Below are 57,671 nucleotides of genomic sequence, written 5' to 3'. Positions count from 1 at the left end.
CACCGCGTCTAATCCGAGTTGCCCGGCGGCGACCGCGATCCCGATCCCCGTGTTGCCGGCGGTCGGCTCGACGACGGTACCGCCCTCGCAGACGTCGCCGCGTTCGAGCATCCGTTCGAGCATGTGCTTCCCGATCCGGTCTTTGACGCTCGCGCCGGGGTTGAACGACTCCAGCTTCGCGTACACGGGCACCGCGTCCGGCGAGTCGTGCACCCGGACGAGCGGCGTCTCCCCGATCGTCTCTAACACCGACGACAGGGGCTCCCGATGGGTCGTCATACTCCGGCAATCGGCGCCGCCCCTTTTGCGTGTTTCCATGGCCGCGTCGGCCGCACCCCGTCGTCGTCGGCGGATGTGATCGCTGCGATCCGAGAACGCCACCGGGAGCCGCGAGGTCGTCGACGACGGAGGCGTCAGCGAGCGGGCGACGAGCGAGGCGGTGCGCGAGACCGTACCGGGGATCGAACAAACTTATGCCCCTCGTCCGGCTCCGAAGAGGTATGAGCGAGACGGATGCGCAGGCCGACGTGACGGTCGTCCTTCCGGACGGATCAGAGCTAGACGTTCCGGCGGGGGCGACAGTCGAGGACGTCGCCTTCGAGATCGGCCCCGGGCTCGGTCGCGACACCGTGGCGGGGAAGATCGACGGCGAACTCGTCGAGAAGCAGGCGACGGTCCACGACGGCGCGCGGATCGAGATCGTCACCGACCAGTCCGACGAGTACCTGACGGTGCTGCGCCACTCCGCCGCCCACGTGTTCGCGCAGGCCCTCCAGCGGCTCCACCCCGAGGCGACGCTCACCATCGGCCCCCCGACCGACGAGGGGTTCTACTACGACGTGACCGACGTCGACCTCGACGAGGACGACCTCGCTGCCATCGAGGCGGAGATGGAGGCGATCATCGAGGCGGACTACGACATCGAGCGCGAGGTCCGGTCGCGCGAGGAGGCCACGGAGATCTACGCCGACAACGAGTACAAGCTGCAGATCTTAGACGAGGAGGCCGAGGGCGAGGAGGTCACCTTCTACGTCCAGGACGACTGGCGGGACCTCTGTCAGGGCCCCCACGTCGAGTCGACCGGCGAGATCGGCGCGGCGGCCTTACTGGAGGTCTCGGCCGCCTACTGGCGCGGCGACGAGGACAACGACACGCTCACCCGCGTGTACGGGACGGCGTTCGCCTCCGAGTCCGACCTCGAAGAACACCTCGAACTGCGCGAGCAGGCCAAGGAGCGCGACCACCGGAAGATCGGTCAGGAGATGAACCTCTTCTCGATCCCGACGGTGACCGGGCCGGGCCTCCCGCTGTACCACCCGCCGGGGAAGACCGTGCTCCGCGAGCTGTCGGACTTCGCGAACGAGCTCAACCGCGAGCACGGCTACGAGGAGGTGGAGACCCCCCACGTGTTCCGGACGGAGCTGTGGAAGCGGTCGGGGCACTACGAGAACTACAAGGACGACATGTTCCTCCTCGACGTCAACGACGAGGAGTACGGGCTCAAGCCGATGAACTGCCCGGGACACGCGACCATCTTCGACCAGCAGTCGTGGTCGTACCGCGACCTCCCGCAGCGCTACTTCGAGAACGGGAAGGTGTACCGGAAGGAGCAGCGCGGCGAGCTCTCCGGGCTCTCGCGCGTCTGGTCGTTCACCATCGACGACGGTCACCTGTTCGTCCGGCCCGACCAGATCCGCGGAGAGATCGAGTCGGTCATCGAGATGATCTTCGAGGTCGTCGAGACGCTCGACCTGGAGGTGACGGTCTCGCTCGCGACCCGCCCGGAGAAGTCCGTCGGCGGCGACGAGATCTGGGAGTCCGCCGAGGACCAGCTCCGCGACGTGCTCGAATCGGGCGGCTACGACTACGACGTCGAGCCGGGCGACGGGGCCTTCTACGGCCCGAAGATCGACTTCGGCTTCGAGGATGCCCTCGGCCGCGTCTGGGACGGCCCCACCGTCCAGCTCGACTTCAACATGCCCGACCGGTTCGACCTGACGTACACGGGCGAGGACAACGAGGACCACCAGCCGGTGATGATCCACCGCGCGCTGTACGGGAGCTACGAGCGCTTCTTCATGGTGCTCATCGAGCACTTCGACGGCGACTTCCCGCTGTGGCTCGCGCCCGAGCAGGTCCGCATCCTGCCCGTCTCCGACGAGACGCTCGGGTACGCCCACCGCGTCAAAAACGCGCTCGAGGAGGCCGGCTTCCGCGTCGAGGTCGAGGACCGCGACTGGACCGTCGGCCGCAAGATCCGCGCCGGGCACGACGACCGGCTCCCGTACATGGTCGTCGTCGGCGACGACGAGCAGGAGGCGGGCACGGTGTCGGTCCGGGACCGCTTCGAGAACCAGCGCGGCGACGTCGCGCTCGACGCCTTCGTCGACCACCTCGTCGACGAGCGCGAGGAGAAGCGGACGACGCCGGACTTCGTCGACGCGGCCTGACCCCGCGACGACCCGTCTCCCCGTGCGGGGCGTTCGCAGGGGACCGACCGTTCCGCCGCGCTTTTGCCTTCCACCGCCGGGGCTCCTAGTATGAGCAACACGTCACTGGCGCGAAGCGCCGTCGACGACGCCCCCGACGTGGGGGAGTTGACGCCTCCGGACCGCACGCTGATGGGTCCCGGGCCGAGCGACGTCCACCCGCGGGTGCTCAGAGCGATGAGCACTCCGCTGGTCGGTCACCTCGACCCCTCGTTCGTCGAGATCATGGACGAGGTGCAAGCGCTGCTCCGCTACACGTTCCGGACCGACAACCGGTGGACGATCCCGGTCTCCGGGACCGGCTCCGCGTCGATGGAGGCGGCCGTCGGCAACCTCGTCGAGCCGGGCGACACGATGCTGGTCCCGACGAACGGCTACTTCGGCGGTCGGATGCGGTCGATGGCCGAGCGCGCCGGCGGCGACGTCGTCGAGGTCGACGCGCCCTGGGGCGAGCCCCTCGACCCGGTCGACGTCGAGCGCGCCTTCGACGAGCACCAGCCGGACGTGTTCGGCTTCGTCCACGCCGAGACGTCGACGGGCGTCCGCCAGCCCGACGTGCCCGCGCTGACCGACATCGCGCACGCCCACGACGCGTACGTGATCGCCGACTGCGTCACCTCGCTCGGGGGCGTCGAGATGCGCGTCGACGAGTGGGACGTCGACGCCGCCTACTCCGGCCCCCAGAAGTGCCTCTCCTGTCCGCCCGGCGCGAGTCCGCTCACGCTGAACGACCGCGCGATGGACAAGGTGCTCTCGCGCGAGGAGCCGGCCCGCTCGTGGTACCTCGACCTCTCGCTGCTGGAGGGGTACTGGGGCGACGAGCGCGCCTATCACCACACCGCGCCGATCACCAACGTGTATGCGCTCCGCGAGGCGCTCCGACTGGTCGCCGAGGAGGGGATCGAGGAGCGCTGGGCCCGGCACCGCGCCGTCGCCGGCGATCTGAAGGCGGGGCTCCGCGACCTGGGCCTCGAGATGAACGCCGCCGAGGAGTTCTGGCTCCCGAGCCTGAACGCCGTGCGCGTGCCCGACGGTGTCGACGACGGCGCCGTCATCGAGTACCTCCTTGAGGAGTACGACATCGAGATAGCCTCCGGCCTCGGCGACCTCGAAGGCGACGTCTGGCGGATCGGCTGTATGGGTCGCTCCGCGCGCCCGAAGAACGTGGAGTACGTGCTGGCGGCACTGGAGGACGCGCTGGCCGCAGAGGGATTCTGAGCGGTCGCGGCCGCGGTTCGCTCTTCGTCCTCGGCGAGGGGTTTATCAGTGCGTGTCCCTCTCCTCGGTAAGGGCATGAACGATCTACGAACCGGACTGAGCTACGGGGACGTCCTGCTCGTTCCGCAGCGGTCGCCGGTCGACAGCCGAAGCGACGTGGACCTCTCGACGCGGCTCACGCCGAGCGTCGAGCTGGCGACGCCGCTGGTCTCGGCGGCGATGGACACCGTCACCGAGGCGGAGCTGGCGATCGAGCTCTCGCGCGCCGGCGGGCTCGGCGTGCTCCATCGGTTCCTCACCGTCGACGAGCAGGCGGCACAGGTCGAGCGCGCGGCCGCCGCCGGCGAGCGGGTCGCCGCCGCGGTCGGCATCAACGAGGACTACGTGGCCCGCAGCGCCGCGCTGGTCGCCGCCGACGTCGACGCGGTCGTCGTCGACGTCGCGCACGGGCACCTCGACCGGACGGTCACGGCGGTCGAGGAGATCGCCGACGCGTTCCCGGAGACCGACCTGGTCGCCGGCAACGTCGCGACGCCCGCGGGCGTCGAGGACCTCGCGGCCGCCGGCGCCGACTGCGTGAAGGTCGGCATCGGCCCGGGCTCGCACTGCACCACGCGGAAGGTCGCCGGCGCCGGGGTGCCGCAGCTCACCGCGGTCGACGACTGCGCGACGGCGGCCGAGGACCTCGACGTGACGGTCTGTGCGGACGGCGGGATCCGCACCTCCGGCGACGCGGTGAAGGCGCTGATGGCGGGCGCCGACACCGTGATGCTCGGGAGCCTGTTCGCCGGGACGACGGAGGCGCCCGGCGCGGTCATCGAGGTCGACGGGACGCGGTACAAGCGCTCGCGGGGAATGGCGACGACCGCCGCCGCCGAGGACCGCGACGACAAGGGCGCGGACGTGGTCGCCGCCGAGGGCGTCGAGGCGCTGACGCCGTACAAAGGCCCGGTCGCGGCCGTCGCCGAGGAGTTCTGTCAGGGGATCCGCTCCGGGCTGTCGTACTGCGGCGGGCACACGCTCGAGCGCGCCCGCGAGAAGGCGGAGTTCATCCGCGTCGCCCCCGGCGCGAAGGAGCGCGAGGGGTTCCACACCGACGACGACTGGGAGGGGATCAGCGTGGACAGCGAGGCGAAACGGGTCGACGACGCGAGGGGCGGGACGGCGGCCGAAAGCGACGACTGACTCACCGGGCGATTCTCCAGCGACTCGACGAGTTATTCTCCCGCCGACTCACGGACGGTTCGACGGCGGGAGGCGTCGAACGACCGGACCGACAGGGTAGCTCGCATCCGGCGAGCGAGGGATCCGTGCGTCGGTGTGACAAACTCGCGAGCGATTTTTTACGACGGCTCGAGATCCTCGACGCATGACGGACGCCTTCGGCCGCGCGATCCGCGATCACGCTCGCGGCGGGCGCGACGAACCGCTCCTGCACCGCGACGGCGGCGAGACGGTCGAACACCCGATCGAGTCGTTCTACTTCACCGGGTTCGACCCGGAGGCGAACGCGGGCGACGAGTGGCTGGCGTCGCAGCTCAAGGGTCCGCTCGTCGACCTCGGCGCGGGCGCCGGGCGGCACGCGCTGTACTTCCAGGAGCGGTTCGAGACGGTCGCGCTCGAACCGAGTCCCGCGCTGGTCGAGACGATGGGGGACCGCGGTGTCGACGACGCCCGCGAGGGCGACATGTTCGCCCTGCGTGAACAGTTTTCACGCGACCGGTTCGGCTCGGCGCTCGCGAACGGGACCCAGCTCGGGCTGGCGGGGTCGATGCGGGGGCTCACCGCGTTTTTCGGGGACCTCGCGCACGTGACGGCGCCGGACGCGACCGCGGTCCTCGACTGTTACGACCCGACCCACCCGGCGACGGCCGACCTGGTCGGCTACCGGGACGACCCGACGCCGGGGCTCGCGCACCGCGTCACCTTCTTCGAGTACGACGGCGAGACCGACCCGATCCTCCGGTTCCGGCTGTTCAGTCCCGATCGCCTGCGCGAGGCCGCCGTCGGGACGGACTGGACGGTCTCGGAGGTGGTTCGCGGCGACGCGGGCACCGAGCACCACTACCGCGCCGCGCTGCGGAAGCGCGATGACGGGTAGTCGGCCGCCTCCCGCGTCAGTTCGGCATCGACTCCGCGTGAGCGCGCCCTACCACGTCGTCAGCGCCGTGCGCCCGTGATCGTGCGCGAGGACGGTGAGGAAGGCCAGCACGCCGGTGATCGCGAACGCGCCGCCGACGTAGAAGACGGCGGCCATGCTCACCTCGACCATCAGCCACCCGGCGATCAGCGGGCCGGCCACGGAGCCGGGGCGCCAGACGAGTTCGCGGATCCCGAAGCTGGAGGCGACGCCGCCTTCGTCGGTCCCCTCGTCGGCGAACAGCGCCATGCTCGCCGGCTCTCTGAAGGAGTCCGCGACGCCGAGCAGACCGGACAGCGCCACCAGCGGGAGGTACGCGGGCGGCAGATCGCCCAGGAACGGCGCGGTCACGTCGGCGCCGAGGACCGCGCCGACGGCCGGGGCGAAGGGGATCAGGACCGCGATCACCCCGTAGGCGCCGCCGCCGGCGAACACGAAGAGCGAGCGCCCGTACCCGTCGGAGAGCCGGCCGGTGAACAGCTGGCCGACCATGTTCGTCGCCTTCTCGGCGGTGACGGTGACCGCGATGGCGACCCCGGCGACGCCGAGCCCGCCGCTGGCCATCGACGTGCCGGCGTAGATCGGGATCCACGTTCGGACCATGGTGACGGCGAAGGCGTACTGGACGCGGAACGTCGAGACCGTGACGAGCTTGCGGTTGACCGCGAGATCCGAAAAGGGGAATCCCTCGACGCGCGTCTCGTCGGCGTCCAGCACGCGCCACGTGATCGCCCAAGCGATCGCCATCAGGGCCGCGATGACGGAGAACACCGGGCCGAAGCCCACCGCGTCGTAGATCCCCCCGGCCGACAGCGAGCCGAGGATGGAGGCCGCGAAGGAGGCGGCGTTCGCCTTCCCGATCTTGTCCGCGCGGGTACCCACGTCGGCGATCTGCCCGACCAGCGAGAGCGTCATGAGCCCCGCGCCGGTGACGACGACCCCCTGCAGCGCGCGGATGAGGATGAACGACCCCGAGGAGTCGACGAGCGGGAACAGCGCGTAGACGACCGCGCCGACCGCGAGCACCCACAGCAGGACGGTCCGCTTGTCGAAGCGGTCGCCCGCCCACGCGAGCGGGACGACGGCGACCGTCTGCGCCAGCGTGAACCCGGTCGTGTACATCCCGATGACGAAGCCGGCGGAGATCGTGAGCCCGAGCACCGTCGTCCCCTGCGGGTCGAGCGCGTTGATGTACGGCCCGAGGAGAGTTATCAGCGTGATGAAGCCGAACCCCTCGGCGAACCGGGTGACGTAGAGCGCCCAGAACTGCGACCGTCTGTCGCCGTTGCTCACACCCGATCGCTGCGGAGGGGTTCAAAAGCGGTTTCGGTTCGAAGGGGTCGACGAGGAGCGCCGCCGGACTTGTGGGTCGTCCCGTGAGTCGACTCTGTATGGGCGACCCCGCCTGCGACCGTCGGTTCTGCCCCGAGTGCGACCTCGCGGTCGCGCGGACCGGCGACGTCTGTCCGGAGTGCGGCGCGTCGGTCGAGTCCCTCGAGAGATGAGGGGGATTCGGACCGTCGGTCCCGCTACGACAGGGCGTCGCCGAACTTGTCCCGGCGGAAGAGGTCGATCTCCTGTGCCGACGATCCCTCGCGCGTGACCGCGAACGCGATGGCCTCGGCGACCTCCTCGGGTTCGGTCACCGTCCCGGGCTCGAACCGCTCCTCGAACGGCTCGCCGTCCTCGCTCCCGAACTCCGTGCGCACCTCGGAGGGGTTCACGACGGAGACGGCCACGCCCTCGTCGCCGACCTGCGCCGCGACGCTGTGCGCGAAGCCGCGCACCCACCACTTCGTGGCGGCGTACACCGGGTTGAACGAGCGCGGGTACTGCCCCGCGAAGCTCCCGACCACGGCGAGCGTTCCCTCGCTCTCTTTCAAGTGCGGGAGCGCCTCCCGCGTGAGGAAGAACGCGCCGTCGACGTTCGTCTCCTGCATGGCGGAGTACTCCTCGTCGGTCATCGTCTCGACGTCGCCGCCGCGACCCACGCCGGCGTTCGCGACGACCGCGTCGAGCCCGCCGAAGCGGTCGACGGCGGCCGCCACCGCCGCCTCGCTCGTCGCCCGCTCGCCGACGTCTCCGTCGACGACGACCGCCCGTGCGTCGTGGGCCGTCTCCAGCTCCTCGGCGAGCTCCGCTAAGGCCTCGCGGCGGCGGGCGACTAGCACGAGGTCCGCCCCCCGTTCCGCCAGTTCGCGCGCCGTCGCCGCGCCGATCCCGGAGCTCGCGCCTGTCACCAGTACTGCCGTTTCGTCGAGCGTCCCCATGCGTGGGCGGTCGTCGACGTCGAGCATAAAACGTCAGGTCGAGGAACGCGGGGCCTCGGCGAGGTCGCACGCCGCGACCGGTGCGTCGACCGGCCGCGGGCCGCGTCGGAGCCCGCCGGTCCAGATGTCAGAGGCGATGCCGCTCACACGAGATCAGCGGCTCTGCGGTTCAGTGTACGGGCCGGGCGCGATTTGAACACGCGACCGACGGATTAAGAGTCCGTCGCTCTCCCTAACTGAGCTACCGGCCCTCACCGAATTCTACCTCTGTCGAGGTAAAAGGCCTTTTCATTCAACGCCGCCGGATTTCCCCCCAACGCTGTCGAGAGGTGAGGAGCCGTCCGTGACGGCGGTACTCATGGGAAACCATTATCTACTCGAACCGTGTACCACATGTCGTATGTCAGACAACCCATTACGTGAACGGATCGATCGGCGGACGCTCCTCCGCGGCGCAGCCGCGGCGGGCGTCGTCGGCATCGCGGGCTGTTCCGGAAACGGCGGCGACGGCGACGACGGCGACGACGGCGACGACGGCGACGACGGGAGCAATGGCAGCGACGGCGACGACGGGAGCGACGGCGGTGAAGAGGACATCATCCGCTGGCACGCGGGCGGAACCGGCGGGACGTACTTCCCGCTTTCCGGCGAGTTCGAGGGCCTTATCGAGGACAACACGGATTTCTCCGTAGAGGTCTCCTCGACGGGGGCGTCCGTCGAGAACGTCGGCAGCCTCGGTAGCGGCGACGCCGACTTCGCGATGATACAGAACGACATCGCCTATTTCGCCGCCAACGGCGAGGGGCTCGAGGCGTTCGAGGGGTCTCCCATCGAGAGCCTCCGTGGCGTCGCTACCCTCTACCCCGAGACGATCCATGTCCTTCTCAACCCCGACGCCGACGTGAGTTCGCTTTCGGACTTGGAGGGCACGCGCGTCAACACCGGCGACCTCGGCAGCGGGACCCAGGTCAACGCCCTCCAGATCCTCGAATCCGCCGGCGGGCTCACCACGGACGACTTCGACGAGCAGAACACGGACTTCACGCAGGCGGCCAACCAGCTCAGCGACGGCGACGTCGACGCGGCGTTCGTCGTCGGCGGCTGGCCGGTCGGCGCGGTCGAGGAGCTCGCGACGTCCACCGACATCGAGATCCTCAACATGTCCGACGAGGAACGCCAGGCCGCCCGCGACGACGCATCCTGGTTCGCGGACGACACGATCCCCGCAGGCACCTACGAGGGAATCGATGAGGACGTCAACACGGTCTCCGTCCAGGCGATGATCGCGACCCGCGAGGAGTTCTCCGCCGACACCGTCGAGGCGGTCACCGAGGCCATTTTCGACAACGTCGACCAGTTGAGCATCAAGACGGACTTCATCAGCGTCGACTCCGCGCAGGACGGGATGTCCATCGATCTGCACGAGGGCGCGGCCAGCTACTTCGAGTAACGTGACCCTTCGGTCGCGAGGTCGACGTATCCGCGGCGGAGTCGCCCTCGTTGCCGCCCTCGCAGTCCTGATTTCGATCGCTTTCGCGGTCGGTGCTGCCGACACGGTTGCCGGCGAGCAAACGCTCGTCGCGACCAACGAGAACGGCACGGAGCTGTTGACGACACCTGTCAGCGACGAGACAGAGATCGTCATCGAGTACACACACAGCGTCGAGAAGACGCTCGTCCGCGACGTGTACGTCCCCGACGGCGAGATGCTGGTTATGACGCGGATGGAGTTCAGCTCGTTTGGCGCCGGCCTCCCCTCGAGAGCAGAGGTGACGGTCAGCGACGGTCGGTACGTATATGAACCTCCATCCGAAGAGTATTCGACACTGCATCTCAAGACCGGCGGCGTCGCCGACCACAACCTGATCGTCGGCGGCGAGCGGTACGACATCGCGGCGATGAGCGACAACGGCGCGGTCGAGCTGACGGTCGAGCGGCGGTTGCGAACGTGACTGTAACGGCCCGCCGCCGACCGAACCACGACGGCATACATCGGAGGATGACACAACCGTGACGACGAACGCATCAGACGCCGACGAACCGGACGTAGAGAGCGACGTAGCCGACCAAGTGTTCGAGGAAATCGACAACCGACGGTCGCTGACGGGCTGGCCGCTCGTCGCCGTCGCGGCCGTCGGTATCACTTTCTCGGCGTTCCAGCTATGGCTCGGCGCGCGCGGCTTCGTCTTCGAGTTCACCATTCCCGGCGTCGACACGATCCGAATCGGCTCGCTCGCATCACTGCAGGTCCGCGCGATCCACGTCAACTTCGCGCTCGTAATGGCGTTCCTGTTGTTCCCCGGTTCGTCTGGCACGGGTAAGATCACCGGACGGATCGCGGCCGCTCCGCAGACGTTTCGGAACCGGATCGGTGAGTCACCGTTGACGCGGGTCGCCGAGGGGCTCCGCCGCGGCGTGTGGTGGTTCTTCGTCGACGAAGACTCCACGCGCATCGCACCGGCCGACCTCGTGTTGATTTTGCTGTCGACGTTTCCCACGATCTACTACCTCACCCGCTTCGACGAGGTCACCAACGTGATCCGGGTGCTCGGGCTCAACGGCGCCGGGACTCTCGGCGAGGTCTACCCGTGGCTCGCACCGCTAGAGATCGGTCCGCTCGCGGAGTACACGTTCGCGTACCTGATGGGGGTGCTCGCGATCCTCCTCGTGTTGGAGGCGACCCGACGGGCACTCGGGCTGCTTCTCACCCTTCTCGTGAGCCTCTTTCTGTTGTACGCGAAGTACGGCTACCTCCTCCCGCGCGACGTCCCGGTCGCACGGATCTTCGCCACGTCACAGCTCCGTTGGGGACAGATCGTCCAGAACCTCTGGTATACCGTCGAGGGGATTCTCGGCGTGCCGGTAGGCGTCTCTGTCCGATTCATCTACATTTTCATCCTCTTCGGCGCGTTCCTCGAAATGTCGGGCGCGGGCAAGTGGTTCATCGACCTCGCGTACTCGATCACCGGGACTCGAAAGGGGGGTCCGGCGAAGGCGAGCGTCGTCGCCTCCGGATTCATGGGCATGCTGTCCGGCTCGTCGGTCGCGAACACCGTCACCACGGGCGCGCTGACGATCCCGCTGATGAAACGCTCCGGCTACTCGCCGGAGTTCTCGGGCGCGGTGGAGTCGTCGGTCTCCTCGGGCGGGCAGATCCTCCCGCCGGTGATGGGCGCGGCCGCGTTCCTCATCGTCGAGTACACGGGGACGCCGTTCGCGGACGTCGTCCTCGCCGCGACGCTCCCCGCCATCGCTTTCTTCTTCGGTATGTGGGTGATGGTTCACTTCGAGGCCGCAAAGCGCGGTATCGGAGGCTTGGACCGTTCTGAGCTGCTCGACATGGGGCCGCACATGCGGCGCGGTTGGTTCTACCTCGTCCCGCTCGGGCTCCTCTTATACTACCTCGTGATCGCGCGGCTGTCCGTCGGCCGGGCCGGATGGCTCACGATCGCCGCAACGGTGGCGCTCATCGCGGCGGTGGCGGCGTACAACGAGCGGACCGGAAGCTACCTCGTCGGCGGTATCCTGGCCGGCTACGTGCTGTTCGCCGTCTCGCTGTTCTACACGGGTGCCACTCCCGTCGGCCTCCTGTACGGCGCCGAGCCCGTCGAGCTCGGTGCCACCGCCGCGCTCCGGGAGGCGGCCACGTCCCTGCCGGCCGTGGTGACCGCGATCAGCCTCGCGTTCCTCCTCGCTGACCCCCGCGGGGAGGCGCCGCTGCTCGACCTCGACGACGACGTGGTCGGCGCCGCGGCGTGGTTCGACGAGCGGATCGGTCGGGAGGTCGCGAGTTCGCGCGCCGGCCAGTTCGGGACGTTCGTGCTGAAAGCGATGGACTCCGGCGCGAAGACCGCGACCATCGTGGTCGTCGCGGTCGCCGCCGCGGGGATCATCCCCGGCGTCATCGGCATCACGGGACTCGGGGGGAGCCTCCGGGCGCTCATCATCAGCGTGAGCGGCGGATCGCTCGTCCTCCTGTTGATCCTCGCCGGCCTGGCGGCCGTGATCGTCGGGATGGGCATGCCGACGACGGTGATGTACATCATCATCGTCGTGCTGCTCGGTCCGGTCCTCCCCGACTTCGGGATCGCGATCCTCGCCGTCCACCTGTTCGTCCTCTATCTCGGGCTGATGGCGGACGTGACGCCGCCGGTGATGGTCGCCGCGTACGCCGCGGCCGGGATCGCGAAGTCCGACCCCTTCGACACCGGTAAACAGGCGTTCCTGCTGTCGCTGAACAAGATCCTCGTCCCGTTCGCGTTCGTGTTCTCGCCGGGGATCCTGCTGCTGCGCACGACCGACGGGCAGGGGTCGATCCTGACGAGCGCCGACCTCGCCGACCTCGGATTCTTCCTGCCGGAGGTCGTGGCGCCCATCGTCGCGGTGTTCGCCGGCGTGTACGCGCTCGGCGTCGCGATCATCGGGTACTATCACGCCGACGTGCGTTCTGGCTCGCGGATCTCGCTCATCGCCGCCTCGGTGCTCCTGTCGGTCCCCGGGATGGTGCTGCTCCCGGCCACCGCCGGCCTCGGGATCGTCGGCGTCGACGTCGCGCTCTACTCGGTCACGAACGAGCTCGTCGCCCGCGCCGTCGGCGGCGCGATCCTCCTGGTCGCGCTCGTCCGCAATCGACGGCGCGCGAGCAGCGGACCGGTCGCGGAGGCGACCGGTGACGAGGAGTCGCACGACGCGGTGACGCAGTAGGCGCGAGGCGTCGCCCTCGCCGTCTCAGCGGGCTTCCCTCCGTCTCAGCGGACTTCCCTCCGTCTCATTCGGAGAGCGCACTCGTTAAGTGTCGTCCCGGGGAAATCAGGTGCAATGAGTAGTGGGGCATCCGGATCGGCGCGCACGCGATACGCGATCCTCGGCTGTGGCAGCGTGGGACACGCGGTCGCGGAGGAGCTGACGGGTCGCGGCAAGGACGTGCTGATCCTCGACCGCGACGAGAGCCGTGTCGAGGCGCTCCGCGACCAGGACCTCAACGCCCGTGTCCAGGACATCTCCGAGCCCGACGTCGTCGACGAGATCGCGGACCGCGACATCGTGTTGATCCTCTCGAGCGACGTGGAGGCGAACAAGGCGGCCGTCTCGGCGATACGCGACGTCGGCGGAGACCACTACGTCGTCGTCCGCGCGTCCGACCCCGTCAGCGAGGACGAACTCCGCGATCGGGACGCCGACGTGGTGATCAATCCCTCCACGGTGATTGCCGACAGCGCCCTCCAGTCGCTCGAAACCGGAGAGCTGGAGTACATGGCTCGCCAGCTCGCGGAGATCCTCGAACGGGGCGGCGGCCGGATGGCGATCCTGACCCACGACAACCCGGAACCGGACACGATCGCGTCGGCGACGGCCCTCCAGGCGATCGCCGAGGCGTTCGACGTCGAGGCGGACATCCTCTACACCGGCGACGTGGGCCACCAGGAGAACCGGGCGTTCGTCAATCTCCTCGGGATCGACCTCGTGGCGCGGTCGGACGCGCCCGACCTCTCGGAGTACGAGACCATCGCCGCGGTCGACCTCGCGAAGTCGGCCGACGACGGCGTCGACTTCGACGTGGAGATCGACGTGTACCTCGACCACCTGGAGGCCGACGTGCCGTTCGACGCCCGGTTCGTTGACGTGCGGACGAACGTCTCCTCGACGTCGACGATCCTCACCAAGTACCTCCAGGAGTTCGACCAGTCGCCGACCGAGGCGGTCGCGACCGCCCTCTTATACGGGATCCGCGCCGAGACGCTCGATTTTAAGCGGGACACGACGCCGGCGGACCTGACCGCGGCCGCGTACCTCCACCCGTTCGCGAACCACGACACCCTCGAACAGGTGGAGTCGCCGTCGATGAGTCCGGAGACGCTGGACGTGCTGGCGGAGGCGATCCAGAACCGCGAGGTGCAGGGGAGCCACCTGTTCTCGACGGCCGGCTTCATTCGGGACCGCGAGGCGCTGGCCCAGGCGGCCCAACACCTGCTCAACTTGGAGGGGATCACGACGACGGCGGTGCTGGGGATCGCCGACGACACGATCTACCTCGCCGCCCGCTCGAAGGACATCCGGCTGAACATCGGCAACGTCCTCGACGAGGCGTTCTCGGAGATGGGCGACGCCGCCGGCCACTCCACGCAGGGGTCGCTGTCGATCCCGCTCGGCATCTTCACGGGCATCGAGGCGAGCGGCGAGAACCGAGACACCCTGTTACACCTCACCGAGGAGGCCGTCCGCCGGAAGCTGTTCGACGCGCTCGGCGTCGAGGGCGGCGGCGGCGACGGCGGCAACGGCTCGTGACGCGGCCCGAAGACCGATCCGACCGTCGTCTCCGACGGGATTTGTCGTACCCGCCGAATCCGTTTTACTGATCGGTCCCGTACTCGCGACGCACGGACCGGCGCGACACCAATGCACGTTCCCGAGGATCCACCGGCGACCTGTCCAGCCTGCGGCGACCCCTACGAGTCGGTGTCTCGCCACGCCGACGGCTTCGTCGTCAACCTCCTCGATAACGAGCGGTACCAGCGGGTGTGCTTCGACCCCGCGAGCGACGGCGGCGACCCCGCGCTCGACTGTTACCACCACACGCACCGCCAGGCCGCCGCCTCGTCGGGAGAGTAGCTCGAAAATCGACCCCGCCGTTCGTTAGAAGTCGTCGCCCTCGGTGATCGAGGTGTACGAGCCGATCAGCGCGCCGGAGAGGTCGACTCCCTCGAGCGTGACGCCCTCGTCGATCACGGAGTTGCGGACCTCCGAGTCGGTGATCGTCGCGTCCGGGAAGACGACCGCGCGGTCCAGCGTCGAGTCCGTGACACGCGAGCCGGACATGACGTGGACCACGTCCCCGAGATCGGAGCCCTCGACGGTCGCGTCGTCGGCCACGAGCGTGCCCCCATCTAGCGCGTACTCGACCGCGTCCAGGTAGCTGTCGGCGGTGCCGATGTCGAACCACGCGCCGTCGAATGTGAACGCGTGAACCGCGCCCCGCTCTTGGAGCCACTGGAGGAACCACCCCGGCTCGTCGGGGTTCTTCCCCTCTTCGAGGTACGTCGAGAGGTCCGGCAGCGTCTCGGCCGGGAACGCGTAACACGCGATGGAGACGAGCGTGCTCTTCGGGTCGTCGGGCTTCTCCTGGAAGTTCACGACCTCGTCGCCGTCGAGCTCGACCAGTCCGTAGGACTTGGCGCGTTCGCGGTCCTCGACGTCGTAGGCGGCCAGCGTCGGCGTCCCCTTCGACTCGAAGAAGTCGGCGAACTCGGCCAGATCGAAGCTGATCATGTTGTCGCCGGCGACGACCATGAGGTCGTCGTCGACCCCCTCGCGGTCGACGAGCTGTTCGAGCGCCCCCACGACGCCGAACTTCTCGTCCTCCTCGACGGTCTCCTCGACGGAGAGGGTCGGCTTCTCGAACGGGCTGTCGGTGAGGTACTCGTCGAACGTGTCAGCGAACCGCTCGTTGGTCGAGACGAACACCTCGTCGACGCGGTCGTCCGCCTCGAAGTCCTCGAATATCTCGTCGATGACGGTGTTCTCGCCGACCGGCAGGAACATCTTCGGTCGGTGCTCGGTGATCGGCCAGAGTCGGGTCGCGTAACCTCCCGCGAGTACGACGGCTTTCATACCTCTCTCGTCTCACTCCGATGTGATACTTCTTTTGCTCGTGTCAACCGGGAGAAACGCGAGTGACCGCCGCCCCTGACGGGAACGGAACCCGCGCGGCTACTCGCTCAGTCGGCCGAGGACTCGCCCGGTCGATCGGGCTACTCGGCCAGCCGGTCGGTGTCGATACTCACGCCCGGCGGGGTGACCACGAGGAACCCGCGGAAGTGCATCAGCTCGCCGCCCATGTCCTTCACCTCGCGGGCGAAGCCCGCGGCGAGCTCGTTGAGTTCGCCGTCGACCGACAGCACCAGCGTGTTGCCGTAATCGACGCTCCGGACCCACTCCTCCGGGTCGGTCGTGCCGTCGAGGACGCCGAGGACGACGTCGCCGGCGGCCGCGAACGCCTCGTCCATCTGCTCTTCGGCGTCGCGCAGGTCGAGGTCCCAGTCGCTCATACGGCAGGGTCGCGAGGAGGCGGCAAAAACGTTCGGACGGAGATACCGGTGGCGACCGCCGGCGCGTCACGCCCATCATTACGGCGGTCCGGCGCGGCCCCGCGACCCGTCGCGGAGCGGTTAAGTGCGCCCCGACCCCAGCGAGCGTATGGAACGCACGCGGCGGTCCCTGCTCGCGGGCGCGGCGTCGGTCGGCGTCGTCGGCGCGGCGGGATGTCTCGGCGGCGGCGGCAACGGCGGTACCGACGGTAACAACACGCTCGAGACGGGCGAGTACGACTGCGACCTGTCGGAACCATCGGACCCGGACCTCGACTACCGCCCGGTCCTCGGCGACCCGGAGTCCGACGTCGTCGTGCAGGCGTTCGAGGACTTCACCTGCGGTCACTGCGCGACGTACAAACTGGAGCACTTCCCGACGATCCGCGAGGACTACATCGACCCCGGCACGGTGCGGTACGAGCACTGGGACTTCCCGATCCGGGTCAACGAGACGTGGGCGGTCCCCGTCGCCAGCGCGGCCCGCGGCGTCGGCGCGCGACAGGACACGGACGCGTTCTTCGAGTTCGCGTCGGCCGCCTACGAGTCGCAGGGCAGTTACAGCGGCGAAGCGATCGGCGCCGCCGCCGAGGCGGCCGGCGCAGACCCCTGCGTCGCCATCGCCGACGCCCAGTTCGCGGCCTACGAGGAGGCGTCGACGAGCGACAAATCGGAGGGCGAGTCGATGGGCGTCTCCGGGACGCCGACGATCTTCGTGGACGGCGAGCCGGTCGACACCTACGAGGCGGAGACGATCGCGGCGGCGATCGACGAGGCGCTGTAGCGGGCGGCGTCTCCCGGGCGACGCGGGGATGGCTTCACCCCGCCCCTCCTCCGCGGAGCGTCGGTCTTTTGCCCGTTCGACCCGTTTTATACCCAAATGAGCGACGACGACCGCAGGGAGCGACGGCTGCTCGGCGCCGTCGTGCTCGCGGTGCTGATCTCGCAGGTCCTCTTGTACCCGGGGGTGCCGGCGCTCGTGGTCGCGCTCGGCGCGCCCGCCGGCATCGACGCCGGGATGTGGTTCCTCGTCGCGGAGTTCGGCGCGTTCGTCTCCTTCGCCGTCGTCTGGGGCGCCGCCAGCGACGCCCTCGGCAGGCGGGTCCCCCTGATCGTCGCCGGGGCGCTCGGCGGGGCGGCCTCCTACGTCGCGCTCGCGGCCGTCCCGGAACTCGGCCTCGGCTTCCGGGCGGCGCTCGCGGTCCGCGTCGTCGGCGGCGCGCTCACGATCGGGGCGTTCTCGCTCGCGATCACGTCGCTGATGGACCTCGGCGGCGGCAACGGCCGCAACATGGGCGCCGCCGGGACGGCGATCGGGCTGGGCGCGGCGCTCGGCTCCGTGGTCGGCGGCGCGCTCGCCGACCTCGACCCCTTCTATCCGGTGTACGCCGGCGCGGCGGTGCTCGCGGGCGCGGGCCTGCTCGCGGCGACCGTCGACGACCGGGCGGTGGGGCGCGGGAAGGGAACCGGGGACGCCGGCGCCGCGGGGGCGAGCGAGACCGGCTTCCGCGACGTGCTCGCTCGAGCGCGGACGACTCGGGGCCTCGTCGTCCCGCTGGCGTTCGGGTTCGTCGACCGGCTCACCGCCGGCTTCTTCGCGCTCGTCGGCGTGTACTACTTCCAGGACCCCGAGACCTTCGGGCTCTCGGCCGCCGGCGCGGGGGCGACGCTCGCGCTCTTCTTCGTTCCGTTCGCGCTGCTCCAGTCGCCGTTCGGGTCGCTCTCGGATCGGGTCGGTCGCTTCCTCCCGGTCGTGGTCGGCTCGCTCGCGTACGGGGTCGTCACGGTCGGCGTCGGCGTCGCCCCGACGTATCCCGTCGCGGCCGGCCTGATGGTCCTCGTCGGGGTCTGCGGCGCGCTGATGGCGCCGGCGACGATGGCGCTGGTCACCGACCTCGTCGAGCCCGAGGCCCGGGGCGCGGCGATGGGGCTGTTCAACGTGTTCGGCTCGCTCGGCTTCCTCGCCGGCTTCCTCGTCGGCGGGGGCGCGACCGGGGCGTTCGGCTACGCCCCGGCGTTCCTCGCGGTCGGCGGGCTGGAGCTCGCGATCGCGCTGGCGCTGTTCCCGGCCGTGCGGGCGATCGCGCCCGGGGAGGGCTTCCTCGGGCTCCGCGGCGGCACCGAGCGGTCGACCTCGGAGTAGGTCGCCGAGTCGAGCCTTTTTAAGCCACGCGCGCCCTCCGTTCGGGCAACCGATGGAGCTACTCGTCGTGGGCGCGGGCGAGATCGGCCGGTGGATCGCCGACACGGTGTCGGCAGACGAGTCGCCGGTGGACGCGACGGTCGCGTTCGCTGACCGCGAGCCGGCGGTCGCCCGCGACGCCGCCGGCTCTCGGGACGCGACGGCGGTCCCGGCCGACGGCGACACGACTCACGACGCGGTGTGTCTCGCGGTCCCGATGTCGGCGGTCCCCGCGGCCGTCGAGGCGTACGCGCCCCGCGCCGAGCGGGCGATCTTGGACGTCTCCGGCGAGATGACGGAGGCGGTCGCGGCGATGCGCGAACACGCGTCGGGGCTCGAGCGCGCGAGCTTCCACCCCCTGTTCGCGCCGCCGCGCGTCCCCGGCAACGTCGCCTGCGTGGTCGACGAGAGCGGGCCGGTCGTCGAGGGGATCGCGGCCGCGATCGAGGCCGGCGGCAACGAGGTGTTCGAGACCACGCCGGCCGAGCACGACCGGGCGATGGAGACGGTGCAGGCCGGCGCGCACGCCGCGGTGCTCGCGTGGCGGCTCGCCGGCGACGACGTGCGCGAGGAGTTCCACACGCCGGTCTCGGCCGCGCTGTCGGAGGTCGCCGACACCGTCACCGAGGGCGCGCCGGCGGTGTACGCCGAGATCCAGCGCGCCTTCGACGGCGCCGACGACGTGGCCGACGCGGCCCGGGAGATCGCCGACGCCGACCCGGAGGCGTTCGCGGACCTGTACGAGGCGGCCCGCGGCGACCGCGAGGGCCGGGACCGACACGAGTGAGCCGCCCGACGACGACCACAGTGATTTCATGATAGACAGAGACGCGGTCCGGAACAACGCCAACTACCTGCGCAACGTCAGGCCGATCGACCCCGAGGAGATCGCGGAGTACATCGAGGGGACGCCCCACCCGGCGGTCGTCCGCGAGACGCTCCGCGAGGAGGCGTTCGACCTCCGGCTGCGCGAGCGCGACGACGGGGCCTTCGAGCCCGTCCCGGAGGGCCCGATCCCCGACCCGAGGTGGGCGCCGACCGCGTTCCCCGACGCCTACTCGTTTGCCGTGGAGGACACCCTCGTCGCGGAGTTCGGCGCGAACTGGCACCGCGGCGACTCCGGCGAGCGGCTGCGCGAGGCGGTCCGACGGCTGAAGACCGACTACCTCTACGAGAACGACGTGGAGTACGACCGCGTGGCGGCGCTCGGGTACGCGGTCTACCACCTCCCGGCGTACTACGCGACGATCGGGTACGTCCTCGACGACCTCGTCGAGAACGGACTGCTCGACCGGACGCTCCGCGTCCTCGACGTGGGCGCGGGCGTCGGCGGGCCCGCGCTCGGGCTTTACGACTACCTCCCGGGCGACGCCGTCGTCGACTACCACGCCGTCGAGCCGAGCGCCGCGGCCGACGTGCTCGACCGGCTGCTCGACGAGACCGGCCGCAACTTCCGGTCGACGGTCCACGAGACCACCGCGGAGTCGTTCCTCGGGGTCGACGGCGAATCGGCGCGAGCGGACGCCGGCTCGGACGCGGCGCCCGCCACCGGTTCGGACGCGCTGGACAGTCCGTTCGATCTGGTCGTCTTCGGCAACGTCCTCTCGGAGCTCGCGGACCCGGTCGCGGTCGTCGAGGCCGCGCTCGACCGCCTCGCCGACGACGGGAGCGTCGTCGCCTTCGCGCCCGCCGACCGCAACACGGCGATGGGGCTCCGCGAGGTCGAGCGCGCGGTCGCGACCCCGGAGACGGGCGTCGAGACGTACTCGCCCACGCTCCGGCTCTGGCCGGACGCGACGCCCTCGGACGGCGGCTGGTCGTTCGACGTCGCCGCCGATCTCGACGTCCCCGCGTTCCAGCGGCGGCTCGACGAGGCGACCGAGCGCGGCACGACCGACGAGCCGGGAGAGTTCGTGAACGTCGACGTCCAGTTCGCGTACGCGATCCTCCGGACGGACGGGCGACGACGCGTGGACGTCCGGGCGAGCGACGACCGCTGCGCGCGGATGGCGAACTCCGAGGACCACGTCACCGACCGCGTGAACTACCTCGCCGTGAAGCTGAGTCACGACCTCAGCGCCGGCGACAACGCGCTCTACCGCGTCGGCGACGGCTCGCAGACGGTCGACCACTACCTCGTCTGCACGCGCGAGACCGTCCTCAACGAGGACCTCCGGGAGGCGGACTACGGCGCGGTCGTCTTCGTCGAGAACGGGCTCGTGCTCTGGAACGACGACGAACGCGCGTACAACGTCGTCGTCGACGATCAGACGGTCGTCGACCTCGTGGCCCGCTGAGCGCCGTCCGGGCCTCGGTGCATACTTATAAAACCGGGAGAGTTCACCTGTAGACGATGGCGTCCGAGATCACTGCGGCGTTCGTCCGAGTCGCCGGGACGTCCCCAGTGATACAGGCGCTCGTCGGCGGCGTCGTCATCTCCCTGCTGAATCTCGTCGGCGCGTCGCTCGTCCTCGTCTGGCGAAACCCGTCCGAGCGAGCCCTCAACGGGATGCTCGGATTCGCGGCCGGCGTGATGCTCGCGGCGGCGTTCACGAGCCTCATCATCCCCGGCATCGAGGAGTACTCCGGCGGGAACCCGATCCCGACGCTCGTCGGCGTGGTCCTCGGCGCGCTGTTTCTCGATCGCGCGGACGCGCTGGTTCCCCACGCGCACTACCTTCTGACCGGCTCCCGTCGGACCGACGCGGGGAGACCGAACGAGACCCTCCCGGTCACTGACGAGCGGTTGACCGGGGTCGTCCTGTTCATCCTGGCCATCACGCTGCACAACATGCCCGAAGGGTTGGCCGTCGGCGTCGGGTTCGGTGCGGCCGGGGGCGACCCGGCACAGCTCGGGAGCGCGCTGTCGCTGATGCTCGCGATCGGGCTCCAGAATATCCCCGAGGGACTGGCCGTCTCCGTGGCAGCGATAAACGCCGGCCTCGACCGTCGGCTGTACGCCGCGGTCGCCGGGATCCGGGCCGGGGTCGTCGAGATCCCGCTCGCGGTGCTGGGGGCCGTCGCCGTCGCGACGGTCGAGCCCCTCTTACCGTACGCGATGGGGTTCGCCGCGGGGGCGATGCTGTTCGTCATCTCGGACGAGATCATCCCCGAGACCCACAGGAGCGGCCACGAGCGCGTGGCGACGCTCGGACTCATGACGGGCGTCGTCGTCATGCTGTACTTGGACATCGCGTTAGCGGGGTGATCGCTCGCGTCGAGGCCGGTCGCGCCGGACTCGCCCCCGCGTTCGATACCTCGCCGTCAGTAGACGCCGGGCGTTTCACCCGAGCCGTTCGATCAGCTCGGGCGCGTCGACGGCGGGGGAGTTCACCCGCGTCGAGACCGGGTACGCCGTCAGCTCGTCGGCCGGGTACGGGTCCAACAGCGCGGCGGCCTCGTCGGGGTCGCCGCGGAGCCACGTCCCCTCCTCGTCCGGGTCCAGGATCACGGCCATCCGGTGATGGAGGTCGGCGACGAGCTCGTTCGGTTCGGTCGTGACGACGGTGAACGTCTCCACCGGGCCGGCAGCGTCGGCGTCGGACTCGCCCTCGTCTCCGGACTCGCCGCCGAACGCGCCGAGCCCCGTCTGGGTCGTCTCCGGTTCGGGCGGCTCCCACCGCTCGTAGAGCCCCGCCATCGCGAACGGGCGGTCGTCTTCGAACGCGACCCGGTAGGGCGTCTTCCCGGAGCCGCCGCTCCCGTCGGGGCCGCCGCCGTCGACCCACTCGTAGAAGCCGTCCGCGGGGACGAGACACCGCCGGCGCTCGAACGCGTCGGCGAAGCTCCGCTTCTCGCGGACCGTCTCGGCGCGGGCGTTGATGAGCCCGAACGACTCGTCGGCCCACGATGGGGTGAGTCCCCACTCCATCCGGGTCGCGCGGTCGGGCGCCTCGCCGGCGATCACCGGGAGGTCCTGGCCGGGCGCGCAGTTGTAGCTGGGCTCGACCCCGGCGAAGTCCGCGTCGAACCGGGCCTCGAGGTCGGCGGCGGGAGTGAAGAGCGTGTAGCGGCCGCACATTGGTGTCGACGCTTGGGTCCGGCGACACTTAAATACGGCTCGGAGGGGAGGTCGGTGCCGCCCGCCTCCGCGGCCGCCGGATCCCGTCGGGTTTTTGCCCGCTCGCCGCCGCGGTCCGGTATGCGCATCGAGAACAGCTTCATCCCGGTCGAGGGCGTCGGCGAGACGACGGAGCGCCGCCTGTGGCGCGAGGGCGTCACCACGTGGGAGGCGTTCGACCCCGCCGCCGACGTCGCGGGCGTCGGCCCGACCACCGCCGACCGGATCGAGTCGTTCATCGCCGAGGCGCTGACGCGTCTCGACGACGGCGACGCGACCTACTTCGACCGCGCGTTCCCGGGCGGGGAGCGCTGGCGGCTCTACGAGAACTTCCGGGAGGAGACCTGTTTCTTCGACATCGAGACGACCGGGCTGGACGAGCACCGCGACCGCGTCACGACCGTGAGCTTCCACCGGGACGGCGAGACGACGACGCTCGTCGCCGGCGACGGCCTCACCGCCGATCGGCTCCGCGAGCAGTTCGCCGACGCCAGCCTGCTCGCGACGTTCAACGGCGCGCGGTTCGACGTGCCGTTCCTGGAGACATCCTTCGGGATCGACGTCGACACGCCCCACCTCGACCTCATGTACCCCTGCAAGCGGACGGGGCTCTCGGGAGGCCTGAAGTCGATCGAAAAGCGGATCGGTATCGACCGCGACCGCCCCGACCTGTCAGGCCGGGACGCCGTTCGGCTGTGGCGCGAGTACGAGCGCGGCGACGCGGACGCGCTCGACACCCTCGTCTCGTACAACCGCGAGGACACCGAGAACCTCCGGACGCTCGCTGACGTCGTCTGCGAACGCCTCCACGAGGACGTGTTCGTCGGCGCGGCCGCCGATATATAAAAGCGATCGAAATCGACCGACGGGCACCGGCTACGTCGCTTCCGCGTCGGGATCGACGGACGCCTCCTCCGTCTCGGAGCCCGATTCGTCCGCATTCTCGTCGGGACTCGGATCGCTTCCCTCGCTCTCTCCCGACCCGTCACCGGCGACCGTCTCGGCGTCTCTCACCGGCAGTTCGTCTGCCGACTCCTCGACGCTCACCGATCCGTCGTCGGTCGGCACCCGTCCGGCCTCCTCGTCGTCCGTTTGCTCGTCAGTCCGGGCGTCCTCGTCTTCTTCCGCGTCCTCTTTGGCATCGCTCTCTTCCTCTGCGCCGTCCTCTCCCTCGTCCTCTTCGGCGTCGTCCTCTTTTTCGCCCTCCTCGCCGTCGCCTTCCTCGCCGACTTCGCCCTCCTCGCCGTCGCCTTCCTCGCCGACTTCGCCCTCCTCGCCGTCGCCTTCCTCCTCGCCGTCGCCTTCCTCCTCGCCGTCGCCTTCCTCGCCGACTTCGCCCTCCTCGCCGACTTCGTCCTCCTCGCCGACTTCGTCCTCCTCGCCGACTTCGCCGCCTCCATCAGCGTCGTCGCCTCGGGTCGTCGGTTCGGCGTCGGTCGATTCCTCCGTCTCCGCCTCCGCCTCGTCGCCGGTCTCGGGGTCCGCTTCCTGCACCAGCTTCATCTCGCCGCGGGCGCGGAGGGAGCCGTCGATCTCCGCGCCGTCGTGGACGACGAGGTCTCCGGCGGAGACGTCGCCGAGCACCCGGGCGCCGGCCTCGATGGTGACCGTCCCGCCGCGGGTGGTGACGTCGCCGTGGATCACCGTGCCGGCGCCGACGGTCACGCCCTCGCGGGCGCGGAGGGAGCCGAACACCTCGTTTCGCTCGCCGACGCGGACGGACTCCGCCCGGAGGTTGCCGTGGATCCGGCAGTCGTCGCCGACGGTCGCGGGCGTCGAGACGCGCCACGCGTCGTCGGATATCTCGGCGCCGCGCGGGATCAAGAGGGGGTCCCGCACGTCGTCGCCGTCGGCGAGGGCCTCCGCGAGCTCGTCGGCCGCGTCGGTCTCGCCGACCCGCAGGAGCTGCGAGAGGACGATGAAGTAGAAGACGATGGTGGGAACGGGGTTCCGGATGACGATCCACCCGTTCGCCTCGAACCCCTCCTCGATCGACACGTCGTCGCCGATGTCGAGGTCGCCGGAGACCATCAGGCGACCGGTGACGGTCACCCGCTCGCCGAGGTACGCGTCCTCGCCGACCAGGACGTTGCCGTCGACGGTCCCCCACGTGTCGAGCCGGCAGTCGCCCTCGGCCTCGATGTCGTTCCCGACGCGCACGCGCTCGCCGATGGCGACGTTGCGGCCGCGGAGCCCGAACTCCACCGTCGACTGGCCGCCGACGAGCACGTCGCCGTCGACGACGAGGTCGTGCTCCTCGACGGTCGTCCCGGACGGGACCGCGAGCTCCTCTATCGGACCGTCTCCTCGCAGCGACACACCGGGAAAACTCCCTCCGCGCTTATAAACCGTGTGGGGCGTCTGACGGAGGTCTGACGGCGGGCGTCGCGTCGGATGGGTGCCGCAATCGACCGCCCCGGCCGACAGGGGTCGACCTCGGGCGTCGCGCGTGTGGCTCCCACCCGTACCGCCCGCAGGTCACTACCCTTTTGAGTCCGGTACTGGAGACTCGGGTATGGGATTCGGATCGTACGACGAGAGCGAGCAGCAGAATCAGGACGTCGACACGGACGACGACGGCGCCGTGAACGTCCACGAGCACGACCACGACGGCGAGGTCACCATCGAGGGCGTCGCCTCCACCGACGACCTCGTCGGGCGCCTCTCGGAGATGAAAGACGACGGCGACGACGAGTAAGCGCTCCCGCCGCAGCGACGGTTCCCCCACTGCCGGCCGCGGCCGTGTCACGCCCCTTTTATCCGATCGCCGCCTTCCGAGAGCTATGAGCACCGACCTGACGTTCACCGACGACGGCGTCGACGTCGTCTACGAGGGAACCGAGTTCAAACTGGAGAAGGACCTGATCGAGGAGGCGACCGGGAAGGGGTTCCGCGACGTCACCGATCACGAGGTGTTACAGATCGTCGCCGAGGAGCCGGACCTGGACGGCGAGCCCGTGCGGATCGGTGACGTGTTATAGCAGATCGCAAACGGCCACCACACCGACCTCGCGGAGCGGTACGATTTTCCGACCCGTCCGACGCATTCACTGCCCTGGCTCTCAGTCGGCCACGTCCCGCGTGACGGATTCCCCATCGGTCAGCGTCGCCGGCAGTTCGCCGTCGTACCCCTCCGGCACGTACGGACAGAGGGGATCGCTGCCCGTCGGGTCCCCGGTCGCCGCGAACGCCCGAGAGCGGCTCCCGCCGCAGACCTGTCGGAACTCGCAGGCGCCGCACTTCCCCGCGAAGCCGTCGGGGTCCCGAAGCGACTCGAACAGCTTCGAGTCGCGGTAGATATCGACGACGGACCGATCCCGGACGTTGCCCGCGGACTTCGGGAGGAACCCGGAGGGGTACGTCTCTCCGGTGTGGCTGACGAAGGCGAAGCCGCGTCCGGCCGTTATCCCGCCGCGTCGGCGGGCTCCCCCGTCGCCGTCACGCTGGAGTCCGACCCGGCGGTAAAACGGGGCCTCCGTGGTCTTGACGCCGAACCGCTCCTCCTCGGCGAACCCGTGAAGCCATTCCATTACCTCCTCGGCGCGGTCCGGCGAGATCGGGTCGAGAATCCGACCGCGGCCGACGGGCACGAGGAAGAAGACGCTCCAGAGCACCGCGCCGAGCGCTCGGACGCGGTCCCGGATCGCCGGGAGGTCGTCGACCGTCTCGGCGCAGACGGTGGTGTTGACCTGCAGGGGGAGTCCGACCTCACGGGCCGCGTTGGCGGCGGTCAGCGTGTCATCGAAACTCTCCTCGCCGCGGAACCGGTCGTGGCGCTCCCTGGTCGCTCCGTCCAGGCTGAGCGCCATCCGTCTCACCCCCGCGTCGGCGAGGGCCTCGACGCGGTCGGGAGTCAGCGACGCCGTCCCGCTGGGCGTGATCGTCATGCGGTGACCGCGGTCGTCGCCGTGTGACACCAGCTCGAGGAGGTCCTCACGGGCGAGCGGGTCGCCACCTGACAGGACGACCAGTTGCCCGTCCCCGAAGTCCGCGGCGTCGTCGAGGAGGCGCTTTCCCTCGGCGGTCGTCAGCTCGTCGGGGTGTCGCGCCGGCTTCGCGTCCGCCCGACAGTGGCGGCAGGCGAGCCCGCACGCCTGCGTCACCTCCCAGATCAACACCAGCGGACGTCGGTCCACGTCGAGGTCCTCGAACATAGGCTCCCTCGTCACGACGGGCTTACTCGACTTGGAGCCCACCCCGAACACGTTCAGGTACTGTCCCGGTCGCCGGTCTGCCCGGGCTCCTCGACCGGGTCGCGCCGGAGGTCGACCCGCCGAACGACCGATCCGACGGCGAGACCCCGGTGCGGTCGGTGATTTTCGAAAGTCTGCGTTCGAGCCGAGAGCGGGCGTTCGGCTGCCAATTCTATATAGCGAAGTATAATTTATACGTCTGAGATGCGACGCACTTCACGTCGGAAGTAGAACGACGGAATTCGGGCCTGAGGGTCGAGACTACCTCAGCAGCCGGTACACGTTGGCCTCGTACGTCTCCCTGACCTGGTCGCCCCAGTTGTGGGTGTACGTGTCGATCACGTCGTCGGCGACGTCACCGCGCAGGTACTTTACCACGCCGCGGTCACCGGTCCGGTCGCGGAGGTGCGTCGTGAAGAAGTGCCGGAAGTAGTGGGGCGTGACGTTCTCCGCGGCCCCGCCGCCCGTTCGGTACCACCCGGCGTCGCGGGCGTACCGTTCGATGACGTGTCGCACCGCCTGCGGGTCGAGCCGCTCGCCCCACCCCTCCGCCGTACCGACGAACAGCGGATCGGCCGGTGACGGGCTGTCCGGACGGATCGCCAGCCAGCGTTTCAGGGTCCTGGCCAGCTCGTCGTCCACGGGGATCACCGTTCCGCGCTTGCGCTTGTTCGACGCCGTCCTGACCTCCCCGTTCAGCGTCTCGCCGACGGTCGCGTCCGGTGTCACGTACAGCGAATTCGGCCGATCCGCGAGGACGGGGCGGGTCCCGAGCGCGTACGCGTCCCGAAGCTCGGGGTCGTCGACGGCGAGATCCCGGAGATCCAGGTTACAACACTCTCCGACGCGCATGCCGGTCTTGAGCAGGGTCACGACGAGCGCTCGGTGGAGCGGGTGCCGGATTCCCGCCACGAACTCGCGCATGGCCGGGACGGAGATGTCGCGTCGAGCCGGGTCCTTGTCGACGGTCTCGTCCATCTCCTCCATCACGAGCGTCATGGGATTGCCCTCGAAGGCACCCAGCTCGGTCATATAGCCGTAGAACCGATGCAGGTAGGCGGCGTACGTCGCGACCGTGCTGTCGGCGACGTCCCCGCGAAGCGAGTGCACGAAGGACATACAGTCGCGGTGCGTCGCCGACGAGGGGGTCACGTCCCCGTCGAGAAACGCCTCGAACTGTCTGAGGACGCGTTCGTAGGACTCGCGGGTGCGCTCCGTCTTGCCGTGATACGTGAGGTCCTCGATGAAGTAGCCGACCGGGTCTTCGATCTCCTCCGGTGCTCGCGCGCTACTCATCGGTGAGGGTGTACCCGCCTTTCCGTCCGTTGTACCGAACGCGGTTGCGATCCTGCAGCGCGTCGAGCGCGTCCTCCAGCCGGTCCTCGAAGTCGCCGACCACGTCCTCGGCGAGCTCCTCCCACGAGAGGGGTCCGTTGGCGAGCGCAGATTCCACCCTCGTTTCGAGGCTCTCACCCCGGGGGTCAGACCCCTGCGGATCGGGTTCGACGGGGTTCTCGGAATCGGCCGTCGAAAACCCGCGGCGACCGGCCTGTACCATTGTTCTGACGAACTCGCTCTGTGACATCCCGAGTTCGTCGGCGTGGGCCTGCCACCGATCCTTTTGCTCCGCGGGAACGTACGTCTTCACCGAGCGGCGGTCGTCGCTCATTGTTCGTTCCCGCGTACTCCGGCCGGCATCTTCAAACTATCCCACAATTCGGGATAAGGTCACTTATACTGGGTTCTGGCACTCATTTTTCGTCGCCATATTCTTTTTATCTAGATTTGTAGTACTAATAATTCAGCGAAGGGTCTTAGATTACTAGATAAAAATAGAACGCCGGAGCATTAATTGTCGGCCGTCAACGGTCATTATTTGTCCCGCGATATATATTCTACTTGACTGATTTGTTTGGAATCATGATGTGGCCGAGGTGTGGGTCAGTCGCGTGTCGTTGTCGCCGAGTGCGCCCACGTCTCTCTGCCAGACATCGTCTCCGTCTCACAGCGGCTCGCACAGAGCCTCGCCGTCGTCTTCACGGTGGGCGAGGACCCTCTCGAGAGTACGTTCTCGAGAGGAAGCTCCCGGGAGTGTCAAGGTTCTGTTGGGCAGGTCGCAGGACCCAGACGACACGTGCGGTCCCCGACGTGTGAATCGTATGTCGCTATAAAAACTGCCGCACTCAGATTCGGATCTCGGACGCCGCGTCGTCGACGGTGAGCGCGGCGATGGCGCGTTCGACCGTTGGGTCGAGCTCCGCCGAATTCCGCATCAGCACGGTCTCGCTCGGGAAGAGGTGTTCTCCGACGACGAGCCCGTGTTCGCGGGCGGTCGATCCGGTGACGGTGAGGTAGACGCCGAGCCCCGCCCGGGCGATGCCCGCCTCCTCCTCCTCGTCCGGAGTCGGATAGACGAACTCCACCCCGTCGAGCGCCTCCGTGCCCAGCACCGCGGTGACCAACCGCTCGTACCGCGGCGAGATACACAGCGGCCCCTCGTAGTCGACGAGGAACTCGCGACCCAAGTCGGTCCCCGGGTGGAGCCGCTCCGGACGCCCCATCAGGGTGTGGTAGACGGTGTCTCCGAGGCCGTTGACGACGCGAACGTCGGTGTCGACGGGGTCGATCCGCTCGTTGATGTCGGCGATCTCGCCGAGGCCCTCGGCCCGGATCCCCACGACCTCCTCCAAGACCAGGTCCGCCGAGTCGAACCCGAGCGCGAACTCGTGGGTCCGGAGGGCGCGGAACGGCTCCTCGCGGCCGACGAGCTTCAGCCTGACGTCTCCGAGATCGACCGTCGCGGCATCGAAGACGATCCGGCGCGGCTTCCCGTCGCGGTCGTCGCGCAACAGCGTGAACTCCGGTCGGGTCGGGACGGTCGGATCGGAGTACTCGGCCAGTCGCTGGTAGGGACCCTCGTCGGCGTCGACGCGGTCCTTGGTGATCGCCTTCTCGTAGCGGAGCGTGTTGCTCACGCTGTCCGCGAGGCCGTCCAGCCGGTCGTCGCGACCGACGGCCGCGATCCGTTCGAGGACCGCCTCCAAGGGACGGCCCTTCCGCGGGACGGCGACCGGTACCGGTTCGCTCATTGTCCGAGGTGGGACACCGCGGCTAAAACGGGTTGCGCTTTCGGACGGCGGAGACCGCCGAACGCCTTTTGAGGAGAAGGGTCAACGAGAACGACGCTGCGAACCGACGGGCTTACGGCCCGAACGCCTCGTTGAGCCGCTTGCGGAACGCCTCGAGCTCTTCGAGGTGGTCGTTGATGTCGTCGATCTCGGCTTGGACGTCGTCGAGGTCCTCCCCGAGCCGGTCCTCGATCGACGTCAACCGGGTGTCGACCTCCGCGAGGTCGTCCCACAGGTCGTCGAACTCCTCGTCGAAGCGCCCCATCCGGGACTCCACGTCGTCGACGCGGTCCGCCGTCGACTCGGCCGCGGCGGCGGCGGCGTCGACTTCCTCGTACAGGGTCTCGACGTCGTCGCCGACGTCGTCGAGCCCCTCGTCGAGCGCCTCCGTCTCCTCGTCGATCCGCGACACGTCTCCCGTGACGTCCTCGAGCCTCGCTTCCACGTCGCCGACGGAGTCGTCGACCCGCGAGACCGTCTCGCGGAGGTCGTCGCGGTCCGCGTCGGCCGCGTCGACCCTGACGTCGAGCGCGTCCATCTCGGTCTCGACGGCCGCTACCTTCCGGTCCAGCTCGTCGAGTATCTCCCGCGCCGTTCCCTCGCCGTCGATGAACTCCGCGAGCGCGTCTGCGTACGCCTCGATGTCGGCGACGCTCGACTGGAGGCGAGCGATGCGGACGTCGACGCTCCGGGGCACGCTGACGTCGAGCTCCGCGCCGATGGTCTCGAGGTCCTCGTCCGCCACCTCGCCGGCGCGGATCTCGGCCGCCAGGGCGGCGGCGAGGCCGCTTTCGGACGACGCGTCGGGGGCGGCGAGGGCGACTGATTCGACGCGCTCGGGGGACTCTTCGTCCGGTTCGGTCGCCCCGCTGTCCCCGGGCGACGGCTCCGATTCGGTCGCCTCCTCGGGCTCGTCGTCGCGGACCGTGACCGCCGCGGTACCGCCCGAAGAGACGGTTCGCGGCTCGGGGGCGGCCGACCCGTCGTCCGCGTCGTTTGGGTCCTCCGCCTCGGCGACCCCTTCAGCGTCGGTCTCGAGCCCCTCACCCGAGTCCGACTCGGACGCCCCTCTTTCGGCCGCGTCGGCGGTCGGTTCCTCTATGCCGGGCAGCGTGGCGCGGTCGCCGGAGAGGACCTCCCTGACGGCGTCGGCGTCGCCGGCCCCCAGCACGTCCTCGATCTCCTCGCCGACCGGGACGTGTTCGATGACCGGCGTGCCGAGGAACCCGTCGAGGTCGGGGTCGTCGTCGCGGATACCGAACACCGTCTCGATCGCGTCGCCCGGGTCGAGGACGCGTTCGAACTCGACGCGGTGGTCCTTGTACGCGGTCCAGTTCCCGCTCTCGTACTCCGGGTGGAACCCGATGCGGTCCATCGGGAACGACTCCGGAATGCGGTCCACGATGCGCACGCGCACGGGGTCCTCGCGGGTCGAGGAGAGCTCGTAGGTCACCGCGGGCACGGGGAACGCGTCGTCGGTGAAGGATTTCTCGACGCGAATACCGTCCTCGTCGACGGTCGTCGCCGCTTCTGCCGTCCGTTCGCTCATACCGAGACCCTTCCGGAGCAGGGGCTTAAAGTCCACGGGCCGGGTTTCGGCGTTGATAACGACCGAGACGCCGGAAGCGCGGCCGTGACCGTCTCAATGCGTCCGCGAGCGAATCGCCGCTACAGCTCGATCCGGTCGCCGATCTCGACGATCTCCAACCGGTTCGGGTGTTCGAAGCTCCGCACGTGTTCGTGGAGCGCGGTCGGATCCGCGGTCAGCCCCTTCCACATGTCCCAGTGCGTCGGGACGAGGCGGTCGAGTTCGAGGTCGTTCGCCGCCTTCGCAATCTCGTTCTCGTCGCTGTACCACTTCGTGCGGACGGGCTCGCCCGTCTCCTTGCTAGGGACCGCCCCCACCGAGCCGAACGCGAGGATCCCGAGATCGACGTCGAACTCGTCGGCGAGGTCCGGGAACGACGCCGAGGGCTTGCTGTCCCCGGCGTGGAACACGGTGCCGGCGTCGTGTTCGATCACGTAGCCGACCGGGTGCGTGGCGTCCGGGTCGTGCGTTTCCCTGACGTGAACCGTGAACTCGCCGATCCTCAGCTCGTCGCCCTCGGTCACCTCGGTGAACGCCCCCTCGTCGACGTCCCACCGCTCCGTCCAGCGTTCCTCCTCGCGTGCGACCGCGAGCGAGTCGTCCGGGGCGATCAGGTCGGCGTCGGTGTTCGCGAGAATCGGCGCCTGCGAGGGGCCGTGGACGTGGTCGGTGTGCTCGTGGGTCGCGAGCACCGCGTCCGCGACATCGACGTCGTCCGGGTCGAAGGGGACCGGGACCATCCTGATCGTGCGGGGCGGGTCGCCCGTGCCCACGTACGGGTCGATCCAGAGGACGGTGCCCTCGCTCCCCTTGAGCGCGAAGCCGTTACAGCCCAGGTACCACAGCGCCACCGTGTCGGGGTCGGCGTCCGCGACCGCGCGCGGCAGCCAGTCGCCCCAGTCGGAGTCGGCCATGCCGGTCGTGCGGTGGCGCGCGTGGTAACGATTCCGGAGTTTCGTCGAAAACGTGACCGTTCGAATCCGATAGTATTCGTCTGAGACGGAACAGATAAATCGCATAACGCTATACAGAAACCTGGCGGGGAGGGTCGTCGCTTTCGGTTGGACGAGCGCTTCCGACGGCTTCGTCGTCAGACGGGAACAGGGATGCGCTCGGTCAGTTCGATCGCGCCGCTTCCGCGTCGGGCTACGACAGCACCCGAGCGACGACGGCGTCGTTGAGGCGGCGATTGAAAAGCGGAGTCTGCAGCGGGAAATCCGATGAACGCCGCCGCAGAGGCGGTGTAGGCAACGGACATTCGCGCGACGAGTTCGGCCAGTAGGCCGATATCGGCCGCGGCGCAAACGGAAGTGAATCGCCGACACGAGCTCGGTAGCCCGAGACAGCGACTGTAGCACAGGCCGAGAAGCGGGAGACACTGAGAGCCGTCAACCTGTGCGGTACCGAACGGCCGCGTCGGGCGGACGACTCGTGATTTTGCGAGACAACCTCTGGACCCGCGTCGACACCGACGGCGGCTACCGGTATCGGGGGTGACACGCCCTCCGATCTTCTCACCCCAACTGTCCGGTGGGCCTGTTCGATACCGGAGTGTTCCGCCAAACCGACTTTACTGCTACCTGCGATTGCGTACCTGTCGGCGCTTCCGTTACGTCGACACCGTTGCCGAGTCGGAGATGATGTCAGGGGAGTACTGTGTGGCTCGCGGGGGGGCACCGAGCCACACAGGTTTCCGTTTCTGGTCTGTCAGTCTAACGCCAATTCGATATCCACGGTTACGGCCGTGCCGTGACGTGTACGGACGGACATCCGATAAGGATCGACAGTCACGGACATATACGGTATGGGTCGTGAGAGCCGAATCAGTCCGTGAAACAAGAATTGATAACTCAGTGAGTGTACCCGCTATGGATTCTGACACCCTAGTTACCCGGTTCGATCAGACGAGCAGGTTGTCGACGCTCGACGCGGTGCTCGATGCCGTCTCGGAATTCACACACACGGACGCGGAGGAGCTTCGATGTCTCAATCGGTATATCGACGGCGATGCGATCTGCATGCTGTTCGGTGATTCGGGCAGTTCGACGACGCGCATCGAGGAAGGGACCCTCACCTTTCGATACGACGACGTGTTCGTGACACTGACGCACGACGGGTGGATCGAAGTCGTCGATGCCGACGAGTTCCGCGCGCCCCCGACGCCCCGCGGGCTCTCTGCCGACGCACGCGCACAGCGGTCGACCGAGGCGGCCCTCAACGTGGCGGCGACGGCCCTCGCTGAGGCCGAAGAACACATCTGGACCGCCGCCAGTTCCACGTCGAACGACGACCTCGTCGATCCGCTCTGGGCAGTAGTGGAGCGGCTCTGGGCCCTGCAAACGTCGCTCGAAGACATGGCGTCGCAATCTCTTCCGACCGAGACACCGGCGACACGACCCAATGAGCGGCGGTAGCGTAACGACCGCACCCTCGCTGTTCGACCTCGCCGTCCATCTCAACCGAGAAGACACGTTGAGGGGCGCGATTGACCGGACCATAACCGCGGTGCAGACCGTGATAGAGGACGCCGCGGTGGCCGTGTGGCGAACCCCCGCGGGGCGGGATTGCCGTGCGGAGGACGATCGGGCTTCGGAACGGTCGCCCCCACCGGCGTTCGTCCCCGACCGCGGTACGGGCCGGTCGGTTCGGGTCCCCTCGCCGGGCGTGACGCTTAGTAGGCGATGTCTTACCGCAGAGACGCCGATCCAGACGGGGGGGGTGGCGGGACCGACCGGACTGGACGGCAAACACTGGCTGCCGCGTGAGGAGCTGTTCGTTCCGATCGATTCCGAGCGTGTGCTGTCGGCGGGGTGGAGCGACGACGGCGCGACCGCGTCGGACGCGTCGGCCGTTCGCGATGTCCTCGAGCGGGCCGGAGTCGCGCTCGCCGCGGCACTCGACCGGATCAACTCTCGAAGCGACTCCGCCCGGTCGAGCGAGACGGCCTCCGGAATCCGACTCGGCGCATTTCGACAGGCCATCGAGGACGCTGCCGACGGCATCGCCGTCCTCGACGACGAGGCGTTCGTTTACGTCGACCAGACGCACGCCGACATGTACGGGTTCGACGGCAAACAGCAACTGCTCGGCCGCAGTTGGCGAGAGCTATATGCTGCCGACGAAGCGGCGCGGATCGAAGGCGACGCGTTCGACGCGCTCGAACGCGACGGCCGCTGGCAGGGCCGAGTCACGGGGAACCGTCCCGACGGCACGACGTTTCCCGCCGAGCTGTCCCTAACCATGGTCGGCCCGTCTCGGATGGTCTGTACGGTGCGTGACGTGACCGATCGCGAGAGGCGGGAACGCGAACTGAGCTTAAAAGAGCGGGCGCTCGACGAGGCGGGAGCCAGCATCCAGATCACGGACCCGACTCGACCGGGGAACCCGTTGGTGTACGTGAACGAGGAGTTCGTGCGGCTAACCGGATACGACCGCTCCGACGCCCTCGGGCGAAACCCGCGGTTCCTCCAGGGACCCGGGTCGGATCCGGAGACGACGAATCGGATACGGACGGCGATCGACACCGAGCGGCCGATCACGACGGAAGTGAGAAACTACACCGCTGACGGCGAGCCGTACTGGGCGAAACTCTCCGTGATGCCGGTCAGAGACGCGAACGGGATCGTGACCAACTACATCGGCGTGCAGCACGATATCACCGAGCAACGACGGCTGATCAGAGAGCTCACAGACCGGACGAACCGGTTGGAACTCGTCCTCGGCGGGACGGGGACGGGGATCGGCGAGTGGGACTTCACCACGAACACGGTCACCTTGGACGCCACCTTACGCGAAATAGTCGGAACGAGCCCGACGACGATGGACGAGTGGCAAGCGATCGTCCATCCGGCGGACCGCGAGCGTTCCACCGACGCCTTGCGGCGGCCCATCGAGACCGGCGAGCCGACCGCTGAGACGGTTCGAGTCAGGACGGAAGACGGCGAAGTCACGTGGATCGACATCCACGCCGTGGCGAGCGATGCCGGCGACGGCCCCGCCCGGGTGCTGGCGATGGGACGAGACGCGACGGACCGCTCCGAGCGTGTGAGATGGGCGTCGAGACTGTTCGATCGGGGGCCGCTGCTGTTCGTTCAAACCCGTGCCGTCGACGGCGAAGCGGTCGTCGAAGCCTGCGACCGGTCGTTTTCAGCGGCGCTGGGATACGAGCGCGAAGCGGTGGTCGGGCAGCCGCTCACTCGTTTTTATACCGATGACTCGACCGATTCGCTCCGATCGGACGGCTACGAGCGCGCGCTCAGCGGCGAACTCACCGTCGCAGAACGCACGCTCGTGACGACGGACGGCGACACGGTCCCGTGTCTGCTGCGGGCGATTCCGCGCACCGTCGACGGCGCGGTCGTCGGAACCGACGTGCTGTTCGTCGATATCTCCGAACGCGAGAAGTACGTCAGACGACTGGAGGCGATGTTCAACAGCCCGTATCAGTTCACCGCGTTGATCCGCCCTGACGGGACCGTGACTGACGTGAACGACGCGTTAATCGCGCGCATCGGCGTCGATCGCTCGGCGATGGTCGGCGAACGGATCGACGAGTTCCCGTGGCTGAGCCTCGACGCGGACCGCGGCCTCACGGTCGGCGAGGCGGTCGGCCGCGCGGCGGACGGGACATTCGTGGAGAGCGAAGCTGAGCTACAGGGTCGAGACGGTCTCGCACGCATCGAAGTGTCTTTCAGGCCGATTCGTAACGCCGACGAGGATATCGCGCTGATCGCGGTGGAGGGGAACGACGTCACCGTGAGGACGCAACAGCGGCAGCACTTACAGGTCCTCCAGCGGGTCGTGCGACACAACTTCCGGAACGATCTAAACAAGCTCGTGGGGTGGACGACGATCCTCGCCGAGGAGTCGGACGCCGACCGCCGTCAGGACCACCTCCGTCGACTCACGCGGATATTCGATAGCTGGGAGCGGATCACGGAGAAAATGCGGGTGATCGACCGAGCGATACGGGAGATACCACGCGACGAGTCGACCGTCGACGTCCGTGAGGTCACCGAGACGGCGGTGACGGCGGCACACGGTGACCATCCGGACGCGACGACCGCCGTCTCGATAGACGCTCCGGACTGGGCCGTCTCGCGGTGGCTCGAACAGCCGCTTACCGAGGTGATGAAGAACGCGGTGCTCGCGGGGGACCGAGCGGACCCGCACGTCGACGTCTCCGTGGAACGGGCGGGCGAGGGCTGGCTTCGGATCGTCGTGGCCGACGACGGGCCGGGGATGCCGGACGTCGAGCGCGCGGTGTTAGCCACCGGCGAGGAGACGCCGTTGCGACACGGGTCGGGGCTCGGGGTCTGGCTGATTCGGATGCTGGTCTCGACTCTCGGCGGCGAGGTCGACGTCGACGTGACAGACGCCGGTACCGAAATCACGCTCTTAGTTCCGGCGGCGGCGGACAGCGACCGGTTCGGCCGGCGTCCGACCTCAGCCGGTGACGACGGCGGTCGTCGTCTGCGCTCTCGGGACGGGGCGTCGAAACTGTGAGGAGCGTGAAACCCGCTACGGAACGAAAAGCAGTCAAACGGCGAGCATCAGCAGCGCGTCCCCCGGCAACACGAGCCCTGGCCGCGGTCCGGAGTCGCCTGATAGCGTCACGACGCCCGATCCGAGACGGACCCGTCGCCCTCTTTTTCGACCGTCTCCGGCGGCCGTCGGTCCGACGCTCGTCTCGACTGCGCGCTCTCCGAACGCGGCGCCGATCCGAGCTTCCGCCACGTGGGGGGGACGTCCCGCTTGCCAACGGTTCGCGCCTCGATCCCGTCCCGCCCGGCTCGTACCTGAACGACGTAATCGAAGTGCGCCGAGCCGACGCAGCCTGAGCCGTCGATATCGCTCGCCGGCGACACGTGAACGAGCCCGCCGACGCCCCGGTTTCGCCACCGGCCGACGAGTTCGTGAAGGAACCGGTCGAGCGCGGACGAGTCGTGATGCGCTAACAGCTGCGTCATCGTCGCGATCGCGAACGTCCCCGTCCGCTCGCTCGTCACGACCTCCGTCGTCGTGCGTTCGACTGCGACGCCGAGCGAAGTGAGATCGCCGGGATATCGCTCCGCCGCGAGAAGCCGATCCACCAGTTCGTTCCCGCGTCCGTCGACGTAGACGGACGGATCGACCCGAGGTCGACGATCGCCGCCCGTCGCCTCCGCGGTAGGGTCGGTGGGGCGATGCAGATACTCGCACGCCACCGCGATCAACTCGGGTGCGTGAACACTCATACCCCTTCACCCGCCCGTTCCAACGCCGGGCGCGGACCGAGTCGCGTCGGCATCTCGGGTGCGCCACCCCCGTCTGAACACGTATCCGTTAACTGCCGACAGCAGGCGTATCTCCGCGCCCGAACAGATGAGGCAAGCGACCGTGAGACCGTATATCTCCGGGTCCGGTCGGCGGTCGCCGAGTCGTCGTCACCGGAAAAATCCGCGGATGATCTTCGACTCCGCGGCACGCAGATGCTGGTGGAGCGTCGACGAAGAGACGTCGAACCTGTCGGCGAGGTCGGCCCCGCTGATACCACGCGGGTCGTCGTAGTACCCCTCTCGCAGGGCCGTTTCAGCGATCTCCCGCTGTCGGTTGGTCAGGTCCCGGCCCCCGGTCGGCCCGTGACGTCTGCCGGTCGCCTCGGAGAGGTGACGCTTCGAGGTGAGCGTACACGAGTCGGAGACGGCAGACAGCTCCTCACTGACCGGCCCGATCACCGACGGGTCCGTCGTCCGGAACTCCAAGACGTCGGCGCCTGCACGGGCGCGAACGCCGGTCAGTCGCGTGTCCGTCCGCACGAGCACGTGACGAACGGGGGCGAGCGAACGACCCGGCGTGTCCGTCATCCGCAGAGCGAACTCGCGAGCATCGCCGTCGGCCGAGCCGATCGCGTCGAGTTCGACGCCCGGCGTCGCCGCGACGTAGTCGCGAAGCGCCGCGGTAGTGTAGTCGACCGCACGACCGGTCAGGTAGAAGCTCTCCGTGCCGGTCAGCGCGACGTGTTCGACCACGATAGTGCCGCCGTTCGGGAGCCCAGGAAACAGCGGTGACGGACGCCGACACTCGATGTCGAAGACGACCGGTGCCTCCGACCCGCTCGCGGAGTCCAACGTCGATAACCGCGTTCCGGCGGCGTCCGTTACCGCCTCGACCGCCCGCCGCTCCGGTTCGGTGAACCGATCCACACCCGTGCTGGCGAACTCGGCGACGGCGTGGACGGTCCCGCGATGGCTCATCGGGACCGCGAGCGATTCCCGGTAGCCGAAGTGAAGCAGTCGGTTGAGCCACTCGCCGTGGCCGCCCGTGGTCTCCCGCCCGTCGGAGACGTGCCGACGCTCGTTTCGCGAGGCGGCGACGACCGCGGGAAGCGCACCCTCGTCGTTCTCGTACAGCTTCGCCGGACCGCCCGGCTCGGACACCGCGACCGGATCGATCCGCTCGCCGACCGGATCGTACGTGCCGACGAACGCGTACTCCGCCACGCGGTCGCCGAAGCCGACCACCGCCTCGCGCACCGCCGTCTGCGTCTCTGCCGCCGCGATGGCGTCGACGGCGTCGACGACCGCCTCCCACAGGCCCTGATAGCGGTCCGCTCGCTGCTGAACGGTTTCGATATCACTCGAGAGTCCCTCTATCGATGTCCGCTGCTGGATCCGTGTCAGTCCCGCCGAGACCTGCTGGCTCACCGCCCGGACGAACGACTCGACCGTTTCGTCGCGGTCGTCGACGACCACGATCAGCAGGCTCGTCTCACTCAGTTGCGTGACGAGCGTCTGTTTCTCGGCCGAACCGTCGGCGTCGGCCACGGCGTCGACGGCGAACCAAGACGTGCCCGACGCGCCGAACGCCTGCCAGAGATCCGTTTCGCCGGGGCGGAGGCGTCGCCGACCGTGCGACTCGGAGTCGTCTCCGGCAGTCGCGCGTTTGACGAGCGCCCCGTCCGCGGTATCGCGGTCGTAGATGGCGATCTCGTCGGCCGCCACCGCGTCGGCGACCGCCTCGACGCAGGCGTCGAACGCGTCTTGCGGGTCCGCGGCCTGAAACACCCGGCCGCTCACGGCGTAGAGGCTCGTCAACCGGCGCTGTCGGTCGAGTTCGTCGCGCGTATCGGTGAGCTCGGTGATGTCGTTGGCGACCCCGAGCACGGCGTCTTCGTCGCTCCCGGTCGGCGAAAACGGGATCTTCCACGTCTCTAAGACGCGTTCCGTGCCCGCGGTGTCGGTGAGCGTCTCTTCGGTTCGATAGAGCGGTTCACCGGTCTCGATCACCCGTCGGTCGTCGTCGGTGAACGCGTCCACCTCGTCAGGGTGAGCCGTGTAGTCCGCGTCGGTCGACCCGATCAGGTCGGCGACGGTGGTGCCGTACGCCTCGGCGAGGGCCTCGTTCGCGAGCAGAAACTCGCCGTCGGTGTTTTTCGCGAAGACGAGCTGCGGCACCGCGTTGATCACCCGTTCGAGTTGGTCGCGTTCGGCCTCGATGCGGTCGCGGGCCTCGCGAAGTTGGCGTCGCTGCGCAACGAGCCGTATCGCCGTCCGGAGGTACTGCGTGATGATCAGGACGAGTTCGCGCTCACTCTCGTCGAGATCGTCCGGAGCCGGCGTCCCGACAATAAACACGCCGTCGTCGCCGACGGGGACGATGAGTTCGGTGCCGATCGGCGTCCCCCGATTGTGGACGTCCCGCTCGGCGGCTACGTCCGGGTAGTACGCGGGCGTGCCGGCGGTGAACGCCTTCCACGCGAGCGATTCGTCCGGGCGGAACCGCGGCACGTCCGCGACGAGCGATTCCCCCGCGCTGGAGACGGACACCGGAGCGAGCACGTCGGCCGTGGACTCGTCTCCGTCCGCCGCGTCCGCGGCCTCGTGTGCCCAATACCCGGAGAACGGTCGATCGATGATTTCCGTGATCCCCTCGATCGCGGTATCGATCACGGCCTCGTACCCGTTCGCCGTCATCAGTTCCTCGGCGAGCGACCGCGTCGCCTCGAAGCGACGGAGCCGTCGTTCACGGTCCGAGAGGTCGAGGTTCACGCAGGCAATCCCGCCGTCGGGAAGCCGGGCAAGCGACACGCGCTGTGTGATTGGAGAGCCGTCGCGTTTGACCCCGACCAGCTCTCCGTCCCACGACCCCGCGTCGGCCACGATCGGGAGAACCTCGGTCTCGATCCGCTCGATGGCGTCGTCCGCGTATATCTGTCGCCACGTCCCGCCGAGCAGCTCGTCGGGGTCGTCGTACCCGAACATCGAGACGTGCGCGTCGTTGAGATACGTGTACTCCCCGTCTTCGTTCAGTAGCGCGATGCCGGACGTCGTGAGTTCCATCGCCGTCGCCTGTCGTTCGAGCCGATCGAGGGACGCCATGCGTTCGCTGGCGTCTTGAAACACGCCGAGCACGTACTCGGTGCCGTCGTGTGTGAGCGTCGTCGACGTCACGTCGACGGGCGCCGTCGACCCGTCGGCACGCAGGATCCGGAGCGATTCGTCCGCCTCGGCAAACACGGGTTCCCGCCGTCCCTCTCGAGCGGCTTGAAACCCGGCACGATAACGTTCCTCCGGCTCCGGGGGGTGGAGTTCGGTCTGGTGCATTCCGATGAGCGAGGAGCGTTCACGACCGAACAGCTCCGTCGCCGCTTGGTTCACCGCGACGACGGTCCCGGTTTCGGCCTCCGCGACGAGAATTGGGGTGGGCGCCTTGATCGCCAGCCGCGCGAGGAACGCGTCGGCCCTGTCGTCTGGCGACGCGGAGTGTGGACTCATTTCAATGAGGGTAGTACCACATCGAGAGTGTTGAGTGTATCGTCGGGGTCGCGGTCCCGCGTGCCAGTTACCCCGGGGAGCGACCGCCGAATCGAGAGACCCGGGCGGAGCGGGCTACTCGCCGCCGACCGCCCACTCGGCGTCGAGCTCGCGGTGCGTGAACGGGAGCGCGTCCTCGCCGGAGTAGCTCGCGACGAGGTGGCCGTCCCCCTCGAGGTAGTACTTGTAGGTGGTGAGCCCCTCGAGGCCGACCGGGCCGCGCGCGTGGACCTTGCCGGTCGAGATGCCGACCTCCGCGCCGAGCCCGTAGCGGTAACCGTCGGCGAAGCGCGTCGAGGCGTTGTGGAAGACGCTCGCGGCGTCGATGCCGGTCATGAACGCGTCGGCCGCAGAGCGGTCCTCGGTGACGATGGACTCGGTGTGTTTCGAGCCGTGCGCGTTGACGTGTTCGACCGCCTCGTACACGTCGTCGACGAGCTTGATCGACAGTTCGAGGTCGCCGTACTCCGCGTCCCAGTCGTCGTCGGTCGCCGCGCCGACGTCGACGACCTCGCGGGTCGCGTCGTCCCCGCGGAGCTCGACGCCCGCCGCCTCGTAGCGCTCGACGAGGCCCGGGAGGAACTCGGGCGCGACGGACTCGTTCACGAGCAGCGTCTCGACCGCGTTACACACCGCCGGGTACTGTACCTTCGCGTCGAACGCGACGGCGGCGGCCATCTCCAGGTCGGCGTCGTCGTCGACGTAGACGTGACAGATCCCCTCCGTGTGGCCGAGGACGGGGATCTGGGTGTTGTCCTGGATGTACGAGACGAACTCGGAGGAGCCCCGCGGCATCACCAGGTCGACCTTGTCGTCGAGTTCGAGGAGCCGGTCGACCTCCTCGTGCGCCTCGACGAGCCCGGCCCAGCCCTCGGGGAGGTCGGCGGTCGCCTCGCGGATCACCCGGTGGAGGACGCGGTTCGACTCGCTCGCCTCGCTGCCCCCCTTGAGGATGACGGCGTTGCCGGACTTCAGCGCGAGCGCCGCGATCTGGACGAGCGCGTCCGGCCGCGACTCGAAGACGGTCGCGACCACGCCGATGGGGACCGACACGCGGTACAGCTCCAGCCCCTCGTCCAGTTCGCGGGCGGCGAGCGTCCGGCCGAGTGGGTCGTCCTGCTCGGCGACCGACTCGACCATCGCGGCGATGTCGTCGATCTTCGCGGCGTCGAGCTTCAGCCGGTCGACGAGCGCCTGCGTGTACTCGCCGCGCTCCAACATCTCCTCGGCCGCCTCGACGTCCCGCGCGTTCGCCTCGAGGATCGCCGACTCGTTCGCGCGGAGCGCGTCGGCGACCGATCGGAGCGCCTCGTTCCGGGTCGCCTCGTCGGCGTTGGCGAGCCGCAGGGCGGCCCGCTGTGATCGCTCGACCAGTTCGTCCGTGTCGCGGTCGATCTCGGTGGTCTCACTCATTCGTCTCACCCGATGTCGGCACGAATAGCGTGCCCGTCGGTTTACCGGCTGCGATCCGCTCTAACACGTCTCGGGTGGCGGAGCCGGCGATCACGGCGGGGGTACCGCTCTCGGCCACGTCGCGGGCGCCCTCGACCTTCGTCTGGATCCCGCCGAAGTCGGAGGTGGTGCTGTCCCCGATGATGTCCCGGACGGCGTCGTAGTTCGCCCCGACCGCCTCGATGACGGCGGCGTCCGGGTCGCGCTTCGGGTTCCCGGTGTACACCCCGTCGACGTCGGTGAGCGTGACGAGGAGGTCGACGTCGAGCGCGATCGCGGCCGACGCCGACAGCATGTCGTTGTCGCCGATCCGCAGCTCGTCGGTCGCCACCGCGTCGTTCTCGTTGATGACGGGGACGACGTCCCAGTCCAGCAGGGTCTCGACGGTGTTGGTGAAGTTGTCGAACCGCTCGGGCGCGTCGAGGTCGGCGCCGGTCACGAGGATCTGCGCGACCGGCTGGTCGTAGCGGTCGAAGCTCTGCGTGTAGTGGCGCATCAGGAGGCTCTGGCCGACCGTCGAGAGCGCCTGACTCTCCTCGATGACGTCCGTCTCGGCGTCGACGTCGACAGCGTCGGTGCCGCCGCCGTTGCCCAGCCGCCCGATGCCGGCGCCGACGGCGCCCGACGAGACGACGACGACCTCCTTGCCGCGCCGGCGGAGGTCCATCACGTCGGCGACGAGCTTGTCGAGCTTCACCCGGTCGAGCCGCGAGTCGTCGTCGGTCAGGGAGTTCGTCCCCGCCTTCACCACCACGCGGTCGGCCTCGGCGGCCGCGGTGCGCGCGCGGTCGACGGTTTCGGGATCGACGGCCCCGACCGCGACGCCGTCACTCGTCATCGAACGCCTCGGCCAGCTCCCGCGAGCGCTCCTCGGCCGCCGCGACGGCGTCGATCACCGCCTGGTCGGCGTCGCTGTCCCAGAGGACCTCCATGCCCTCTATCGTCGTCCCGTTCGGCGAGCAGACCGCGTCGATGAGCTCGTCCACGCTCCGGTCGTCGCGGAGCACGGTCTCCGCCGCGCCCTTGAACGTCTGCGCGGCGAGCGTCTCGGCCTGCTCGGGGTCGAGCCCGCCGTCGATCCCGGCCCGTTTCACCGCGTCGATGAGGTAGAAGGCGAATGCGGGCCCGCTGCCGTTGACGGCGGTCGAGATGTCCATCAGCGACTCGTCGACCTCGACGAACTCGCCGGCGTCGTCGAGCATGGCGCGGACCTCGTCGGTGAGCCCGTCGTTCGTCGCCGCCGCGGCCATGTCGCCCGTCTCGGCCGCGAGGTTGGGCATGATCCGGACGACCGTCGCCGGGGTCCGTTCGGCGACGAACTCGCGGGGGAGCCCCGCGGCCAGCGTCACCAGCTGCTGGTCGGCCCGCAGGTCGAGGTCCGCGAGCACGTGTTCTGCCACGTCCGGCTTGACGGCGAGGACGACGATTTCGGCGTCCCTCGCCGCGGCGACGTCGTCGGTCGTCTCGTCGGCGGCGTCCTCGACGGCGGCCAGCACGTCCGGGTCGATGTCGATCGCCGTCAGGTGATACGAGTCGGTCCTCGCGAGGCCGCGCAACAGGGCACCGCCCATGTTCCCGCAGCCGATTATGCTCACGCGTGTCATGTTACCTGCACGGAGACGACTCAGGGACATACCAACTGCGGTTTGGACAAGATTGCCACCAGACGCGCCGAGAGGGCCTCAGAGCTGACGAGAACGGCTTAAACCACCCGTTCGTACAGCGAGCGATACCGATCCGCGACGGCGTCGAGCGCGAACGCCGCGCTCCGGTCGGCCGCGTTCGCCCCGAGCCGCTCGCGGAGCGCGGGGTCGGTCAGTCGCCGTATCGCGTCCGCGAACGCCTCGGTCTCGTCGTCGTCGTCGGGGTCGATCTTGAGGCAGTCCTCGCCGTCGACGAGCCACGAGAACGTCTCGATGTCGCGGACGACGACGGCCTTGCCGGCGGTCATCGCCTCCAGCAGCGCGATCCCCTCGTTCTCCTCGTGGGTCGGGAACAGGAACACGTCGCCCGCGGCGAACGCCCCGCGGACGTCGTCGACGAAGCCGGTGAACGTGCAGTTGTCCGGCGACTCCTCGATGAGCCGGGTCGTCTCGCGGCCTTTTAACGAGAGGTCGAGCGGGCCGAACCACGCGAAGTCGACGTCTGGGAGCGCGCGGGCCACCTCGACGAACGTCGCTAACCCCTTCCGCTTGATCACGTGGCCGACGAGGAAGACGGTCGGCGGCTCCAGGTCGTACCGCTCGCGGTACTCCGCCTCCAGCGACTCGAAGCCCGCCAGCTTCTCGCGGTCGACGCCGTTCGAGATCACGGTCGTCGGCCGGTCGGTGTACCCCTCGATCACGCCGCGGTTGTACTCGGAGGGGCAGACGAGCGCGTCGGCGAGCCCGTACGCGCGGCCGAGATAGGGCCTGAGCGGCTTCGCGAGCGCGTTGGTGAACCGGAAGCTGTCGCCGAAGTCCTCGGCGGTGACGTGGGTGTGTGCGACCACCGGCACGCCGCGGGCGCGCGCTCGCTTCGCGTACCACACCGAGCGGGGGCCCATCAGGTTGCAGTGGAGCACGTCGGCGTCGAGCGTCGGCTCGGCGGTGTACGCGATCCCCTCCCGGTCGAGCATCTTCCGCTGGTGGTCGACCGATTCCTTGATGCCGCCGGTGACGTGGTCCGCGAACTCGAAGTAGTGGCTGACCTTCATCGCGGGGTCGCGTCGACGCTCACTCGACTTCCAGCCACGGGACCTCCATCAGCGGCGGGATGTGGGTCTCGATGTGGTGTTCCCAGACGCCCTCCTCGCCGAACGCCTCGCCGTGGTCGGCGGTGACGACGACGGTGCCGTCGAGCTCCGCGACGAGCTCCGCGACGGACTCGAGGGCGATCCGCAGGTTCTCCTCGTAGAGGCGAAGCGCCGTGACGCGCGTGCCGTCCGTCACGAGGTCGGTCGGGTCGAGCTCCAGCCACAACCCCGCCTTCTGCGCGAACTCGCTGTCGTCCAGCCGGCTCTCGATCTTCGGCCGGACCGTGTCGCTGAGCGACGAGAGGAGGCCGCCGTCGTCGTCGCTGTCTCCCGATTCCTCCTCCTGTCGTTTGATCCCCTTCCGGATCTGCTTGAGCTTCTGGCCCTTGCCCCGAGAGAGGTAGGGGGCGTGCGGCTGCATGTAGTGGAGCACCGTGCGGTCGGCGCGTTCGACCGCCTCGCGATTCTCCCGGAACGCCTCCGCGATCCCCCCCGGCGGAACCGTCCCGAGGTCGTCGTCCCAACCGGTCTTCCAGACGTCGTGGATGTCGCTGATGTGGTCGGAGGCGGTCCACTCGTAGTCGCAGCTCGCGCCCCACTTCAGCTCGTTCAGCGGCACGCCGAGGTCGTTGATGAAGGGGTTCCCGGAGAAGTAGGCGATGTCGTGGTCGCCGGTGAACGTCCGGGAGGCCCACTCCGGCGTCGACGAGCCGACGCTCCAGCGCTTCTCGAGGTCGCCGTCGAGGTACTCGTCGTACACGTCCTCGAACACGTCGTAGCGACACGCGTCGAGGACCAGACAGTAGTCCCACTCCGACTCGAGGAACCGCTGGTCATCCATAGGGTGCGCGACGGTATTCCACCGACGGTTGTATTCTTGTTGGTGTTCGGTCGCCTTCCGTCGGTTCCGGCCGCGGGCGCTCGGGCTCGACGGCGTGGACTCGGCTCCGGCCGCGGCGATCAGACGTTTCAAGTCCGGCACCGACGCAGGGGCCGTATGGACGGGAACCGTCGGCGCGGGCTGGTGGTCGGCGGCGCCGCGGCCGTCGGGATCCTCGCGGTGCTGTTCGTGATCGTGGGCGCGAACCAGGTCGTCGACACGGTGCTCGCGGCCGACTCGGGGCTGGTCGCGGCGACGTTCGGGCTCGCGCTCTGCTGGCTGATCGCGTGGAGCCTCATGCTCAGGACGGTCCTCGGCTCGCTCGACGTCCACCTCACGGTCACGACGTCGTTCCTCGTGTACGCCGGCGCCGTCTTCGCGAACAACGTCACCCCCTTCGGACAGGCCGGCGGCGAGCCGGTCGCCGCGGCGCTCATCGCGAAGGTGTCCGGGTCGCGCTACGAGACGGGACTGGTCGGGATCGCCAGCGTCGACGTGCTCAACGTCGTCCCCTCGATCTCGCTGGTCTTCCTCGGCGTCGGCGCCTACGCCGCGACCGCGGCCGTCGGCGAGCGGGTGGAAGTCGCCGTCACCGTCGCCGTCGCCCTGATCGCGTCGATCGCGACCGCGATCGCGCTCGGCTGGCGGTACCGGCGGCTCCTCGTCGACCGGCTCCCGGCCATCGTCGGGGGGCTCCTCGGGCGACTGCGGCGGTTCAACGCCGCCGCCGTCGAGGCCGGACTCGCCGAGCGGTTACGGAACTTCTTCGAGGACATCGAGCGCGTCGGCGCGAGCCCGCGGCGGCTCGCGGCCGCGGTCGGGCTCTCGCTGGCGGGCTGGACGCTACAGGCGGCGGCGCTGACCGTCGCGTTCGCGGCCGTGGGCGCCCCCATCGCCCCGGAGATCGCGCTGTTCGCGGTCCCGCTCGCGTACGTCGCCGGCGCCACGCCGCTGCCCGGCGGGCTCGGCGGGATCGAGGCGGCGTTCGTCGCGCTGCTCGTGCCGACCACGGGCGTCGCCGCGTCCACCGTCACCGCCGCCGTGCTCGTCTTCCGCGGCGCCGTCTACTGGCTGCCGATACTGCTCGGCGGGCTCTCCGTCTCGATGCTCGGGGTCGACGCGGTGCGGTGAGCGAGGCGACTCGCGAGCCGTTTCTGCCTCTCTCCGGGCGGCGCCTCGGCGGCGCCGCATTCGCGAGAGCGTCGCTGAGCGGGACCGATCGCGGGCTCCCTCATGGACTTGCGATAGAAGGGCGAAGAGTATCGGGGGTCGCGCCCGTTCGTCGAACTGACATGTTTTACCAAGACAGCGAACTGCAGTATCCCGTCGAAGTCGAGGACCCGAACCCCCTGTTCGCGAAGATGCTCCAGCAGGCGATCGGCGGTCTCGAAGGCGAAATGCGCGTCGCCATGCAGTACTTCTTCCAGGCGGCGGCCGTTCCGGACGAGCACGCGCAGTACCGCGAGGCCCTCCGCGACACGGCCGCCGAAGAGCTCGGGCACATCGAGATGCTCGCCACGGCGGTCAGGAAGAACCTGCGGGGCGCGCCGACGTCGTTCGCGGACGCCGAGGACGGGCGGGACTTCGCCGCCCTCGCCGGTCTCCACCCCCGGCAGTTCCTCTCGTCCGGCCTGAACGCGATGCCCACGGATTCGGCCGGCGTGCCGTTCAACGGGGCCTACGTCGTCGCCACCGGCAACCTGGCCTCCGACATGTACGCCAACATCACGGCCGAGTCGGGCGGGCGGCTCCTGGCGACGCGCCTCTACGAGATGACCGACGACCCCGGCATGGAGGACATGCTCGCGTACCTCATCGCCCGCGACACGATGCACCAGAACCAGTGGATCGCCATTCTCAAAGACCTCGGCGACTCCGAGGAGCCGTTCGACGTGCATCCCGTCCCCGACAGCTTCCCGAACGAGGCCGAGAATCAGGAGTTCAACTACGACTTCATGTCGACGAACCGGGAGGCCGAAAGCGACCCCGGCGAGGCGTGGACCGGCGGCGAGGCGCCCGACGGCAAAGGCGAGTTCTCATTCATCAACCAGATCGAACTCGACGGCCAGACGATCAGCATCCCGACGCCCGACCCGGGCACCTACAACAGCCCGAAACCCCCCCAAGAGGACTGACGGTCAGAAGAACAGCCACAGCACGAGCAGCGCGTACAGCACCGCCAGCGCGATCACCGTCAGCCGGATGAGGATGTTGACGCTGAACACGAGCCCGTTGTAGTCGTTCTTCAGCAGCTTGAGCGGGGCCGCGCGTCGGCTTTCGAGCCCGATCGTCGCGGGCGAGACGTCGTCGACGGCGCGCTCGATGGCCGCTTCGAGGGCCTCGACGTTCGACCGTTTCATGTTCGCCAGCTCGTGGACGGAGGCGTGGGTGTCCGTCGAGAACACGAGCACTTCGTCGTACTCGCCGCGGTGACTCGCCGCCAGCTCCCGGATGTCCGCCGTGACGCCGTTGGTGTCGATCCCGACCGTGAGCACGTCCTGTCCGTCGACGGACTCGACGATGGCGATCATGTCTTGATCGGTGCGCTCGACGGCGAAGCCGGCCGCGTACTCGTGAAGCGGCGCCTCGGCGAGTCGATCGCGGAAGTCGTCGAAGTGGCGTTTCAGGCGGTCGGCCTCGCTGGATCCGTACTGCACCTCCTTCGTCGGACCGTCCTGGATGTCGTGCTTGTGGAGGTCGACTACGAGCAGGTCGGACGCGTCGACGTCGCGCACGAACACGCCGGTGTCGTAGTCGTCTATCCCCTCGCTGTGGAGGAAGACGACCCGTTTGTCGCCGAACCGGCGACCGTAGAACTCGATCTCGCCGTAGTCCCCGTGGACGAGCCGCGAGGCGCGAGCGACGCCGTCTGGGTCGGCGACCGCGTCGAGGACCTTCTCGGCGTCGCTCGGGTTCGAGAGGTCCTCCTTGTGCGTGCAGGGGACGTGGAGGAAGAAGCCGTGCTCGTCGCGCCCGTCGTTCAGGGCGTCGATGACGTTCCCGCTGAGCTGGCCGCCGCCGAACCCGCCCAGCGGTCCCGGGTGGACCCACGGGGCGGCGAGCGTCAGCCGCTTTCCGTTGTCGATCGCGAGCGTCTCGACGGCGGGCTCCGCCTCGACGCCGAGGTCGAGCGACTCCCGGTCGTTCCGGAGGATCCCGGACGTGAGCGCGAACGCGGAGACGTCGGTGTTCGTCCGGATGAGGTAGTCGACGATGGCGAGGACCAACACGAGGAACGCGGCCGCGATCAGGAGCGACGCGAACGCGAACACGTGCCGGTACGTCGAGAAGCCCAGGTCGCCGCCCGCGTACGCGTAGAACGCCGCGATCAGCGCCGCCGGCTGGGCGAGCGCGACGACGAGGATCCGCTTGTAGCGGTCGATCCCCGTCGACACGACCAGGACGAGGATGTTGATCAGGTAGATCGTGATGAAGAGGAGCCAGACGATGCTCCACGCGTTCCCCACGTCGTTCGCGCCGGAGAGCACGAGCGCGTAGACGAACAGGACGAACTGGTTGACCGCGGCGAGAAAGAAGCTCCACGACCGCGGGTAGTCGGGGAGCGCCCGGTGGAACAGCTCCCCGGCGAACAGAAAGGGAAGGAGAAAGAGGAGGGCCGCGACCGGCAGGACGCTCGACGGGTCCGGGGACAGCGGCGTGAACGTCGAGAAGGCGACGAACGCGACGAGGCTGTACACGACGCTGAGCCCGATCAGCGCCGGGATCTGTACCCTCAGCGGGGGGACGCCGAACACCAGCCGCTGGAAGACGTCGACGTTGTCCGCCCCCATCTAGGCCGACACCTCGTAGATGCACTCGAGCTCGTCTATCGTGTGGTTCACGGAGAACTCCTCGACCGCCTCCCGCGTCCGGCGGTCGCCGTCGAGACAGTCCTCGACCGCGCGCTCCATGTCGTCGAGGTCGCCGTAGGCGAACCGGGCGCCGTTGGCCTCGCCGATGGTCTCGTCGAACGGGGGGACGTCGGCCGCGGCCACCGGCGTCCCGCAGGCGTTCGCCTCCAGCGTCGAGAGCCCGAGGGTGTCGCAGGTCGAGGCGGTGACGAAGACGTCGAGCGCCGAGTAGAAGGCCGGCAGGTCCCCGCGCGGGAGGAAGTCTCGGAACCGCACGTTCTCCGGCGCGTCGCGTTCGAGGGCGTCCCGCACCGGTCCCTCTCCGACGAACTCGAAGCGCGCGTCCGGCATCCGCTCGGCCAGTCGGAGGGTCTCGTCGACGTTCTTGTTGCGGGTCATCCGCCCGCTGTATCCGACGGTCGGCCCGTCGCCCTCGAACTGCGAGCCCTCGACGGGGCGGAACGTGTCCGTCTCGATGCCGACCGGGAGCTTGTGCGGGGCCACGTCGCGGCGGATCCGCGACGTCGACGCGGTGACGCAGTCGAACGAGCGGAGGAATCGGTTCTCGTAGGCGACGTACAGGCGCCCGGCGACGTCGGAGAGCGACTCCAGCTTGAGCCCCTGCACGAAGTAGTCCTCGACCGGCGTGTGGTGGGTGTACACGGACTTCACGCCGTGCTTCTTCGCGTACCGGCGCCCCATCAGCCCGGTCGACGCCGGGCCGTGGCAGTGGACGATGTCGAGGTCGGGGAGCGTGGAGAGCCGCCGGTAGAGCGGAAAGCGGTACTGCCGATAGAAGGGGTTCGGAAGCGACCGCACCGGGATCTCTCGATCGTCCGGCTCGTGGCTGCTCGCCGGGTAGACGACGTACACGTCGTGGCCCCGGTCCTCCAGGCGGTCGCGCCACGCGCGGATCGTATACGTGACGCCGTCGATACCGGGGAAGTAGCTGTCTGTAAAGAATCCGATATTCATACGAGAGTCCGTCGTCCGCGTGTCGTCGGCCGGAGACCGCTCTCAGGGGGCGCGCGCACCGTGTCTCGACGCGTGGGGGCGTTGGGCGCCGCGTCAGCACCGAACGGGAGCCCGGCGCATCCCACCGACGTCTCGGGATATGAAGCGGGTCGCACGAGTTCTGTCTGGCGGATTCCCCATCGAAAAGCTTCAACATTTTCATTCCGAGCGCGGGCGTCGCGGCCCGCGCCGGTCGGGCGCCGAGTCGGTTCCGCCGGCGGGGAGCGACGGCGCCCCCACGCTTAATCCCGCGGGGCGCGGATCCGGAGGCATGATCTCGTCCGAACGCATGGCCGCGGTCGACGCCAACGCCGCGGCCCTCGGCGTCCCGCGCAAGCAGCTGATGGAGTCCTCGGGCAACGCGGTCGCCCGCGAGGTGCGAGCGGTCGCCGACCCGGGCGCCGAGGTCGCGCTGCTGTGCGGGCGCGGGAACAACGGGGGCGACGCGTTCGTCGCCGCGCGGTTCCTCTCGGAGTACGACGCGACGGCTCACCTGCTCGGCCGTCCGGAGTCGATCCGCACCGACATCGCGCGGGAGAACTGGGAGGCGCTCGGCGCGGCCGAGGTCCCGACCGAGACCGTCGCTGACGCCGCCGACCTCTCGCTCGGCGAGCCAGACGTGATCGTCGACGCGATGCTCGGCACGGGCGCGACGGGGGCGCTCCGAGAACCCGAGCGGACGGCCGCGCGGCTGGCGAACGAGAGCGACGCCGTCGTCGTCGCCGTCGACGTCCCCTCCGGGATCGACGCCGACACGGGCGGGCCGACAGGGAGCGAGGGCGATGCCGACGACCGCACGGAGGCCCCGCACGTCGAGGCCGACCGGATCGTCACCTTCCACGACGCGAAGGCGGGGCTCGACGCGCTCAACGCCGCGCTGACGGTCGCGGACATCGGGATCCCGGCGGCCGCGGAGCGGTACACCGGCCCCGGCGACCTGCTCGCGCTCGGCCGCGACCCGGACTCGCACAAGGGCGAGAACGGCGAGGTGCTCGTCGTGGGCGGCGGCCCCTACACCGGCGCCCCGTCGCTGTCCGCCCGGGCGGCGTTCCGGGCCGGCGCCGACCTCGTCCGGGTCGCCTGCCCCGAGACCGTCGCGCGGGAGGTACAGGGGTACTCCGCGAACCTCATCGTGGACGGGCTCGCCGGCGACCGGCTCGGGCCCGACCACGTCGACCGCGTCGCGGAGCTCGCCGCCGACAACGACGTGGTCGTGCTCGGCCCGGGGCTCGGCGACGACGACGCCACGATGGCGTTCGTCCGTCGGTTCCTGTCGGCGTACGACGGGCGGGCGGTGGTGGACGCCGACGCGCTCCGCGTCGTCCCCGACGTCGACACCGACGCGACGCTGGTCTGCACGCCGCATCAGGGCGAGCTCGTCGGGATGGGCGGCGAGACGGCCGACGACCCGGACGAGCGGGCGGCGCTCGTTCGGTCGTTCGCGGACGAGGTCGGCCACACGCTCCTCGTGAAGGGCGCGGTGGACGTCGTCAGCGACGGCGACGCGGTCCGGCTCAACCGCACGGGGAACCCGGGGATGACCGTCGGGGGGACCGGCGACGTGCTCGCGGGGACGGTCGGCGCGCTGGCGGCCGTCCTCGACCCGTTCCGGGCGGCCGCGATAGGGGTGTACGTCAACGGACTGGCCGGCGACGCGGCGGCCGCCGCGCACGGGAACGGCCTCGTGGCGACGGACTTACCCGACCGGCTTCCCGAGGCGATGCGTGATGAGTGACGAGGGCGAGGTCGCCGACGGAGCCGCCGACGAGCTGACCCACACCGACGAGTCAGGTGGGGTCCGGATGGTCGACGTCGGCGGGAAGCCGGACACGAGCCGGCGCGCGGTCGCGCGCGGCGAGATCCGGCTGACCCCCTCGACGATCGCGGCGGTTCGGGCGGACGAGGTCGGGAAGGGAGACGTGCTCGCGACCGCGCGGATCGGCGCGGTGCAGGCCGTCAAACACACGTGGGAGACGATCCCGATGTGCCACCAGATCCCGATCACGAACGTCGACACGGACTTCTCGGTCGGCGACGACCGGATCGAGCTGACCGTCGCCGTCGAGACGACCGGGAAGACCGGCTGCGAGATGGAGGCGTTAGAGGGCGTCACGACCGGCCTCAACGTCGTCTGGGACATGGTGAAGGCCGCCGAGAAGGACGACGACGGGGGGTACCCGAACACCGGGATCACCGGGGTCGAGGTCGTGGAGAAGGAGAAGCGGTCGATCGACGCCGACGGCGACTGAGGCCCCGGAAGGGCGGGCGGAGGGCGCCCGTGTGCTCAGAGCGGCCCGCTCAGAACAGCCCGGTCACGTCGCCGTCGGCGCCCACGTCGATATCCCCGGCGGCCGGTTGGGCGGGGAGGCCCGGCATCGTCATCACGTCGGCGGTCTTGACGACGACGAAGCCCGCGCCCGCCGACGGCGACACCTCGCGGACGGTGAGGGTCCACCCCGCCGGCACGCCCGTCAGCGAGGGGTCGTCGGCGAACGAGTACGGCGTCTTCGAGACGCACACCGGGAGGTCGCCGTACCCCCACGCCTCGACGCGCTCGACGTCGTCGGCGGCGCCGTCGACGTACTCCACGCCGTCGGCGCCGTACACCTCGCGGGCGACGGTCTCGACCTTCTCGCGAATCGGAGCCTCGACGTCGTACAGCGGGGCGAACGTTCCGGTCCCGGCGCGCTCGCAGACCAGCTCCGCGAGCCCGGTCGCCCCCGCGCCGCCGTCGCGGTAGGCGGTCGAGCGCGCGACCGGCACCCCCGCGTCGGCCAGCGTCGACTCCAGGGCCGCGAGCTCCGACTCCGCGTCGTCCGGGAAGACGTTGATCCCCACGACCGCGGGGATCCCGAACGACTCGACGACCTCGACGTGCCGCCGCACGTTGTCGACGCCCGCCCGGACCGCGTCGGGATCGGTCGCGTCCAGCGCGTCGAAGTCCGTCGGCCACATCTCCAGTCCGTGTCGCTTGGCGCCTCGAACGGTCGCGACGACGACAGCGACGTCCGGAACGATGCCCTCGCGGGCGACGATGTGCGCGAACTTCTCGGCGCCGAGGTCCGCGCCGAAGCCGGCCTCGGTGACCAGGTAGTCGGCGAGCGAGGCGCCGACCCGGTCGGCCACGAGCGTGTTGGTCCCGTGCGCGATGTTGGCGAAGGGGCCGCCGTGGACCAGGGCGGGGACGCCCTCGACGGTCTGCACGAGGTTCGGGCGGAACGCGTCGCGTAAGAGCGCCGCGGCGGCGCCCGCGACGCCGAGGTCGGCGGGGGTGACCGGGTCACCGGTCTCGTCCTCGGCGAGGACGATCCGCCCGATGCGCGCCTTCAGGTCGGCGACGTCCTCCGCGAGCCCGAGGACGGCCGTCAGCTCCGAGGCGGCGGTGATGACGAACTCGTCCTCCCGCGGGACGCCCCGGGCGGGGCCGCCGAGCCCCACGACGGTCTCGCGGAGGGCGCGGTCGTTGACGTCGAGCGCGCGCGGCCAGTCGACCCGGCGCACGTCGACGCCCGCGTCGTTCCCGTGATGCAGGTGGTTGTCCAGCGCCGCGGCGATCAGGTTGTGCGCGGCCGTGAGCGCGTGGATGTCCCCGGTGAAGTGGAGGTTGATCGCCTCCATCGGGAGGACCTGCGAGCGCCCGCCGCCCGCGGCGCCGCCCTTCACTCCGAAGACGGGTCCGAGCGAGGGCTCCCTGACCGCGACCGCCGCGGACTCCCCCAGTTCCGCGAGCGCCTGTCCGAGCCCCACGGTCGTCACGGTCTTCCCCTCGCCCCTCGGGGTCGGGGTCATCCCGGTCACGAGGACCGTCGTCCCGTCGACCGCGTCGGCGTCCCCGGTCACCGAACGCACCGCGTCGAGGGTGAGCTTCGCGATCCCGTCGCCGCGGGGTTCGACGTCGGCGGGGCGAAGCCCCAGATCGGCCGCGACCGCCTCGATCGGGCGCGGGTCCACGGCGCGCGCGACCGCGAGATCGGACTCCGGTGCGTCGACCGCGTCGTCCGCCGGGTTCGAGTGCGCCATACCGGCCCTTCTCAGGGGTGGCCAATGAGGATTGTTCGTGACGTGGTGGCACCTCTCGTGGTCGCGCTCTTTTAAAAAACCGGCCGCGCCGGTCGTCGGCCTCAGTCGTCGGCCGGCTCCGCGTCGTCCTCCGGTTCGCCGCCGTCGGAGACCGTGACCGCGATGTCCGCGGCCGCGGCCTTGTACTCGGGGATCTTCGCGCGGTCGTCCAACACGTCGTTCGTGAGGCGGTTCGCGGAGGCGGCCGCGAAGTGCGGCGTCGTCCAGACGACCCCCTCCTTGATGTCCTCCGTCACCTGCGCTTTCACCTCGATCTCGCCGCGTCGGGAGCGGAGGGTGACCGTGTCGCCGTCTTCGATCCCGTAGTCCGCGGCGTCGTTCGGGTGGACGTCGACGAAGTTCTCCGGGTGCTGTCGCATCAGCGTCGGGGAGCGCCGGCTCATCGTCCCCGTGTTGTAGTGCTCCTCGAGCCGCGCGGTGGTGAGGATCAGCGGGTACTCCTCGTCGGGGACCTCCGCCGGCGGCTGGTGGCGGACGCCCTCGATCTGGCCGAGGCCGCTCTCCGTGTCGAAGGAGTCCTCGTAGAGGAACTGATCGCCCTCGTCGCCCTCCTCGTAGCAGGGCCACTGGATCCCCTCCTCGCCGAGCCCGTCGTAGGTCATCCCGTGGTAGATCGGGCACACCTCGCGGAGCTCCTCGAAGACGGCCTCCGCGTCCTCGAAGCGGAACTCGTCCTCGCCGAACAGGCGACTACCGACCTCCATCAGGATGTCGAGGTCGTGTTTCGTGTTCTCGTGGACCTTCTCGACGCCGCGCATCCGCTGGACGCGACGGTCGGTGTTGGTGACGGTACCGCCGCGTTCCGCCCACGTCGTCGCCGGGAGCACGACGTCGGCGAACTTCGCGGTCTCCGTCATGAAGATGTCCTGTGCGACCATGAAATCCAGCGACTTCAACCGCTCTTCGACCTCGTTTCCGTCGGGCTCGCTCATCACGGGGTTCTCGCCCATGACGTACAGCCCTTTCACCGAGTACCCCGCCTCGTGGGAGATCTCGACGTTCGTGAGCCCGGGCTCGTCCGGCACCTCGAATCCCCACACGTCCTCGACGCTCTTCCGGGCCTCGTCGTCGTCGACGAGCTGGTAGCCCGGCAGGACGTTCGGCATCGCACCGACGTCACACGTTCCCTGGACGTTGTTCTGGCCGCGAAGCGGGTTGACGCCGGTGCCGGCCCTGCCGAGGTTACCGGTGATCAGCGCGAGGTTGATCTCGTTCTGGACGTTGTCGACCCCGCAGGTGTGCTGGCTCATCCCCATCCCGGTGAAGATGGCCGCGTTGTTCGCCATCGCGTACTTCTCGGCGGCGAGCTCGATGTCCTCGAGGGGGACGCCGGCCTCCTCGGCCGCCGCCTCCTCGTCGAAGTCCTCGAGGGTCTCCTTGAGGTGGTCGAACCCCTCGGTCCGCTCCTCGATGAACTCCTCGTCGATCCAGCCGGCGTCGGGCTCCTCCTCGTGGCGTTCGAGGAGCGTCTTCAAGACGACGTTGAGCAGCGGGATGTCGGCTCCCGGGTTCAACTGGAGGTGCATGTGCCGGTCGGTCTCCTCGATGTCGAACGACCGGGTGGTCTTGTTGGCGTGGGGGTCGACCTGGATGACGGTCGCGCCCTCAAGGACGGCCTGCCGGAAGTACTGGCTGTTGGCGATCGGGTGTTGCTCGCCGGGGTTCGCGCCCTGGATCCAGAACACGTCCGCCGCCTCCTCTAAGTCCGCCATGCTGTTCGTCATCGCGCCCGCGCCGAGGCTGGTCCGGAGCGCCCACACCGTCGAGGCGTGGCACATCCGCGTGCAGTTGTCGACGTTGTTGGTGCCGTACCGGCGCGCGAGCTTCTGGAGGAGGTAGTTCTCCTCGTTCATCGTCTTCGAGGAGCCGAAGAATCCCATCGCGTCGGGGCCGTACTCGTCGCGAATTCCCGCCATCTCCGAGACGATCCGGTCGTACGCCTCCTCCCACGTCGCCTCGCGGAACTCGCCGTCTCCCTTTATCAGCGGCTCCGTGAGCCGGTCCTCGTGGTCGACGACCTGCGTCGCCGCGCCGCCCTTGATGCAGACCCGGCCCTCGTTGACGGGCGCCTCGCCCCACGGCCTGAAGTTCACGTCGCCCGGGTCGTCGCCCTGTTCGACCTTGATCCCGCAGCCGACGCCGCAGTACGGGCAGATGGTCTTCGTCGCCTCGTCCCCCTCAGTGGACATGACTCTCACCCTGACGTGCGCTCATACGTCACGGTTTGTCATGCCTTCCGCATGAGTGTATCGGTCGTTTCGGTCTCCGGAGGGGTCGGCGCCGCTCGTCGGCTCCACCCGCCGCTCGCCCGTTTCGCCGTGGCTCGTCGGCTCCGCCCGCCGCTCCTCCTGTCCGCCCGCCGCGCGTCCCGCCGAACCGTTTTGTCGGCGGCCGACGTTCGCCCGGTATGGACCCGACGCCCGCCGAGGTCGCGGCCCGCGCGGACGAGCTCGTCGAGACGTACCGCGAGACGGCCCCGTCCAGATTTTCGACAATCTGATCATCAATGCAATC

General features: G+C 69.2%; 47 protein-coding genes, 1 tRNA gene and 1 pseudogene (1 of these 49 running past the window's edge). 24 read left to right on the top strand and 25 right to left on the bottom strand.

Annotated features, from left to right (window positions below; genetic code table 11):
* Positions 1-279: the 5' end (the start) of a PLP-dependent cysteine synthase family protein gene (locus R6U01_RS07800; RefSeq protein ID WP_410285898.1), read on the bottom strand. Its footprint begins 702 nt before the window's first position; 279 of the gene's 981 nt are visible here — the first part of the coding sequence; the start codon lies at positions 277-279; its stop codon lies off the left edge, out of view.
* 194 nt (positions 280-473) lie between these two features.
* Between R6U01_RS07800 and thrS the strand changes: the two genes are divergently transcribed.
* The 4 genes from thrS (at position 474) to R6U01_RS07780 (ending at position 5,808) form a co-directional block, all read left to right on the top strand.
* Entirely contained in the window at positions 474-2,450 is a 1,977-nt protein-coding gene (gene thrS / locus R6U01_RS07795; protein WP_410285897.1) for a threonine--tRNA ligase, read from the top strand.
* A gap of 90 nt (positions 2,451-2,540) precedes the next feature.
* Positions 2,541-3,707, top strand: a complete 1,167-nt coding sequence (locus R6U01_RS07790; protein ID WP_410285896.1) for a pyridoxal-phosphate-dependent aminotransferase family protein — start codon at positions 2,541-2,543, stop codon at positions 3,705-3,707.
* Positions 3,708-3,782: 75 nt separating this feature from the next.
* Positions 3,783-4,892 carry a guanosine monophosphate reductase gene (locus R6U01_RS07785; protein ID WP_410285895.1) on the top strand — a complete coding sequence of 370 codons (1,110 nt, stop codon included), beginning with the start codon at positions 3,783-3,785 and terminating at the stop codon, positions 4,890-4,892.
* 184 nt (positions 4,893-5,076) lie between these two features.
* Complete coding sequence (locus R6U01_RS07780) at positions 5,077-5,808, top strand: class I SAM-dependent methyltransferase (protein ID WP_410285894.1); 732 nt, start codon at positions 5,077-5,079, stop codon at positions 5,806-5,808.
* 48 nt (positions 5,809-5,856) lie between these two features.
* On the opposite strand, the gene R6U01_RS07775 is transcribed toward R6U01_RS07780, so the two are convergent.
* Positions 5,857-7,140: an MFS transporter gene (locus R6U01_RS07775; RefSeq protein ID WP_410285893.1), complete on the bottom strand. Its 1,284-nt coding sequence runs from the start codon at positions 7,138-7,140 to the stop codon at positions 5,857-5,859.
* 83 nt (positions 7,141-7,223) lie between these two features.
* Here R6U01_RS07775 and R6U01_RS07770 point away from each other — a divergent pair, with 83 nt between their 5' ends.
* Positions 7,224-7,352, top strand: coding sequence for a hypothetical protein (locus R6U01_RS07770; RefSeq protein WP_410285907.1), 129 nt, complete (start codon positions 7,224-7,226; stop codon positions 7,350-7,352).
* A gap of 24 nt (positions 7,353-7,376) precedes the next feature.
* On the opposite strand, the gene R6U01_RS07765 is transcribed toward R6U01_RS07770, so the two are convergent.
* Positions 7,377-8,117 carry an SDR family oxidoreductase gene (locus R6U01_RS07765; protein WP_410285892.1) on the bottom strand — a complete coding sequence of 247 codons (741 nt, stop codon included), beginning with the start codon at positions 8,115-8,117 and terminating at the stop codon, positions 7,377-7,379.
* Positions 8,118-8,294: 177 nt separating this feature from the next.
* Positions 8,295-8,368: transfer RNA gene (locus R6U01_RS07760), tRNA-Lys, on the bottom strand.
* A gap of 149 nt (positions 8,369-8,517) precedes the next feature.
* Here R6U01_RS07760 and R6U01_RS07755 point away from each other — a divergent pair.
* From R6U01_RS07755 to R6U01_RS07735, 5 genes are all read left to right on the top strand, one after another.
* The gene (locus tag R6U01_RS07755; protein WP_410285891.1) at positions 8,518-9,567 is read left to right on the top strand and encodes a TAXI family TRAP transporter solute-binding subunit; all 1,050 of its coding nucleotides are present in this window, start codon (positions 8,518-8,520) and stop codon (positions 9,565-9,567) included.
* Positions 9,568-9,724: 157 nt separating this feature from the next.
* Positions 9,725-10,069 (top strand): DUF1850 domain-containing protein, encoded by a 345-nt coding sequence (locus R6U01_RS07750; RefSeq protein WP_410285890.1) that lies wholly within the window; start codon positions 9,725-9,727, stop codon positions 10,067-10,069.
* 58 nt (positions 10,070-10,127) lie between these two features.
* Positions 10,128-12,821, top strand: coding sequence for a TRAP transporter permease (locus R6U01_RS07745; protein ID WP_410285889.1), 2,694 nt, complete (start codon positions 10,128-10,130; stop codon positions 12,819-12,821).
* Between the two features lie 114 nt (positions 12,822-12,935).
* Positions 12,936-14,402, top strand: a complete 1,467-nt coding sequence (locus R6U01_RS07740; protein ID WP_410285888.1) for a DHH family phosphoesterase — start codon at positions 12,936-12,938, stop codon at positions 14,400-14,402.
* Between the two features lie 111 nt (positions 14,403-14,513).
* Complete coding sequence (locus tag R6U01_RS07735; protein ID WP_410285887.1) at positions 14,514-14,726, top strand: hypothetical protein; 213 nt, start codon at positions 14,514-14,516, stop codon at positions 14,724-14,726.
* Positions 14,727-14,750: 24 nt separating this feature from the next.
* On the opposite strand, the gene R6U01_RS07730 is transcribed toward R6U01_RS07735, so the two are convergent.
* The gene (locus R6U01_RS07730) at positions 14,751-15,725 is read right to left on the bottom strand and encodes a sugar phosphate nucleotidyltransferase (protein WP_410285886.1); all 975 of its coding nucleotides are present in this window, start codon (positions 15,723-15,725) and stop codon (positions 14,751-14,753) included.
* A gap of 143 nt (positions 15,726-15,868) precedes the next feature.
* Positions 15,869-16,162 (bottom strand): annotated as a pseudogene (locus R6U01_RS07725) (DUF5779 family protein); the annotation flags it as partial.
* Between the two features lie 148 nt (positions 16,163-16,310).
* On the opposite strand from R6U01_RS07725, the gene R6U01_RS07720 reads away from it, so the two are divergent.
* The 5 genes from R6U01_RS07720 to R6U01_RS07700 all read left to right on the top strand — a co-directional run bounded on the left by R6U01_RS07720 (position 16,311) and on the right by R6U01_RS07700 (position 21,591).
* Positions 16,311-16,985 carry a DsbA family protein gene (locus tag R6U01_RS07720; RefSeq protein ID WP_410285885.1) on the top strand — a complete coding sequence of 225 codons (675 nt, stop codon included), beginning with the start codon at positions 16,311-16,313 and terminating at the stop codon, positions 16,983-16,985.
* 96 nt (positions 16,986-17,081) lie between these two features.
* The gene (locus R6U01_RS07715; RefSeq protein ID WP_410285884.1) at positions 17,082-18,344 is read left to right on the top strand and encodes an MFS transporter; all 1,263 of its coding nucleotides are present in this window, start codon (positions 17,082-17,084) and stop codon (positions 18,342-18,344) included.
* 52 nt (positions 18,345-18,396) lie between these two features.
* The gene (locus tag R6U01_RS07710; protein ID WP_410285883.1) at positions 18,397-19,170 is read left to right on the top strand and encodes a prephenate dehydrogenase; all 774 of its coding nucleotides are present in this window, start codon (positions 18,397-18,399) and stop codon (positions 19,168-19,170) included.
* Positions 19,171-19,198: 28 nt separating this feature from the next.
* On the top strand, positions 19,199-20,680 hold the full coding sequence (locus tag R6U01_RS07705; protein ID WP_410285882.1) for a small ribosomal subunit Rsm22 family protein: 1,482 nt from the start codon (positions 19,199-19,201) through the stop codon (positions 20,678-20,680).
* A gap of 56 nt (positions 20,681-20,736) precedes the next feature.
* A complete protein-coding gene (locus tag R6U01_RS07700) occupies positions 20,737-21,591 on the top strand; it encodes a ZIP family metal transporter (RefSeq protein ID WP_410285881.1) in 855 nt (284 codons plus the stop codon).
* 75 nt (positions 21,592-21,666) lie between these two features.
* Here the strand turns inward: R6U01_RS07700 and R6U01_RS07695 are convergent, their stop codons facing one another.
* Positions 21,667-22,404, bottom strand: a complete 738-nt coding sequence (locus R6U01_RS07695) for an SOS response-associated peptidase (RefSeq protein ID WP_410285880.1) — start codon at positions 22,402-22,404, stop codon at positions 21,667-21,669.
* A gap of 120 nt (positions 22,405-22,524) precedes the next feature.
* Here R6U01_RS07695 and R6U01_RS07690 point away from each other — a divergent pair, with 120 nt between their 5' ends.
* A complete protein-coding gene (locus R6U01_RS07690; RefSeq protein ID WP_410285879.1) occupies positions 22,525-23,289 on the top strand; it encodes a ribonuclease H-like domain-containing protein in 765 nt (254 codons plus the stop codon).
* Between the two features lie 30 nt (positions 23,290-23,319).
* Here R6U01_RS07690 and R6U01_RS07685 read toward each other — a convergent pair whose 3' ends face one another.
* Complete coding sequence (locus tag R6U01_RS07685; RefSeq protein WP_410285878.1) at positions 23,320-24,762, bottom strand: polymer-forming cytoskeletal protein; 1,443 nt, start codon at positions 24,760-24,762, stop codon at positions 23,320-23,322.
* Positions 24,763-24,958: 196 nt separating this feature from the next.
* Between R6U01_RS07685 and R6U01_RS07680 the strand changes: the two genes are divergently transcribed.
* Both R6U01_RS07680 and R6U01_RS07675 read left to right on the top strand, forming a co-directional pair.
* A complete protein-coding gene (locus R6U01_RS07680) occupies positions 24,959-25,141 on the top strand; it encodes a DUF5786 family protein (protein WP_410285877.1) in 183 nt (60 codons plus the stop codon).
* 85 nt (positions 25,142-25,226) lie between these two features.
* Complete coding sequence (locus R6U01_RS07675; protein ID WP_410285876.1) at positions 25,227-25,424, top strand: DUF5800 family protein; 198 nt, start codon at positions 25,227-25,229, stop codon at positions 25,422-25,424.
* A gap of 81 nt (positions 25,425-25,505) precedes the next feature.
* Here the strand turns inward: R6U01_RS07675 and R6U01_RS07670 are convergent, their stop codons facing one another.
* The 6 genes from R6U01_RS07670 to R6U01_RS07645 all read right to left on the bottom strand — a co-directional run bounded on the left by R6U01_RS07670 (position 25,506) and on the right by R6U01_RS07645 (position 32,266).
* Positions 25,506-26,597 carry a radical SAM protein gene (locus tag R6U01_RS07670; protein ID WP_410285875.1) on the bottom strand — a complete coding sequence of 364 codons (1,092 nt, stop codon included), beginning with the start codon at positions 26,595-26,597 and terminating at the stop codon, positions 25,506-25,508.
* Positions 26,598-26,897: 300 nt separating this feature from the next.
* Positions 26,898-27,932: a tyrosine-type recombinase/integrase gene (locus R6U01_RS07665; RefSeq protein WP_410285874.1), complete on the bottom strand. Its 1,035-nt coding sequence runs from the start codon at positions 27,930-27,932 to the stop codon at positions 26,898-26,900.
* Complete coding sequence (locus tag R6U01_RS07660) at positions 27,925-28,305, bottom strand: DUF5805 domain-containing protein (protein WP_410285873.1); 381 nt, start codon at positions 28,303-28,305, stop codon at positions 27,925-27,927. The genes R6U01_RS07665 and R6U01_RS07660 overlap by 8 nt, the downstream gene beginning before the upstream one ends.
* A gap of 514 nt (positions 28,306-28,819) precedes the next feature.
* The gene (locus tag R6U01_RS07655) at positions 28,820-29,725 is read right to left on the bottom strand and encodes a hypothetical protein (RefSeq protein ID WP_410285872.1); all 906 of its coding nucleotides are present in this window, start codon (positions 29,723-29,725) and stop codon (positions 28,820-28,822) included.
* A 112-nt stretch (positions 29,726-29,837) separates the two neighbouring features.
* Positions 29,838-31,313, bottom strand: coding sequence for a hypothetical protein (locus R6U01_RS07650; RefSeq protein ID WP_410285871.1), 1,476 nt, complete (start codon positions 31,311-31,313; stop codon positions 29,838-29,840).
* Positions 31,314-31,432: 119 nt separating this feature from the next.
* Positions 31,433-32,266 carry an MBL fold metallo-hydrolase gene (locus R6U01_RS07645; RefSeq protein ID WP_410285870.1) on the bottom strand — a complete coding sequence of 278 codons (834 nt, stop codon included), beginning with the start codon at positions 32,264-32,266 and terminating at the stop codon, positions 31,433-31,435.
* 999 nt (positions 32,267-33,265) lie between these two features.
* Between R6U01_RS07645 and R6U01_RS07640 the strand changes: the two genes are divergently transcribed.
* Positions 33,266-33,766 carry a HalOD1 output domain-containing protein gene (locus R6U01_RS07640; RefSeq protein ID WP_410285869.1) on the top strand — a complete coding sequence of 167 codons (501 nt, stop codon included), beginning with the start codon at positions 33,266-33,268 and terminating at the stop codon, positions 33,764-33,766.
* A gap of 304 nt (positions 33,767-34,070) precedes the next feature.
* Positions 34,071-36,857: a PAS domain S-box protein gene (locus R6U01_RS07635; protein WP_410285868.1), complete on the top strand. Its 2,787-nt coding sequence runs from the start codon at positions 34,071-34,073 to the stop codon at positions 36,855-36,857.
* A gap of 107 nt (positions 36,858-36,964) precedes the next feature.
* Here the strand turns inward: R6U01_RS07635 and R6U01_RS07630 are convergent, their stop codons facing one another.
* From R6U01_RS07630 to R6U01_RS07600, 7 genes are all read right to left on the bottom strand, one after another.
* Positions 36,965-37,588, bottom strand: coding sequence for a hypothetical protein (locus R6U01_RS07630; protein ID WP_410285867.1), 624 nt, complete (start codon positions 37,586-37,588; stop codon positions 36,965-36,967).
* Between the two features lie 189 nt (positions 37,589-37,777).
* The gene (locus R6U01_RS07625) at positions 37,778-41,107 is read right to left on the bottom strand and encodes a PAS domain S-box protein (RefSeq protein ID WP_410285866.1); all 3,330 of its coding nucleotides are present in this window, start codon (positions 41,105-41,107) and stop codon (positions 37,778-37,780) included.
* A 114-nt stretch (positions 41,108-41,221) separates the two neighbouring features.
* Entirely contained in the window at positions 41,222-42,559 is a 1,338-nt protein-coding gene (locus tag R6U01_RS07620) for a glutamate-5-semialdehyde dehydrogenase (RefSeq protein ID WP_410285865.1), read from the bottom strand.
* The gene (proB, locus tag R6U01_RS07615; RefSeq protein WP_410285864.1) at positions 42,552-43,436 is read right to left on the bottom strand and encodes a glutamate 5-kinase; all 885 of its coding nucleotides are present in this window, start codon (positions 43,434-43,436) and stop codon (positions 42,552-42,554) included. Before proB ends, R6U01_RS07620 begins: the two co-directional genes overlap by 8 nt.
* Positions 43,426-44,202, bottom strand: coding sequence for a pyrroline-5-carboxylate reductase (gene proC, locus R6U01_RS07610; RefSeq protein WP_410285863.1), 777 nt, complete (start codon positions 44,200-44,202; stop codon positions 43,426-43,428). The genes proB and proC overlap by 11 nt, the downstream gene beginning before the upstream one ends.
* A 98-nt stretch (positions 44,203-44,300) precedes the next feature.
* Positions 44,301-45,293 carry a glycosyltransferase family 4 protein gene (locus R6U01_RS07605; protein ID WP_410285862.1) on the bottom strand — a complete coding sequence of 331 codons (993 nt, stop codon included), beginning with the start codon at positions 45,291-45,293 and terminating at the stop codon, positions 44,301-44,303.
* Between the two features lie 19 nt (positions 45,294-45,312).
* Positions 45,313-46,173 (bottom strand): hypothetical protein, encoded by an 861-nt coding sequence (locus tag R6U01_RS07600; protein WP_410285861.1) that lies wholly within the window; start codon positions 46,171-46,173, stop codon positions 45,313-45,315.
* A 156-nt stretch (positions 46,174-46,329) separates the two neighbouring features.
* On the opposite strand from R6U01_RS07600, the gene R6U01_RS07595 reads away from it, so the two are divergent.
* Together R6U01_RS07595 and R6U01_RS07590 are read left to right on the top strand one after the other, a co-directional pair.
* Positions 46,330-47,343, top strand: a complete 1,014-nt coding sequence (locus R6U01_RS07595) for a YbhN family protein (protein WP_410285860.1) — start codon at positions 46,330-46,332, stop codon at positions 47,341-47,343.
* A gap of 161 nt (positions 47,344-47,504) precedes the next feature.
* A complete protein-coding gene (locus tag R6U01_RS07590) occupies positions 47,505-48,347 on the top strand; it encodes a manganese catalase family protein (RefSeq protein WP_410285859.1) in 843 nt (280 codons plus the stop codon).
* 3 nt (positions 48,348-48,350) lie between these two features.
* On the opposite strand, the gene R6U01_RS07585 is transcribed toward R6U01_RS07590, so the two are convergent.
* Positions 48,351-50,003 carry a DUF2070 family protein gene (locus R6U01_RS07585; RefSeq protein ID WP_410285858.1) on the bottom strand — a complete coding sequence of 551 codons (1,653 nt, stop codon included), beginning with the start codon at positions 50,001-50,003 and terminating at the stop codon, positions 48,351-48,353.
* Entirely contained in the window at positions 50,004-51,038 is a 1,035-nt protein-coding gene (locus tag R6U01_RS07580; RefSeq protein ID WP_410285857.1) for a glycosyltransferase, read from the bottom strand.
* Positions 51,039-51,348: 310 nt separating this feature from the next.
* Between R6U01_RS07580 and R6U01_RS07575 the strand changes: the two genes are divergently transcribed.
* Positions 51,349-52,812 carry an NAD(P)H-hydrate dehydratase gene (locus tag R6U01_RS07575; RefSeq protein ID WP_410285856.1) on the top strand — a complete coding sequence of 488 codons (1,464 nt, stop codon included), beginning with the start codon at positions 51,349-51,351 and terminating at the stop codon, positions 52,810-52,812.
* Complete coding sequence (gene moaC, locus R6U01_RS07570; protein WP_410285855.1) at positions 52,805-53,326, top strand: cyclic pyranopterin monophosphate synthase MoaC; 522 nt, start codon at positions 52,805-52,807, stop codon at positions 53,324-53,326. Before R6U01_RS07575 ends, moaC begins: the two co-directional genes overlap by 8 nt.
* Positions 53,327-53,375: 49 nt before the next feature.
* Here moaC and R6U01_RS07565 read toward each other — a convergent pair whose 3' ends face one another.
* Positions 53,376-55,097 carry a formate--tetrahydrofolate ligase gene (locus R6U01_RS07565; protein WP_410285854.1) on the bottom strand — a complete coding sequence of 574 codons (1,722 nt, stop codon included), beginning with the start codon at positions 55,095-55,097 and terminating at the stop codon, positions 53,376-53,378.
* Positions 55,098-55,198: 101 nt separating this feature from the next.
* Entirely contained in the window at positions 55,199-57,346 is a 2,148-nt protein-coding gene (fdhF, locus tag R6U01_RS07560; RefSeq protein ID WP_410285853.1) for a formate dehydrogenase subunit alpha, read from the bottom strand.
* Positions 57,347-57,671 lie beyond the last annotated feature (325 nt).

The sequence above is a fragment of the Halorubrum sp. genome (assembly GCF_046498025.1).
Lineage (GTDB): Archaea > Halobacteriota > Halobacteria > Halobacteriales > Haloferacaceae > Halorubrum.
Note: the sequence above shows the minus strand (reverse complement) of the source record. Positions and strands in the feature narration are given on the sequence as shown.

What these genes read in the sequence shown, in the direction of transcription:
- R6U01_RS07730 (WP_410285886.1), bottom strand. Translation starts at nt 15,725, where the DNA reads ATGAAAGCCGTCGTACTCGCGGGAGGTTACGCGACCCGACTCTGGCCG.
- R6U01_RS07780 (WP_410285894.1), top strand. Translation starts at nt 5,077, where the DNA reads ATGACGGACGCCTTCGGCCGCGCGATCCGCGATCACGCTCGCGGCGGG.
- thrS (WP_410285897.1), top strand. Translation starts at nt 474, where the DNA reads ATGCCCCTCGTCCGGCTCCGAAGAGGTATGAGCGAGACGGATGCGCAG.
- R6U01_RS07655 (WP_410285872.1), bottom strand. Translation starts at nt 29,725, where the DNA reads ATGAGCGAACCGGTACCGGTCGCCGTCCCGCGGAAGGGCCGTCCCTTG.
- R6U01_RS07700 (WP_410285881.1), top strand. Translation starts at nt 20,737, where the DNA reads ATGGCGTCCGAGATCACTGCGGCGTTCGTCCGAGTCGCCGGGACGTCC.
- R6U01_RS07680 (WP_410285877.1), top strand. Translation starts at nt 24,959, where the DNA reads ATGGGATTCGGATCGTACGACGAGAGCGAGCAGCAGAATCAGGACGTC.
- R6U01_RS07720 (WP_410285885.1), top strand. Translation starts at nt 16,311, where the DNA reads ATGGAACGCACGCGGCGGTCCCTGCTCGCGGGCGCGGCGTCGGTCGGC.
- R6U01_RS07625 (WP_410285866.1), bottom strand. Translation starts at nt 41,107, where the DNA reads ATGAGTCCACACTCCGCGTCGCCAGACGACAGGGCCGACGCGTTCCTC.
- R6U01_RS07620 (WP_410285865.1), bottom strand. Translation starts at nt 42,559, where the DNA reads ATGAGTGAGACCACCGAGATCGACCGCGACACGGACGAACTGGTCGAG.
- R6U01_RS07645 (WP_410285870.1), bottom strand. Translation starts at nt 32,266, where the DNA reads ATGGCCGACTCCGACTGGGGCGACTGGCTGCCGCGCGCGGTCGCGGAC.
- moaC (WP_410285855.1), top strand. Translation starts at nt 52,805, where the DNA reads ATGAGTGACGAGGGCGAGGTCGCCGACGGAGCCGCCGACGAGCTGACC.
- R6U01_RS07580 (WP_410285857.1), bottom strand. Translation starts at nt 51,038, where the DNA reads ATGAATATCGGATTCTTTACAGACAGCTACTTCCCCGGTATCGACGGC.
- R6U01_RS07790 (WP_410285896.1), top strand. Translation starts at nt 2,541, where the DNA reads ATGAGCAACACGTCACTGGCGCGAAGCGCCGTCGACGACGCCCCCGAC.
- fdhF (WP_410285853.1), bottom strand. Translation starts at nt 57,346, where the DNA reads ATGTCCACTGAGGGGGACGAGGCGACGAAGACCATCTGCCCGTACTGC.
- R6U01_RS07595 (WP_410285860.1), top strand. Translation starts at nt 46,330, where the DNA reads ATGGACGGGAACCGTCGGCGCGGGCTGGTGGTCGGCGGCGCCGCGGCC.
- R6U01_RS07650 (WP_410285871.1), bottom strand. Translation starts at nt 31,313, where the DNA reads ATGAGCGAACGGACGGCAGAAGCGGCGACGACCGTCGACGAGGACGGT.
- R6U01_RS07575 (WP_410285856.1), top strand. Translation starts at nt 51,349, where the DNA reads ATGATCTCGTCCGAACGCATGGCCGCGGTCGACGCCAACGCCGCGGCC.
- R6U01_RS07565 (WP_410285854.1), bottom strand. Translation starts at nt 55,097, where the DNA reads ATGGCGCACTCGAACCCGGCGGACGACGCGGTCGACGCACCGGAGTCC.
- proB (WP_410285864.1), bottom strand. Translation starts at nt 43,436, where the DNA reads ATGACGAGTGACGGCGTCGCGGTCGGGGCCGTCGATCCCGAAACCGTC.
- R6U01_RS07600 (WP_410285861.1), bottom strand. Translation starts at nt 46,173, where the DNA reads ATGGATGACCAGCGGTTCCTCGAGTCGGAGTGGGACTACTGTCTGGTC.
- R6U01_RS07710 (WP_410285883.1), top strand. Translation starts at nt 18,397, where the DNA reads ATGGAGCTACTCGTCGTGGGCGCGGGCGAGATCGGCCGGTGGATCGCC.
- proC (WP_410285863.1), bottom strand. Translation starts at nt 44,202, where the DNA reads ATGACACGCGTGAGCATAATCGGCTGCGGGAACATGGGCGGTGCCCTG.
- R6U01_RS07715 (WP_410285884.1), top strand. Translation starts at nt 17,082, where the DNA reads ATGAGCGACGACGACCGCAGGGAGCGACGGCTGCTCGGCGCCGTCGTG.
- R6U01_RS07585 (WP_410285858.1), bottom strand. Translation starts at nt 50,003, where the DNA reads ATGGGGGCGGACAACGTCGACGTCTTCCAGCGGCTGGTGTTCGGCGTC.
- R6U01_RS07675 (WP_410285876.1), top strand. Translation starts at nt 25,227, where the DNA reads ATGAGCACCGACCTGACGTTCACCGACGACGGCGTCGACGTCGTCTAC.
- R6U01_RS07670 (WP_410285875.1), bottom strand. Translation starts at nt 26,597, where the DNA reads ATGTTCGAGGACCTCGACGTGGACCGACGTCCGCTGGTGTTGATCTGG.
- R6U01_RS07665 (WP_410285874.1), bottom strand. Translation starts at nt 27,932, where the DNA reads ATGAGTAGCGCGCGAGCACCGGAGGAGATCGAAGACCCGGTCGGCTAC.
- R6U01_RS07755 (WP_410285891.1), top strand. Translation starts at nt 8,518, where the DNA reads ATGTCAGACAACCCATTACGTGAACGGATCGATCGGCGGACGCTCCTC.
- R6U01_RS07740 (WP_410285888.1), top strand. Translation starts at nt 12,936, where the DNA reads ATGAGTAGTGGGGCATCCGGATCGGCGCGCACGCGATACGCGATCCTC.
- R6U01_RS07735 (WP_410285887.1), top strand. Translation starts at nt 14,514, where the DNA reads ATGCACGTTCCCGAGGATCCACCGGCGACCTGTCCAGCCTGCGGCGAC.
- R6U01_RS07785 (WP_410285895.1), top strand. Translation starts at nt 3,783, where the DNA reads ATGAACGATCTACGAACCGGACTGAGCTACGGGGACGTCCTGCTCGTT.
- R6U01_RS07605 (WP_410285862.1), bottom strand. Translation starts at nt 45,293, where the DNA reads ATGAAGGTCAGCCACTACTTCGAGTTCGCGGACCACGTCACCGGCGGC.
- R6U01_RS07695 (WP_410285880.1), bottom strand. Translation starts at nt 22,404, where the DNA reads ATGTGCGGCCGCTACACGCTCTTCACTCCCGCCGCCGACCTCGAGGCC.
- R6U01_RS07705 (WP_410285882.1), top strand. Translation starts at nt 19,199, where the DNA reads ATGATAGACAGAGACGCGGTCCGGAACAACGCCAACTACCTGCGCAAC.
- R6U01_RS07590 (WP_410285859.1), top strand. Translation starts at nt 47,505, where the DNA reads ATGTTTTACCAAGACAGCGAACTGCAGTATCCCGTCGAAGTCGAGGAC.
- R6U01_RS07690 (WP_410285879.1), top strand. Translation starts at nt 22,525, where the DNA reads ATGCGCATCGAGAACAGCTTCATCCCGGTCGAGGGCGTCGGCGAGACG.
- R6U01_RS07630 (WP_410285867.1), bottom strand. Translation starts at nt 37,588, where the DNA reads ATGAGTGTTCACGCACCCGAGTTGATCGCGGTGGCGTGCGAGTATCTG.
- R6U01_RS07660 (WP_410285873.1), bottom strand. Translation starts at nt 28,305, where the DNA reads ATGAGCGACGACCGCCGCTCGGTGAAGACGTACGTTCCCGCGGAGCAA.
- R6U01_RS07765 (WP_410285892.1), bottom strand. Translation starts at nt 8,117, where the DNA reads ATGGGGACGCTCGACGAAACGGCAGTACTGGTGACAGGCGCGAGCTCC.